Source organism: Vibrio penaeicida (assembly GCF_030689305.1).
Lineage (GTDB): Bacteria > Pseudomonadota > Gammaproteobacteria > Enterobacterales > Vibrionaceae > Vibrio > Vibrio penaeicida_B.
Genome location: NZ_JAUYVM010000003.1, coordinates 57,672 through 115,342 on the forward strand (window position 1 = coordinate 57,672; position 57,671 = coordinate 115,342).

General features: G+C 44.7%; 50 protein-coding genes (2 of these 50 cut by a window edge). 28 read left to right on the forward strand and 22 right to left on the reverse strand.

Annotated elements, in window-relative coordinates; translation table 11 throughout:
• Positions 1 to 113 carry the 5' portion of a sulfite exporter TauE/SafE family protein gene (locus Q8W40_RS06255; RefSeq protein ID WP_305396361.1) on the reverse strand. 643 nt of this gene lie to the left of the window's left edge, so 113 of the gene's 756 nt are visible here — the first part of the coding sequence; its start codon is at positions 111 to 113; its stop codon lies beyond the left edge, outside the window.
• Positions 114 to 132: 19 nt separating this feature from the next.
• Complete coding sequence (gene pta / locus Q8W40_RS06260; protein WP_305396362.1) at positions 133 to 1,131, reverse strand: phosphate acetyltransferase; 999 nt, start codon at positions 1,129 to 1,131, stop codon at positions 133 to 135.
• Positions 1,132 to 1,302: 171 nt separating this feature from the next.
• Between pta and Q8W40_RS06265 the strand changes: the two genes are divergently transcribed.
• The 3 genes from Q8W40_RS06265 to Q8W40_RS06275 are packed head-to-tail and all read left to right on the forward strand — an operon-like array spanning position 1,303 to position 3,728.
• Positions 1,303 to 2,112, forward strand: a complete 810-nt coding sequence (locus Q8W40_RS06265; RefSeq protein WP_101110356.1) for an IclR family transcriptional regulator — start codon at positions 1,303 to 1,305, stop codon at positions 2,110 to 2,112.
• An 8-nt stretch (positions 2,113 to 2,120) separates the two neighbouring features.
• Positions 2,121 to 2,825, forward strand: coding sequence for a UTRA domain-containing protein (locus Q8W40_RS06270; protein WP_305396363.1), 705 nt, complete (start codon positions 2,121 to 2,123; stop codon positions 2,823 to 2,825).
• Between the two features lie 3 nt (positions 2,826 to 2,828).
• Positions 2,829 to 3,728: an EamA family transporter gene (locus Q8W40_RS06275; protein ID WP_305396364.1), complete on the forward strand. Its 900-nt coding sequence runs from the start codon at positions 2,829 to 2,831 to the stop codon at positions 3,726 to 3,728.
• A 65-nt stretch (positions 3,729 to 3,793) separates the two neighbouring features.
• On the opposite strand, the gene lpdA is transcribed toward Q8W40_RS06275, so the two are convergent.
• Complete coding sequence (gene lpdA, locus Q8W40_RS06280) at positions 3,794 to 5,932, reverse strand: dihydrolipoyl dehydrogenase (protein WP_305396365.1); 2,139 nt, start codon at positions 5,930 to 5,932, stop codon at positions 3,794 to 3,796.
• A 450-nt stretch (positions 5,933 to 6,382) separates the two neighbouring features.
• A complete protein-coding gene (locus Q8W40_RS06285) occupies positions 6,383 to 6,799 on the reverse strand; it encodes a hypothetical protein (protein ID WP_101110349.1) in 417 nt (138 codons plus the stop codon).
• Between the two features lie 375 nt (positions 6,800 to 7,174).
• Between Q8W40_RS06285 and Q8W40_RS06290 the strand changes: the two genes are divergently transcribed.
• The 3 genes from Q8W40_RS06290 to Q8W40_RS06300 all read left to right on the forward strand — a co-directional run bounded on the left by Q8W40_RS06290 (position 7,175) and on the right by Q8W40_RS06300 (position 10,708).
• A complete protein-coding gene (locus tag Q8W40_RS06290; RefSeq protein WP_305396366.1) occupies positions 7,175 to 9,427 on the forward strand; it encodes a ribonucleoside-diphosphate reductase subunit alpha in 2,253 nt (750 codons plus the stop codon).
• Positions 9,428 to 9,520: 93 nt separating this feature from the next.
• On the forward strand, positions 9,521 to 10,453 hold the full coding sequence (locus Q8W40_RS06295) for a ribonucleotide-diphosphate reductase subunit beta (RefSeq protein ID WP_305396367.1): 933 nt from the start codon (positions 9,521 to 9,523) through the stop codon (positions 10,451 to 10,453).
• A gap of 12 nt (positions 10,454 to 10,465) precedes the next feature.
• Positions 10,466 to 10,708, forward strand: coding sequence for a glutaredoxin family protein (locus tag Q8W40_RS06300; protein WP_305396368.1), 243 nt, complete (start codon positions 10,466 to 10,468; stop codon positions 10,706 to 10,708).
• A gap of 136 nt (positions 10,709 to 10,844) precedes the next feature.
• Here the strand turns inward: Q8W40_RS06300 and Q8W40_RS06305 are convergent, their stop codons facing one another.
• The 4 genes from Q8W40_RS06305 to Q8W40_RS06320 form a co-directional block, all read right to left on the reverse strand.
• On the reverse strand, positions 10,845 to 12,236 hold the full coding sequence (locus Q8W40_RS06305) for an ATP-binding protein (RefSeq protein WP_305396369.1): 1,392 nt from the start codon (positions 12,234 to 12,236) through the stop codon (positions 10,845 to 10,847).
• Entirely contained in the window at positions 12,229 to 12,921 is a 693-nt protein-coding gene (locus tag Q8W40_RS06310) for a response regulator transcription factor (RefSeq protein ID WP_305396370.1), read from the reverse strand. The genes Q8W40_RS06305 and Q8W40_RS06310 overlap by 8 nt, the downstream gene beginning before the upstream one ends.
• Before the next feature lie 341 nt (positions 12,922 to 13,262).
• Positions 13,263 to 13,508 carry a PnuC protein gene (locus Q8W40_RS06315; RefSeq protein ID WP_305396371.1) on the reverse strand — a complete coding sequence of 82 codons (246 nt, stop codon included), beginning with the start codon at positions 13,506 to 13,508 and terminating at the stop codon, positions 13,263 to 13,265.
• Positions 13,509 to 13,657: 149 nt separating this feature from the next.
• On the reverse strand, positions 13,658 to 15,022 hold the full coding sequence (locus Q8W40_RS06320; protein ID WP_305396372.1) for an MATE family efflux transporter: 1,365 nt from the start codon (positions 15,020 to 15,022) through the stop codon (positions 13,658 to 13,660).
• A 129-nt stretch (positions 15,023 to 15,151) separates the two neighbouring features.
• On the opposite strand from Q8W40_RS06320, the gene Q8W40_RS06325 reads away from it, so the two are divergent.
• Positions 15,152 to 16,036, forward strand: coding sequence for a LysR family transcriptional regulator (locus Q8W40_RS06325; protein WP_305396373.1), 885 nt, complete (start codon positions 15,152 to 15,154; stop codon positions 16,034 to 16,036).
• Positions 16,037 to 16,109: 73 nt separating this feature from the next.
• Here the strand turns inward: Q8W40_RS06325 and Q8W40_RS06330 are convergent, their stop codons facing one another.
• Positions 16,110 to 17,537, reverse strand: a complete 1,428-nt coding sequence (locus Q8W40_RS06330; protein ID WP_305396374.1) for an OprD family outer membrane porin — start codon at positions 17,535 to 17,537, stop codon at positions 16,110 to 16,112.
• A gap of 481 nt (positions 17,538 to 18,018) precedes the next feature.
• Here Q8W40_RS06330 and Q8W40_RS06335 point away from each other — a divergent pair, with 481 nt between their 5' ends.
• Positions 18,019 to 18,927, forward strand: coding sequence for an EamA family transporter (locus Q8W40_RS06335; protein ID WP_370693366.1), 909 nt, complete (start codon positions 18,019 to 18,021; stop codon positions 18,925 to 18,927).
• Between the two features lie 25 nt (positions 18,928 to 18,952).
• Here the strand turns inward: Q8W40_RS06335 and Q8W40_RS06340 are convergent, their stop codons facing one another.
• From Q8W40_RS06340 to Q8W40_RS06365, 6 genes are all read right to left on the reverse strand, one after another.
• Positions 18,953 to 19,678, reverse strand: a complete 726-nt coding sequence (locus Q8W40_RS06340; protein WP_101110329.1) for a DUF3726 domain-containing protein — start codon at positions 19,676 to 19,678, stop codon at positions 18,953 to 18,955.
• On the reverse strand, positions 19,675 to 21,375 hold the full coding sequence (locus Q8W40_RS06345; protein ID WP_305396376.1) for a hypothetical protein: 1,701 nt from the start codon (positions 21,373 to 21,375) through the stop codon (positions 19,675 to 19,677). The genes Q8W40_RS06340 and Q8W40_RS06345 overlap by 4 nt, the downstream gene beginning before the upstream one ends.
• A 108-nt stretch (positions 21,376 to 21,483) precedes the next feature.
• A complete protein-coding gene (locus Q8W40_RS06350; protein ID WP_305396377.1) occupies positions 21,484 to 23,082 on the reverse strand; it encodes a BCCT family transporter in 1,599 nt (532 codons plus the stop codon).
• A 142-nt stretch (positions 23,083 to 23,224) separates the two neighbouring features.
• Entirely contained in the window at positions 23,225 to 24,214 is a 990-nt protein-coding gene (locus tag Q8W40_RS06355) for a membrane dipeptidase (RefSeq protein ID WP_305396378.1), read from the reverse strand.
• 34 nt (positions 24,215 to 24,248) lie between these two features.
• Complete coding sequence (locus tag Q8W40_RS06360) at positions 24,249 to 25,703, reverse strand: aldehyde dehydrogenase family protein (protein ID WP_305396379.1); 1,455 nt, start codon at positions 25,701 to 25,703, stop codon at positions 24,249 to 24,251.
• Between the two features lie 121 nt (positions 25,704 to 25,824).
• Positions 25,825 to 26,223 (reverse strand): RidA family protein, encoded by a 399-nt coding sequence (locus tag Q8W40_RS06365; protein WP_305396380.1) that lies wholly within the window; start codon positions 26,221 to 26,223, stop codon positions 25,825 to 25,827.
• Positions 26,224 to 26,375: 152 nt separating this feature from the next.
• Between Q8W40_RS06365 and Q8W40_RS06370 the strand changes: the two genes are divergently transcribed.
• Both Q8W40_RS06370 and Q8W40_RS06375 read left to right on the forward strand, forming a co-directional pair.
• Positions 26,376 to 27,275, forward strand: a complete 900-nt coding sequence (locus tag Q8W40_RS06370) for a LysR family transcriptional regulator (protein ID WP_305396381.1) — start codon at positions 26,376 to 26,378, stop codon at positions 27,273 to 27,275.
• A gap of 135 nt (positions 27,276 to 27,410) precedes the next feature.
• Positions 27,411 to 28,766, forward strand: a complete 1,356-nt coding sequence (locus Q8W40_RS06375; RefSeq protein ID WP_305396382.1) for an aerolysin family beta-barrel pore-forming toxin — start codon at positions 27,411 to 27,413, stop codon at positions 28,764 to 28,766.
• Between the two features lie 136 nt (positions 28,767 to 28,902).
• Here Q8W40_RS06375 and Q8W40_RS06380 read toward each other — a convergent pair whose 3' ends face one another.
• The 3 genes from Q8W40_RS06380 to Q8W40_RS06390 all read right to left on the reverse strand — a co-directional run bounded on the left by Q8W40_RS06380 (position 28,903) and on the right by Q8W40_RS06390 (position 33,618).
• A complete protein-coding gene (locus Q8W40_RS06380; RefSeq protein WP_305396383.1) occupies positions 28,903 to 29,835 on the reverse strand; it encodes a LysR family transcriptional regulator in 933 nt (310 codons plus the stop codon).
• 380 nt (positions 29,836 to 30,215) lie between these two features.
• The gene (locus tag Q8W40_RS06385; RefSeq protein WP_305396384.1) at positions 30,216 to 31,286 is read right to left on the reverse strand and encodes a hypothetical protein; all 1,071 of its coding nucleotides are present in this window, start codon (positions 31,284 to 31,286) and stop codon (positions 30,216 to 30,218) included.
• Positions 31,287 to 31,356: 70 nt separating this feature from the next.
• Positions 31,357 to 33,618 (reverse strand): hypothetical protein, encoded by a 2,262-nt coding sequence (locus tag Q8W40_RS06390; RefSeq protein ID WP_305396385.1) that lies wholly within the window; start codon positions 33,616 to 33,618, stop codon positions 31,357 to 31,359.
• Between the two features lie 332 nt (positions 33,619 to 33,950).
• On the opposite strand from Q8W40_RS06390, the gene Q8W40_RS06395 reads away from it, so the two are divergent.
• The 14 genes from Q8W40_RS06395 (at position 33,951) to Q8W40_RS06460 (ending at position 48,087) form a co-directional block, all read left to right on the forward strand.
• The gene (locus Q8W40_RS06395; RefSeq protein ID WP_305396386.1) at positions 33,951 to 34,772 is read left to right on the forward strand and encodes a phosphate ABC transporter substrate-binding protein; all 822 of its coding nucleotides are present in this window, start codon (positions 33,951 to 33,953) and stop codon (positions 34,770 to 34,772) included.
• Positions 34,773 to 34,850: 78 nt separating this feature from the next.
• The gene (gene pstC, locus Q8W40_RS06400; protein WP_101110312.1) at positions 34,851 to 35,780 is read left to right on the forward strand and encodes a phosphate ABC transporter permease subunit PstC; all 930 of its coding nucleotides are present in this window, start codon (positions 34,851 to 34,853) and stop codon (positions 35,778 to 35,780) included.
• Positions 35,781 to 35,782: 2 nt separating this feature from the next.
• Positions 35,783 to 36,658, forward strand: a complete 876-nt coding sequence (pstA, locus tag Q8W40_RS06405) for a phosphate ABC transporter permease PstA (RefSeq protein ID WP_101110310.1) — start codon at positions 35,783 to 35,785, stop codon at positions 36,656 to 36,658.
• Positions 36,659 to 36,748: 90 nt separating this feature from the next.
• Entirely contained in the window at positions 36,749 to 37,498 is a 750-nt protein-coding gene (pstB, locus tag Q8W40_RS06410; RefSeq protein WP_101110309.1) for a phosphate ABC transporter ATP-binding protein PstB, read from the forward strand.
• Positions 37,499 to 37,659: 161 nt separating this feature from the next.
• The gene (locus Q8W40_RS06415; protein WP_305396387.1) at positions 37,660 to 38,106 is read left to right on the forward strand and encodes a hypothetical protein; all 447 of its coding nucleotides are present in this window, start codon (positions 37,660 to 37,662) and stop codon (positions 38,104 to 38,106) included.
• Positions 38,107 to 38,260: 154 nt separating this feature from the next.
• Complete coding sequence (locus tag Q8W40_RS06420) at positions 38,261 to 39,574, forward strand: TolC family protein (RefSeq protein ID WP_370693369.1); 1,314 nt, start codon at positions 38,261 to 38,263, stop codon at positions 39,572 to 39,574.
• A 15-nt stretch (positions 39,575 to 39,589) separates the two neighbouring features.
• Positions 39,590 to 41,290, forward strand: coding sequence for an efflux RND transporter periplasmic adaptor subunit (locus tag Q8W40_RS06425; protein ID WP_305396389.1), 1,701 nt, complete (start codon positions 39,590 to 39,592; stop codon positions 41,288 to 41,290).
• A 2-nt stretch (positions 41,291 to 41,292) separates the two neighbouring features.
• A complete protein-coding gene (locus Q8W40_RS06430; RefSeq protein WP_305396390.1) occupies positions 41,293 to 44,415 on the forward strand; it encodes an efflux RND transporter permease subunit in 3,123 nt (1,040 codons plus the stop codon).
• Positions 44,416 to 44,488: 73 nt separating this feature from the next.
• Positions 44,489 to 45,004: a copper-resistant cuproprotein CopI gene (gene copI / locus Q8W40_RS06435; RefSeq protein ID WP_101110283.1), complete on the forward strand. Its 516-nt coding sequence runs from the start codon at positions 44,489 to 44,491 to the stop codon at positions 45,002 to 45,004.
• Positions 45,005 to 45,156: 152 nt separating this feature from the next.
• Entirely contained in the window at positions 45,157 to 45,534 is a 378-nt protein-coding gene (locus tag Q8W40_RS06440) for a MerR family transcriptional regulator (RefSeq protein ID WP_305396391.1), read from the forward strand.
• 246 nt (positions 45,535 to 45,780) lie between these two features.
• Positions 45,781 to 46,593 carry an SDR family NAD(P)-dependent oxidoreductase gene (locus Q8W40_RS06445; RefSeq protein WP_305396392.1) on the forward strand — a complete coding sequence of 271 codons (813 nt, stop codon included), beginning with the start codon at positions 45,781 to 45,783 and terminating at the stop codon, positions 46,591 to 46,593.
• A 104-nt stretch (positions 46,594 to 46,697) separates the two neighbouring features.
• Positions 46,698 to 47,189 (forward strand): GNAT family N-acetyltransferase, encoded by a 492-nt coding sequence (locus Q8W40_RS06450; protein WP_305396393.1) that lies wholly within the window; start codon positions 46,698 to 46,700, stop codon positions 47,187 to 47,189.
• 29 nt (positions 47,190 to 47,218) lie between these two features.
• Entirely contained in the window at positions 47,219 to 47,632 is a 414-nt protein-coding gene (locus tag Q8W40_RS06455; RefSeq protein WP_305396394.1) for a GNAT family N-acetyltransferase, read from the forward strand.
• A gap of 17 nt (positions 47,633 to 47,649) precedes the next feature.
• Positions 47,650 to 48,087 (forward strand): GNAT family N-acetyltransferase, encoded by a 438-nt coding sequence (locus tag Q8W40_RS06460; RefSeq protein ID WP_305396395.1) that lies wholly within the window; start codon positions 47,650 to 47,652, stop codon positions 48,085 to 48,087.
• Positions 48,088 to 48,160: 73 nt separating this feature from the next.
• Here Q8W40_RS06460 and Q8W40_RS06465 read toward each other — a convergent pair whose 3' ends face one another.
• Entirely contained in the window at positions 48,161 to 49,366 is a 1,206-nt protein-coding gene (locus Q8W40_RS06465; protein WP_305396396.1) for an MFS transporter, read from the reverse strand.
• Between the two features lie 94 nt (positions 49,367 to 49,460).
• Here Q8W40_RS06465 and Q8W40_RS06470 point away from each other — a divergent pair, with 94 nt between their 5' ends.
• Positions 49,461 to 50,366, forward strand: a complete 906-nt coding sequence (locus Q8W40_RS06470; RefSeq protein WP_305396397.1) for a LysR family transcriptional regulator — start codon at positions 49,461 to 49,463, stop codon at positions 50,364 to 50,366.
• 53 nt (positions 50,367 to 50,419) lie between these two features.
• On the opposite strand, the gene Q8W40_RS06475 is transcribed toward Q8W40_RS06470, so the two are convergent.
• Positions 50,420 to 51,616, reverse strand: coding sequence for a CobW family GTP-binding protein (locus tag Q8W40_RS06475; RefSeq protein WP_305396398.1), 1,197 nt, complete (start codon positions 51,614 to 51,616; stop codon positions 50,420 to 50,422).
• Positions 51,617 to 51,875: 259 nt separating this feature from the next.
• On the opposite strand from Q8W40_RS06475, the gene Q8W40_RS06480 reads away from it, so the two are divergent.
• Positions 51,876 to 52,739 (forward strand): glycine betaine ABC transporter substrate-binding protein, encoded by an 864-nt coding sequence (locus Q8W40_RS06480; protein WP_305396400.1) that lies wholly within the window; start codon positions 51,876 to 51,878, stop codon positions 52,737 to 52,739.
• A 68-nt stretch (positions 52,740 to 52,807) separates the two neighbouring features.
• Here the strand turns inward: Q8W40_RS06480 and Q8W40_RS06485 are convergent, their stop codons facing one another.
• Positions 52,808 to 53,908: an endonuclease/exonuclease/phosphatase family protein gene (locus Q8W40_RS06485; RefSeq protein ID WP_305396401.1), complete on the reverse strand. Its 1,101-nt coding sequence runs from the start codon at positions 53,906 to 53,908 to the stop codon at positions 52,808 to 52,810.
• Between the two features lie 309 nt (positions 53,909 to 54,217).
• On the opposite strand from Q8W40_RS06485, the gene Q8W40_RS06490 reads away from it, so the two are divergent.
• The gene (locus Q8W40_RS06490) at positions 54,218 to 55,138 is read left to right on the forward strand and encodes an IS5 family transposase (protein ID WP_305396402.1); all 921 of its coding nucleotides are present in this window, start codon (positions 54,218 to 54,220) and stop codon (positions 55,136 to 55,138) included.
• Between the two features lie 289 nt (positions 55,139 to 55,427).
• Here the strand turns inward: Q8W40_RS06490 and Q8W40_RS06495 are convergent, their stop codons facing one another.
• The gene (locus Q8W40_RS06495) at positions 55,428 to 56,048 is read right to left on the reverse strand and encodes a protocatechuate 3,4-dioxygenase (RefSeq protein ID WP_305396403.1); all 621 of its coding nucleotides are present in this window, start codon (positions 56,046 to 56,048) and stop codon (positions 55,428 to 55,430) included.
• 448 nt (positions 56,049 to 56,496) lie between these two features.
• On the opposite strand from Q8W40_RS06495, the gene Q8W40_RS06500 reads away from it, so the two are divergent.
• Positions 56,497 to 57,671: the 5' portion of a M23 family metallopeptidase gene (locus Q8W40_RS06500; protein WP_305396404.1), read on the forward strand. The gene runs 49 nt beyond the window's last position; only the first 1,175 of its 1,224 coding nucleotides appear in the window; the start codon lies at positions 56,497 to 56,499; the stop codon falls past the right edge of the window.

Below are 57,671 nucleotides of genomic sequence, written 5' to 3' on the forward strand. Positions count from 1 at the left end.
TAGAGTTGGAAAGCGCTGGTCAAACCGATAATGATTATGGCGATACCAAACCCTGCTACAGTTTGGAAATACGTGCCAATGGCGATAATAACGAGTAACAGGATTAATTCCATTCGAACGAGGTAACCTCAATTAGGTATGTTGAGCTTGAACAACCGTCGTGGCGATGACATGGAATATATCGTCTTCGCTGCACCCTCGGGACAAATCGTTGGCGGGTTTTGCGAGTCCCTGTAAAAGAGGCCCTATAGCTTTTGCGCCACTGAGTCTTTCTGCCAGTTTGTAGCCGATGTTTCCTGCTTCTAAATTAGGGAAAACGAGTACATTGGCGTTGCCTTTTACGGTTGAATTTGGTGCCTTCTTATTGGCAACTTCTGCGACGATGGCGGCATCGAATTGCACGTCTTCATCAATTGCCAGTTCAGGTCGTTGATATTTTACTCTTTTTGACGCATTTATCACTTTGTCTACCGAAGAATGTTGTGCACTTCCATTTGTTGAGAATGAAAGCATCGCGACTCTCGGCTCAACATTCAGAAGTTGCTGTGCGCTATTGGCTGCTGTGATCGCAATATTGGCAAGTTGTTCTTCGTTTGGATCCACCACCAAGCCGCAGTCTGTAAATATGAGTGGCCCTTTATGATGGTGGAAAGGCTCACATAACATCATGATGAAAAAGCTCGACACGAGCGGGAATGCTTTGTTGGTGCCAATTAACTGAATAGCATTACGAACGACATCCGCTGTTGTGTATACCGATCCTGCGACTAGCCCATCAGCGTAGCCCTCTCGTACAAGCATAGATGCAAAAACGAGCGGTTGACGAATCAATGCTTCGGCATCTATTTGGCTGATCCCCTTGTGTTTCCTTAACTCATACAATGCTTGGCTCAACGGCTTGGTAAGCGGGCTATCGTCGATACAAATCAAGGTCAACCCAGACAACGATAGCCCTTGTGCCAAAGCTTGCGCTTCAAGATCTTTGTTGCTGCCAACCAATATTATCTCAGCGACCCCGAGTTGATGAGCCTTTAAACTGGCGTTGAGGATGCGCTTATCTTGTGCTTCGCACAAAACGATCTTTTTTGGGTTGTTTCTTGCGGATTCGATGATCTTTTCAATTGCTTTCATAATAATAACATTCCATTTATCGATACAATTGGTTCCGTAAATTGCAATTATGTGTTAATGCTAACGACTGATGCCCCATAGATCAATCTAAATCCGCTATGTGGTATAAATCATATTGCTTTCTTGCTATAAGTGGTCTCGTGAGCAGTTGAAGAAGAAAATCGGAGAAATATGGACAGCCAGTCACCCACTCAGCCTCCTAAAGTGGAGGGTGATACGCCCACCTTGCGCCTTTTTGCTTTACTTGAAGTGATCGCAGAAAAGGACGAATTTTTCTCATTACAAAGCCTTGTCGAAGAAACGGGTTTGCCTAAGCCCACATTACACCGAATGCTTCAGCAGCTAGAGAGCGCTGGCATTGTGCAGCGTGACCATGATGACAGGCACTACAGCACCGGAATACGATTACGCCGTTTTGCGGAAAAGTTGCTACTGAACAGTACGATTCACAGTGCAAGGCACGCCGTGTTACTGCAATTGCAAAATGAAGTGGGAGAAAGCTGTAACCTTACGGCGCTTTCTGGGGGCGAGATTGTCTATGTTGATCGCGTAGAAACCCAAGCCCCACTTCGCTTTTATTTGCACCCGGGTTCACGTGTGCCTGTGCATTGCAGTGCAACGGGTAAGCTTTTCCTCGCGAATATGAATGCCAAGCAGCGCAGACGTGTGTTAACCACCACTGAATTAGAGCGTTACACCCAGCATACGAAAACCAACATTGAAGATTTGGAAGAAGAACTCGACCTAGTTAAGAACAATGGTTACGCCATCGATAACGAAGAATTTTTACCCGGTCTGTTCTGTGTTGCTGTGTTAGTGCCTTCAAAACGTGGACGTTCTAATCTTGGTATTGCCATACAAGCGCCGATTATTCGCCTAAAACCAGAACAAGCTCTACATTTTCTTCCTGCTTTGCAGCGCGCAGCCAATGCATTAGCCAAAATAGAAGAGGAAGAAGATGAACGGTTGTCTGACAAATAGGTGAATGGGTGCAATACGTAGAGATTAAAATCGCAGTAGAAGAGCAGATTGAATCTGGGTTATTACCTCCGGGGCAGAAACTGCCTCCGGAACGTAAATTAGCTGAGTCATTTAACACGACGCGAGTAACACTGCGAGAAGCGCTATCGCTGCTTGAGATTGAAGGGAAAATCTACCGAGAAGATAGGCGAGGGTGGTTTATCTCGCCTCCGCCACTAAGCTACGATCCAGGTAAAGACTTCAGTTTTACGGCATTAGCGACGGCGAATGAAAGAAAGCCTAGAACCGAAGTTCTCACATCGAAAACCATTTTGGCGACCAAATACGCTTCTCAGATTTTGGATCTTCAACCTTTCTCTGATGTGCATAAAATTGAGAGGCTTCGTTACCTCGATGAACGTCCCGTCATGCATGTGACTCATTATGTTCAGCCTGACTATGCGCCGAGTCTGCTCGATCACGACCTTACCCTTTCACTCAGTGGTATTTGCGCGAATGAATTTGGTATTCACCCGGCATCGACTCAAATTCGGCTACGAACCACTTCACTGCTTGGAGACATTGCGCAGTCTTTACGCGCAACACCGGGTGCTCCAGCAATGGTGATTGAGCGTTCGAGCCTAGACAGTTCCGGTGCGATCATTGATTGTCGCATCGAATATTGGCGACATGATGCGATCAGCATTGAATCGAGTGTGGAGCTGAAAAAATAGTTTATGTCATTGTTTGCTATTGCTTTAGTGGTTTTCTCGGCGTTGTTGCACGCGAGTTGGAATATCATTGGCAAATCTAAGCAAGGTGCTGGTGGTTCGTTTTTTCTTGCTTCGGCGTATGCGCCAACCCTTATCTTAGCCCCTTATACTTTTTGGTTTCTGTCTTCCCCCGACATTTCATTGCCTTTTGAGTTTTGGCTTTGGGTATGTGTGAGTGCGGTATTTCAAGCTGTTTACATGCTTGGGTTGGCGTACGCTTATCAGCGTGCCGATGTTGGCGTGATTTATCCTATCGCGAGAGCCACGCCAGTACTGATGGTCGGTATGGGGACGGTATTGTTAGGGCAGACATTGAGTGATGCTCAATGGATTGGCTTTACCTTAATTACCCTTGGTTGCCTGTTTGTTCCGCTCGTGACATTCAGCCAGTTTAGGCTATCCGATTACATGAATGGTGGTGTGGCTTGGGCGCTTGTCGCCGCAGTGGGGACAACGGGCTACTCCATTCTGGATAAAGTCGCGATAGACATTCTTACCAGTGAAGTGAAGGAAGTTTACAGCGCGCAACAGGTGGCTATTTTCTATTTGGGTGTTCAGTTTGCATTTATGGCCGCGACATTAACCCTGACCTTTGCTGTGACGAAACAATGGCATGTCTTTCGAAAAGGTTGGGAAATGAAAAAGTCTGCCACGGTTGCAGGCATCATGATGGGCGTAACGTACACCTTAGTTTTGTATGCCATGACGCTAACTGAAAACGTCAGCTTGGTGGTTGCTTTACGCCAGACCAGCATCATATTTGGGCTTTTATTGGGAATTATTTTCTTGAAAGAAAAGTGGCTGTATACAAGAGGAGTCGGGGTGGTGTGTATTGTCGTTGGACTTGTCTTGGCTCTTATTTGATGATCTGTGTAAAAACAAAAAAGTGCCCTGAAAAACAGGGCACTTTTGGTTAAAACCTTGTTGGCTTACTTACCACGTTGCCAACCGTGGAATTTTTGAACCCATTCCAACAGTTTTTCTGGTGCGTTGGCTTTTTTCCATACCCCAGCAGTGTATTTCGCCGCTTCACTCATCGTCGGGTAAGGGTGAATCGTACCTAGAATCTTGTTCAAACCTAAGTTGTACTTCATGGCTAAAGTAAATTCAGCCAGCAATTCACCTGCTCCGTGCCCCACAATCGTGACACCCAAAATAGTGTCTTTTCCTTTTGGTGTGATCACTTTAATGAAGCCGATGTCTGCTCCATCGGTAATGGCGCGGTCTAGATCATCAATGCCATAAGTCGACACTTCGTAGTTAATGCCTTTGGCTTTTGCTTCGCTTTCGTTAATACCAACACGAGCGACTTCTGGTGTGGTGTACGTTGCCGCTGGCATCACACGGTAGTCAGCTTTAAATTTCTTAAACTGCCCAAACAAGCCATTTACGGCTGCATACCAAGCTTGGTGCGCGGCAGCGTGAGTCAATTGGAATGGTCCACACACATCGCCAACAGCGAAGATATTTGGGTACTTAGTTTGTAGGTATTCATTGACGTCAACCGTGCCACGGTCCGTAACTTCAATACCGAGTTCTTCTAAGCCAAAGCCTTTCACATTGGCAACACGACCCAGTGCGAGTAACACTTTATCAAAGTAAACGCGTTTGGTTTCACCTTGGTGTTCAAGCTCGGCAAACTGACCCTGTTCATCACGACCAAATTGCGCGGCTTTGTGACCCGTTAATAGGTTTACACCGTCTTCGGTCAAGTGGCTTGCTACGAGATCAGACGCTTCTCTATCTTCACGAATTAGGATTTGTTCCGCCATCTCAACCAGAGTAACTTCAGATCCAAGTAAGCTAAAGCTTTGTGCGAGTTCGCAACCAATAGGACCGCCACCTAACACCAACAGTTTTTCAGGCTGCTCGCGCAGTTCCCATACGTTGTCGGAAGTGAGGTATTCAACATCGCTTAAACCTGGGATACCCGGAACCAGTGGGCGAGCACCAGTTGCGATAACGATGTTTTTCGTTCTGAGACGTTCACCATTTACTTCCACTTCCCAAGGAGATAGAACTTTCGCTTCGCCAGTCACACAATCGACACCCAGCGAAGAATAGCGCTCGATAGAGTCGTGAGGTTCAATGTCCGCAATGACGTGTTGAACACGGTCCATTACCGCGCCAAAATCAGCTTTCGCTTCTCCGGCATCAATTCCAAAACGCTTGGCTTGAGAGATTTCCTTCATTGTGTGCGCGGCACGAATCAGTGCTTTAGAAGGCACACAACCTGTGTTCAAACAGTCACCACCCATCTTATGGCGCTCAATCAAGGTGACTTTCGCTTTAACCGCGGCAGCAATGTAAGCTGAAACTAAACCACCAGAACCAGCACCGATAACCACCATGTTGGTATCGAATTTAGCGGGTTTCTTCCAGCCTTCATACACTTTACGAGCCGCAATAATATCGACCAGTTTCTTGGCAATTAATGGGAACAAACCAAGTAAAACAAATGAAAGCAAAATTGGTGGTGAAATAATGCCCGCTAACGAGTCGATTTCAGCTAGCTGAGTACCAGCGTTAACGTATACCGCTGTGCCCGCTAACATCCCCAATTGACTTACCCAATAAAAATCGCGTGCTTTGATTGGTGTTAAACCCATTAATAGGTTGACGACAAAGAAAGGGAATACAGGGATTAAGCGTAAAGTGAACAGGTAGAACTTACCTTGTTTTTCAACACCTTCGTTAATGGCTGATAAGCGCTCGCCGAATTTATTTTGAACCCAATCGCGCAGTAAAAATCGGCTGAATAAGAACGCAAGAGTTGCCCCAACAGAGCTGGCAAACGAAACCAATAGCAAGCCCCAGCCAAACCCAAACAATGCGCCGCCTAATAGTGTCATAATGGCTGCACCAGGCAATGATAGCGCGGTCACGATGACGTAAATAACAAAGTAGGTCACACTGGAAAGCAGAGGGTTTTCAGCAATCAGAGAAGACAATTGTTCCTGCTGCTGCTTTGCTGTTTCCAAGGTAAGGAAACGGCCTAAATCTAGGCTAAACCATAAAACTATGAACCCAACAATCGCGAGTGCGAGAAGTATCTTTTTTTTGCTCATCACATTTCCTTCATTAGGTTGTTGGCAAAATTATCAATCACTTATATCCACCATGTGGTCTGGCTTTAAGTGTAGTGAAACTGGTTAATAAAAACAGGGCAAATACGTTCTTTTCCTTGAACTGAAACAGAAGATAACGCTCTGAATCCAGTATCTTGAGGGAGTTTGAGTATTTATTTACAGCTCTGTTTTGAAGACTTGTTTTAAAAGACCCATCAAAGCACAGGTTCATTTCACGTTTTTATGCTTTTTTTAAAAAAAAGGGATTCGTCTTATTCCTCTAGATTCTGAATAAGTCGTAATAGAAGCAAAAATACATTTAGCGAAAAGAACTTAAAGAGCCCCTAGGCTCAGCGGCAAAAAAGTGTTTTTTCATTTTACGGTTGGGGGAAACAAATCTTAGGGTCATCAGACCCTAACATCAGTAGGATAATTTGGAGTGAGGAAAAATTAGTGTGATTTTGGGGGATGATTACAGGTAATGGAGCGTGAAAACTCTTCCTGACACATTTGAGCACGTGGTTCATTTTCATACAAACGGTAGAGGCGGCACATTTCCACCAATGTATCGCACGCCAAAAGATAACTTTTGTGACGAAATGCCTGACCGCGGTCGGGGTTGTTCATCTCATTAACCAGCGCATAGTGCAGCTTTTTCAATACTCGGATGGCGCAATAGTCGTCACCGACTTCCTGCGATCGTCTCACCAGTTTTTGGCAGGCATCGTTATAGGCATGAAGTGCTCGCTCACAGCCGTTGCTTTTAGTCAATACAGCTTCACACAGATACATTTCGGTTTTTAAATCTTGAGCCTTCAAGCGATAGTTGTCGATATTGCGGAAAATCTGATGATGAAGTGAATCCATTTCTTTAACATCCCAAATGAGTGAAGTATTTTTTAAATGATAATCATTATCAATTGATAAATCTACACCCTTTTTTTGTTTTAAAAATTACGCGGTCGATCACGAAACTTTATTTCTGCTTAAATTACATAAAAAAACCATATATATCATTGGTATACGTTACTCATTACTAGCATTTAATTTTGTGGGAAATTTCGTGCTTCAAACCGCTAAACTTTGCTCGCCTCTGCTCTGGCAAGGCATCTAGAAATTGCAAAATCTTTTTCGCTTGTTCAGCTCTAATATGTAAAACGTCTTGAATTGATAATCATTATCAACTAGATCTATATAGCAAGATGTAGTGGTTAATTTTTGAACTGGATACAAGATATAGTTATGGACGTAATAAAACGCGACGGGCGAAAAGAGAAAACTAGCCTGGATAAAGTTACCCGAAGAGCAGAGGCACTGTCAGACGGTTTAAAGGTAGAACCTATAGCAGTGGCTCAAAAAGTAGTAAGTGGCCTGTATGATGGCATTAAGGTGACAGAGATTGATGTTTTCCTAGCAGAAACATCAGCCAGCTTGGCAGCAGAGCACCCAGATTATGCGAAACTTGCAGCACGTGTGTTGGTGAGTTCACTCCAAAAAGAAACTCAAGGTTTCCAGCGGGCGACGAAGCAACTGGCCGAAATTGGTATTTTATCGGATGAATATGTCGCTCAAGTGCAGCGCCAAGGCCCTGAGCTTGCAGAGCTGATTGATTACAAACGTGATTATCAGTTTGACTACTTCGGGTACAAAACGTTAGAGCGTTCATACTTGCTAAAAGCGGATGGTGTGATTGTTGAGCGTCCGCAAGACATGTACATGCGTGTCGCGATAGCAGTGGCTGGTGACAATATTAAACAAATTAAAGAGCTCTACGACATGTTGAGCTTAGGCTATTACACACACGCAACGCCAACGCTGTTCAATGCCGGCTGCAAAATGCAGCAACTTTCATCTTGTTTCCTTTTGGCCATGCAAGATGATTCCATTTCAGGGATCTACGACACGTTAAAAGACTGCGCACTCATTTCAAAATCGGCGGGTGGAATTGGCTTACACATTCACAACATTCGTGCATCTGGCGCACCAATTATCGGTACGAACGGTATTTCGAATGGCATCATCCCGATGTTGAAAGTGTTCAATGAAACCGCTCGTTACGTAGACCAAGGCGGCGGTAAGCGAAAAGGTTCATTTGCGATTTACCTAGAACCTTGGCATGCCGATATTGAAGCCTTCTTAGACCTGCGTAAAAACCATGGTAAGGAAGAATTCCGTGCTCGTGACCTATTCTTGTCACTTTGGGTTCCAGATTTGTTTATGGAGCGTGTAGAGCAGGATGGTGATTGGACGTTGTTCAGTGAACACAGCGCGAAAGGGCTTTCTGACGTTTACGGTGATGAGTTTGTTGCCTTGTACGAGAAATATGAACGTGAAGGGCTAGGGCTCAAAACAGTAAAAGCGCGTCAAATTATGACTCAAATCATTGAGTCTCAAGCGGAAACTGGCACGCCTTACATGTTGTATAAAGACTCGTGTAACGTGAAATCGAACCAAAAAAATCTGGGTACGATCAAGTCGAGTAACCTGTGTGCTGAGATCATGGAAGTGTCGACGGCCAACGAAACAGCGGCATGTAATCTGGCTTCACTGGCATTGCCTAAATGCATTATTAACGGTGAGTTTGATTTCGAAAGGCTCCATGAAATCACTAAAATCGCGATTAAGAATTTAGATCGTGTAATTGATGTGAATTACCACCCAACAGACAAAATCGAAAAGTCGAACCACGCTCATCGACCAGTTGGCTTAGGCATTCAAGGCTTGGCAGACGTATTCTTCAAGTTGCACCTACCTTACGACAGCGATGAAGCGCGTGCTTTGAACCGCGATATTGCTGAAACCATGTATCACGCTTCTCTGGAAGCATCGTGTGAGTTAGCACAAGATCTGGGTACTTACAGCAGTTACGATGGCTCGCCAGTTAGCCAAGGTATCTTCCAGTTTGATTTATGGAATGAACAACCGAGCGAGCGCTGGGATTGGTCTTCACTGAGAAACAACATTTCTCAACATGGTCTTCGCAACTCACTGTTGATTGCTCAAATGCCAACCGCATCTACTGCTCAAATCTTGGGTAACAATGAAGCATTTGAAGCGCAGACCAGCAATATCTATAAGCGTCAGACACTGTCTGGTGAGTTCATTATTGTTAATCGTCACTTGGTTAAAACGCTAGAAGAACGCGGCTTATGGACGGCAGCTGTTCGTGATTCCATCATTTTGAACAACGGTTCCTTACAAAATATTGCGTCGATACCTGAAGACGTAAAATCGGTTTATCGCACGGTATGGGAACTTTCTCAAAAAGCGATCATCGACATGTCGGCAGATCGTGGCCCGTACGTATGTCAATCGCAAAGCCTTAACCTATGGCTAGCATCTCCAACATTTGCTCAGATTAACGCCATGCATTTTTACGCTTGGAAACGTGGACTGAAAACGGGCATGTACTACCTGAGATCCAAACCTTCTGCTAACGCGGTGAAGATGACCGTCGGTAACAACGATGAAGATTGCGTGGGCTGTGGCGCTTAGGTTAAACCGCCAGAACCAGAAAACGCTTTGTTTTAAATAGAACAATGATTTAAGGCGGGTACACCCTATCCGCCTGCTTAACAGGACAACACCATGATAGTAAAAAACAAGTTTAGCCTTTTTCCTATTCAGTACGAAGAAATTTGGCAAGCATACAAAACCCATGAAGCCGCTTTTTGGACCACCGAAGAATTGGATTTTGCTCAAGATCTGCCTGATCTACAAAAACTGACAGAAGGTGAGCAGCACTTTATCCGTCACGTTTTGGCGTTTTTCGCACAAAGTGAAGGCATGATCAATGAGAACTTGTTGACCCGTTTTTACGGCGAGATTGAAATTGCAGAAGCGCGCTGCTTCCTTGCTCTTCAAGCGTTCAATGAAGTGATTCACGCCGAAACATATGCGCTTCAATTGGAAACTTACATACCGGATGTCGAAGAGCGTGAGCGTTTGTTCAATGCCATTGACAACGTGCCAACAGTGAAGCGTAAAGCCCAATGGGTGATGAAATGGATCTCGTCCGACAAACCACTAGCGATGCGCCTTATTGCGTTTGGTTTAGTAGAAGGGTTGTTCTTTGCTGGCAGCTTCTGTGCGATTTACTACTTCCGCAAGCGCGGTTTATTGGCGGGTCTTGCAGCAAGTAATGACCTAATCGCACGTGATGAAGGCTTGCACTTTAGCTTCTCGGCATTGCTATTTAAAACATTGGGTCAAGGTAAAGTGACTCAAACGGAATTTGAAGAGATATGCCGTGAAGCGGTTTCTATCGAAAAGGAGTTTGTGACAGAAGCATTGCCTGTGGATCTGATTGGTATGAATGCGGATCTAATGTGCCAATACATTGAACACACGGCTGATGTTATTGCTGGGCTATTTGGATTTAACCCTGTTTTTGGCTCAGAGAACCCATTTGATTACATGCGCCTTCTTGATATGGAAGGGAAAACCAATTTCTTTGAAAAACGTGTGACCGAGTATAAGCGTCCACAAGATCGTCAACTGGCATTTGATGCCGATTTCTAACAGGAGTGGAAAATGCAAATAGAGATGTTTAGCAAGGACAACTGTCCACAATGTGTCACAGCGGCAAATTGGATTGCTCAGCAGGGTATGAAGCTACGTCAACTAAAGTTAGATAAAGACTTCGACCGTGAATCCTTATTTGAACTCTTCCCAACAGCGCGGAGCTATCCACAGTTTAGAGTGAATGGCGAAGCGGTAGGGGATTTTGAATCGCTGAAAAGACAGTTGGCATTTGCATCAGAAGCGGCATTTTAACTTATCCCGTGCAGAGGTTAAGTTAGATATAGATACTCTGAAAACAAAATGGCGGCACATGATGCCGCCATTTTTATGAGCGTTACACTAGTTTTTATAAACGTTACAATGGTTTTTATGAGCGTTACAATAGTGACTACAATGTCGTTGTATCAAATTGATAGGTTTGCAGAGTGACTTTTTTCTGTTGAGGTGGTGTCTCTACCGGAACCAAAACCGTGAAGCGTGCGCCACCTAATTCACTGTCATCGACTGAGATAGTCCAATTCAACGTCTTAGCGGCACTTGCTGCGATGGCTAGCCCTAGTCCAAACCCGCCACTGTCGGCATTTCGGCTTTTATCTAAGCGAGAAAATGCCATAAAGATTTCTTTGCGTTTATCAAGTGGGATTCCGGGTCCGTCGTCTTCAATGTCTATTGCCCAGTGGGTTTTAAAACAGGTAAGGCTTAGCCTAACTTGCTCTTTACCATAACGAGTGGCGTTGGTTATGAAGTTGTCTATTACCAGCTGGCAAAGTGTTTCGTCTGCATTAAGAACTGTGTTGCCCGTTTTACAGTTAACAACAAAATTTCCCTGAAATTCTGTAATTTTATTTAGCCGATCACTGCAAAAATCTGAAATATAAATATCGGAGTTTTTACTGTTCTTTTCGACGTTCCCTGCCAAATTCAACTTAGAGAGTTGCACAATTTTTGTCGACAGTTCCTTTATATCGTCGACATAACTGTCGATGTTGTCGAAGATAGCTCTTTCTTGGATTGGAGCCTTTATTCTTGCGAGATCGGAAGCCATCTGTATGCGGCTTAGTGGTGTACGAATTTCATGAGGGATGGCTTGAGTAAAGATTTGGCTTTGGCGAACTCGGCTTTCAATGTCTTCCGCCATGTTGTTAAATCCGTCGGCTAATTCCCGAATCGGATGCGAATACTGCTTTGTAGTACGAGTTGTTAAACACCCTTGACCGAATTTACGCTGAGCGTCGACCAATTGGTTAATTTGCTTTTGAATCCTACGAACCGGCATATAAATAAGTGCACCTAAGCTGACAACTAATGTCGCCAATAGCGCAAGTACGAAGTGAATTTCAGAGTTTTCGTACCACTCAATCTGGGGTTCAAAGAATTCGCCATGTTCGCTAAAAAATAAGCTAGACGAAGAGTTAGGAATGGGCATAACTACGGCAAAGTGGCAACCGTTGATGAGGTATACCGGTAACCCCTTCATGTAAAACATGAATTCACAGTTAGGGCAGGGCTTACTTTCATCCCAGTCTTTGAGCAGTGCCATATCAAAAATGTAAAAGCGCTGCTTACCCGTTCGTTCCAGTTCTTTGTATAAGGAGTTTGGTTGCCCTCGTTCCTCAATGTATTGATTGACGAAAAAACTCGCGTCATTGAGGAATATCTCGACATCAGTGCGATGCATGTAGTCTTCGCCGAGATGAAGGAAAACCATAATGGTTAACCCCAGCCCGGCTACAATACCTAGATAAAGCCGGGTGAACATGGAATTGAAAAATTTAAACATGAGTCAGCATGTAACCCTGATTTCTAACCGTCTTAATGAATGCTGTTGAAACATTCGCCATTGAGAACTTTTTGCGTAAACCGGAAACGCGCATGTCTATAGAGCGATCATTAAAATTGTATTCAATGCCGCGAGCAGATTGGCAGAAAATTTCACGTGAAACGGGTTTATTTGAGTTTTCTAACAGCAAGTGCAAAATATCAAATTCTGACTCAGTAAGATTGAGCTTAGTTTCGTGATAGCACGCGATTTTTCGAGTTAGACAAAGTGAAATGCCGTAGTTAGAAAGAGATTGAGGATCTGGAGCTGATTGGGACTTTTGATAGCGCCTTAAAAGGGCTTCAATTCGAGCAACAAGAATATGACCGCGAACGGGTTTAGTGAGGTAGTCGTCTGCCCCAAATTTAAATAGGCTCACTTCAGTAAGTTCATCTTCTGAAGCGGTTAGAACGACGATCATACCATCGTAAAACTCCCGAATTTCTTGGCATATGGTTGCGCCGTCTTTTCCGGGTAACATGAGATCTAATATCACAAGATCTGGGGAAGTATTTTTAACCGCGTCGACAGCATCCAAACCGTCGCAGATAGCGTCTACCTTATAGCCTTCAGCTTCAAGGTACATCTTAGTCAGGCGAGATATTTCCTTATCATCTTCAACCAATAAAATTCTACAATTTGGCATCTTGATATGGTCTTTATATACATTGCAAGGTGAGTATATAGAATGTGAATTGTATCGCAAGAGTGAGAAAGGAAAAAAAATTCTTATTGTAAATAGTCACACCCTTACGCGTTCTTACATATGAGATGTATAAAATACATTCACATGCATTTCATCCTGTAAATAAATTGTTAACCTCTTAATTACAGTGTTTTGTGCCAAACCATCTTGAATTTTTTTCATGTATACAATTGATAGAAACGTAATACAAATTTTTACAAAAGTATCAGTATCGAGAGGGAATCATAGACCAAATGGGTAGCGGCGACTTTAATGTAAGAAGTATTTGATTGCGCCAGTCTTTATTCCACGGAAGCTTTGGACGATCGAGACCATTTGATGATGGCTCGTAAATTCATTGAAAAGAAAATGATGTTGGCAATGATCATGGCTAGGCTGTCAGTGAGGTAACCAACCACTACCCAGCTACTGTTACCGCACATCATTAGCATGAAGCCTATTCTGTTTTTATTGCCAATCTGCCAAATGGCCAAAAAAGTTAGCACCATCGCGAGCCAGTCTATTCCATAGCATTGCGAGTAATCCATCAATGTTCTTTTCCAACGCATTAAGCAGGTAAGTTCATAGTGAACAGATTACAGAAAGATTGGTTAGGCACAATAGAAATCAAAGTAAGATATTGGGTAATAGAGGAAAAGCCGCATGGCGCAGCGACGGATTTTCCTTCTAGTTACTATTATGTTGCTGGCAAAGGCTCAGGATGTTGGGCCTCTTCTTTCAGGTTTTTAAGGCTCTTAATTAACATAGGCAACACGATAACCGTAAGAGCAATGTTCGAAGCAGGCACTGAAAGCCAAATGCCATCTACACCAAGATATTTAGGTAAAATCCATAAAAAGGGCAGTTGGATAAACATATTCCCAGCTGAGACAAACAGGGCTTTGCCCCCAAGACCTATTGCCATAAAGTAAACAGAAGCAGCAAATAAGAAACCATCTAAGTAAATGCCTAGCAAGTGAAGTTTAACGCCTTGCGCTGTTACATCAGTTAATGCCACATCACCCGTGGTAAATAAAGAAATAGCCGCTAATGGGTATACATTCACCAGCAGCACCACAACAATACCTAACCCTACGGATACTGCCAAAGCCAGCTTGACTGTCTTAATGATATTGTCGTACTGCTTAGCACCAAAATAGTAACTCACAGGTGGCTGCATTCCATTGGCTATCCCTTCCGTGAAGTAGTAATACAAACTGGCTATGTAACCAACGATGGCAAAGGCCGCGACGTGAGTTGCATCGCCATACATCATAAATAGCTTATTGTGCAGTGCTAATACAAAGCCGAAGTATATGAACATAACTAAGCTAGATGAGCCCAATTCAAAGATTCGCTTAGCAATTTTGAATGAGAATTTTCCTTGGTTCAAAGAAGCTTCGGAATGCTTGCTGATAAAATACCAAAGGGCTAAAAGGCACGTTGCTAGTTGTGCTATTAACGTAGCGATGGCTGCCCCTTTTAATCCCATATTGAGGTGCGCCAAAAACACATAGTCCAGTAAAATATTGGCTAACGCTCCAACGACAATAAAGGCTGTCGCTAGATTAGGGCTATTATCGTTTCTAACTAACATCGGAAGTGCGGCAGCGCCAATAGTCAACACCGTTCCCATGGTTAATATGTCAATGTAATCTTCTGCGAATGCTCTTGGTGTATTTGAAGCACCTTGTATGGACAATATTGAGTCGCTCGAAATCACCAGGAATATTGCCCCTACAATCCCTGTAATGAGAACAAGAAAGATGGATGTGAATAATGAATGGTTAACTGACAGAGTGTTTCCCTCTCCACGCTTGATGGATATAACACTGCCGCCACCCATGCCAATTAATAACCCAATCCCAATAACAACGGCTAGAACAGGGAATGCCATATTGATCCCCGCAAGCCCTTCTCCTCCAACGTAATGACCGACAAAAATCCCGTCAATGACTTGATAAAGACCACTCACTACCATAGCAACGATAGACGGAATGGCGTAACGCCAAAACGTACTCATTACCGAGTCATTTTTTTGAGTGTAGAGGTTATTGGACATAAAACTATTACCTGAATACCTTGAGGAAATTTGACACGATTATATTTCTAATGTGGATAGATAAAAGTTACTATCTATCCGAATTTCGGATGGATTGAGTGATCTCAAAATGAATGGTGTAGTAGCAAAATGAACTGGACTCTTGATCAAATAGAAGCGTTTGTTATGGCGGCTCGCAGTGGTTCTTTTTCAGCGGCGGCTCGAAAGATGGGAAAGGCACAGTCTCGGGTGAGCAGTGCCGTCTCAAATCTAGAGGCGGATCTGGGTTTTGAGCTGTTTGATCGTTCCGCTCGCTTTCCTGTTTTAACCGATTTGGGTAAGCAAATGTTGATCGACGCTGAAGCGCTTTTACAGCAAAGCCAAAAGCTGAATAGCCGAGCGATGACGGCTTCCTCTGGCGAGCCTATCACGATAAAGATCACTGTGGATGAAGCGATTCCTCTTGATACCGCTCATTCTATATTCACTAACTTAGGGGATCGATTTCCGAACCTTCGTCTAACGATAACCCACGGTTCGCGCGACGACATCTCTGCTGTGATTGCAGAAAAGAAAGCCGATATCGGGCTTATGTTTCGCCAAAGTGATTTACCAGCAGAGGTGGACTTTCAATCCATTGGGTATTTTGAAAAGGTGCTGATTATTGGCGAAGATCATCCGTTAGCGGGTGAAAAAGAAGTCTCGTTATCGGATTTGTATGCAGACAGGCAATTCGTTATTTGCGACCGCTCCGGAGAGGGAGGCGATAAGGCACTAACACCGAACCATTGGCACATTGATAGTTACTATTTAATTTGCGATTTGGTGGCGCGTAACCAAGGTTGGGCTATTGTTCCTCAGCACATTGCTGACTCAGATTGGTTTTTAGGACAGGTCAAAACCATGGCATGTAAAGATTCTTTTGCAGACATGATGGTAGAAGTTGGGCTAGTAAAGCGCATTGATAGCCAAACGAGCGAAGTAAAAAGCTGGTTGATTAAAGAACTGAAAGAGATGATGGCGAATCGCGCTTAACCAGTGCTGTCTTTTTCATAAAAAATGCCCTACAAGCGGGAAACTATGCAGGGCACAAAGGCAGCTATAGAAATTATTTCAGGTTCACACTGTACGAGATAAGCAGCTTCACGTCTGTGCGGTCATTGTTTTTCGGACCACGAGAAATGGAATCACCATGATCGTAGTAACCGTGGAACATACGAACGTTCAAGCCTTTAAGCCCACCTTCCAAGAATTTGTAGCCAACATTCCAGTCCAGTGATTTCATTGTCGCGTCGTATTCTTTCTTAGCGAAATCAGACATGACATTCGTCCCGTAGTTAGCGCCTACACCAGCGGTTAAGCCTGCAACACCAAAATCGGCAAAGTTGTAGTTCACAGCAAGCTTCGCGGCTTTCGTACCATCAACGTTATAGTCCTCTAGCTGAGAGGTGGTTTGTTGGAAATTGCGGTTGTCGGAGTTTGCCCAAGGCGTAAGGCGGAAGTTATAACCAACTTCTTGACCTTTAGTATCCGTTGCACTCAAGCCTGCGATCCAGGTGAAGTTACCGCTTTTGATGTTAGCGCCAACACCGACATAGCTTTGTGCTTCCTGATCTTTAAGACCTGTCAGCTCGGATTCTGCGCGGATACTGCCGTGGTAAAAACCCGTCAGGTTGACTTTTGCATCGCCCATGTCGAAGCCGTATTTACCCAAAACTTGCCAGTTAGTACGGTAGTCTTTACCTTCACCGTAGCCTAAATCAATCTGACCATCATCAAACTTATAGATACCACCGACGGTGTGAATGTAGTCGATGATCTTGCCTTGTTTGCCACCAGGGTGTTGGTTTTGGTGCCAAGTTGTCGTCATATCGTGGAAGTTTTTACGCCAGTCATTTTTGAACTTGTCCGCGATGGCGTAACCGACAACGAAATCACCAAAGTGCGCTTTGGCTTCTAGACCGCGGTAAGAATGTGGGTTTAATCCCCAGCTCGAACGGATCGTACCGATATTGATTCGGGTATAACCACCGCGAAGCGCAAGACCTGTATCGTCGTCGCCAAATTTGGCTTTAAGCGACGCTACTGGAACTGCCACATAAGATTTTTCGCACGCTTTGCCATCGTAAGATGGGTTGTTTTCACAGGTGTGATCGTAGTAAAGAATTTCGGATTGACCCGTAGTGTCGCCTAACTGCAAGTTGGTGTTCGCCCAAATATCGATGCCAACCGTATCTTTGAAATACCCAGAACGGTAATCCCAAGCCAGTTGCAGGGTTTGATTTTCAATATTCGGTACGTACTCACCGTTGTCGTCTTTTTGCTGACGATCTCGGATGTATAAGAAAGAGTGCAGCTTGGATGAAGAGTCTTCATAAAAGGCTTGTTTTGCTTCATCGGCAAGGTTCAGTGCCGCAGCGCTTTGGTTGAGTACATCATTTGGATCATTGTCATTTGCGTGTACAGGAAGTGCCGCCATTGCAACCAAAATGGAGGTACTGAGTAGGGAAAGTGGAGCTTTATTTATCGTGTTCATAACCATATCCATCAGTTATTGATTAGTCTGTGAATAATCACATAAATAATGTTATAAAAACGATGGTTTTTTAAAATAGAAACGATGTTTTAATTATATAAAGTAAGGCTTGGATCATAGTTAAGTACTGAGATTAGAAGCCGATCACAATCTGAATGTGGCGAGGGCAAAGGAAAGATATAAACACTTAAGCATTTGATTGGTAAGTCGAATATGGGGTTTTCATACGAAGTGCAATGTGGCTTTGCTTGCGTGACATCACTTTTTTCTCAAAGTGGCATTGAACGTTTTTCTGTGACATCTATCAATAAAGGTCGCCAATTTACTCGAAAATCTCCAGTTAAGCAGTAGCAATGTAGAGAAAGTAATTTCGTGCTTAGGCTTATTTTTAATCAATTCCCTCTTCTAAGAATTGAGTGTAAGTTACTAGGTCAACAGACCCTATTATATTAATAAAAACTGACTGACTAGAATGAACCAAGTGAAAAATACTTCGACCGATGAATCCCGTGGAATAATGGCATCTATTATGGCTTCCATTGGGTTTGCCATGATGCCCGCCTATGTGACTTTTCAGCCAGAGATTACTGGCATTCCGACCGATTTTGGTATGGGGAATTGGTTGGCTGGTCAGCGAATATTATGGGGTTCGATACTCTTATTATTTGGTCTTGCCCTATTTGGACGATTACCCACGTTTTGGTCTTTCTTTTTCCAGTGGCGACTGTGGCCGAGATACATGTTATCCGCGATTCTTATTGCCCCTCAGCTTTGGGTATTTGTTTGGGCACCTCTTCAAGGAGAAACACTTTCTGTTGCGCTTGGCTATTTTTGCTTGCCCCTAACGTTAGCCGCAGTTGCACATTTTGTTTATAAGGAAAGCATTACTCGGAAACAGTTGATCGCATGCGCTTTCGCCGCCTGTGGAGTAGCTTACGCTTACGCGATGGCCGACGGAGTTTCTTGGATAGTATTTTTGATTTGCTTTGGTTATCCCATGTATTTTATATTTCGCCGTAAATATAAAATCAGCAGCGACATGTCTTTCAGTTTAGAGAATGTTTTTCTATTGCCGTTTGCCATTATTGGTATGGCTCTGACTTACCGAATTGAGTCTTGGGGATCCATTGCACCAAGCGCATGGCTGTATTATCTCGGTTTGGCCTTTACGGGGATTATCCCAATTATTCTCTTTTTCTATGCGTCGCAGTTATTGCCAATGACACTATTTGGACTACTGGGTTATTTGGAGCCTGTGCTGGTTTTTTGTGTTGCGTTGGTACTAGGGGAGCGTATTGCGTTGATCCAGTGGCCAACCTATCTTGCGATTATGGTAGCGTTGGCCATTGTTGCGTTAGAACAGTTGAAATTACGACGATCGTTAGGCTAGGTCAACAGACCCTAATACGCCTATATTATTCGCCTGCTCCAAGCCTTGATTGTTCACTATTTTCAACCAGAATTTCTGTCGCCGTTTCTTTTAGCGTTTGCCATTCTTGTTCATCCACTTCAATACCTTTTTCCCACGATGCTTTCTGGGTGCGAGAAAGTTGCTTTGCCGAAATGTGGATATTGTAACCGTCGGCAACTTCCGAAAAATCAAAGTCATCAATCGAAAGAACAATAGTCATATCGTGAATGATCAACGATTCTGGCGATGCCTGCTCTGAAAAGAAGAGCTCGGGTGATATGCGCCCTTTGTTTAGCACCAGCAGTACTTTCTTAGGATCAGACCCGTTTTCCCAATAGGCTTTACAGGCAATGCCTTTAGACGACAGTTTGGCTAATTCACTGTAGGCGAGCCAGCGGTTATGGCACCGTGTTAACTTCAGTGTAATTTGACGGTGATTGACCATTTTCTCTAGTGCGAAATCCAATACAACGGGTAAATGACACGCAAGGCTTGAGCCGTGAAGATCGATTTCAAGGCTACTATTACCAAGTTCGTAAACATCCACGGGGCAATCTTCTTCCTTGCTCATGAATCGGCTGCCATTGTTGAAATGTTTGACACCATTAAGCCCAACCATTTGCAAATCTGCGACCATATTCGCAATGATATCGGCTTCACCACAATTTCTACGCATTCCCAAAAATGCTTTGGTGACGGTCGCCACCAATTCGTTATGAGAGACTATCATGGCGCTTTGCCTCCGGTGTATTCGGTTGATGACGGTAACGTAGGAAAGATCCATTCGTCTTCATTGATCTCATCAAGAAGCGGCGCGCCTTGAAAGAACGTCACTCTTACCCAGCGATCTGATCTGGGGTCAAACTTAGTCGCACCGAACATCGCCAATTTGCATCTTAACAAGTGCATAGGCAAAGCATCTTTGTGCAACACATTCATTTGGATGTCGCCCATCACTTTGTTCCCTAATGTCCATGCTCTACGAGCAATGGCACGGTGTTTTGGGTGCTTCAGTGAAAATTCCGCCATAGATATACTTGGATTTTCGGCGATGAGGGAATGATAAAGTTTGTTCACCTGACGCCCGATATCCAGTGGCAGTTCCTTCTCTTCACCGGGTTCTTGATCTCGCACACCGAGTCTTGGTTCTTCTTTGTCTTGTGAGCGATACCAAAACCAATAGCGGTTGTCGTGCTGAGAGTAATCGGTGTCAATTGCCCAGCGATAGCGTGTTTCGAGCAAATCAATAAACTGCTGAACGGTTCTATGACCTTCTAGGTGCAATGATTCATCGCAATTCATTCTGTCTTGGTATTTGTCTACTTTTTCAGGGTACAGCTCCATTAAGCAGCTTGTTATTGATTCCTGCGTTTCTAAACTGAAATGAGTACACTGTTCTAGCCATTCTCCCCAGCTTTGATGAGCGTCCGAAATGGTATCCATCTCTCTTACAACGCGTTGAAGCTCTTGAACGGCTGCGGCGTTAAGCTGCTTTTGTGGCTGGTCTATGGTGACCACTTGATCTAAGTGGCGAATGGCTTTATTTAACAAAGTTACGAGCCTTGAGCGACTTTGATCATCAGGCGACTGACACAAAACTTCTGCCAATGCCGACTCGCGCGCGGTTAACCATTGGTCGACAATACAAGGGTGATTGATGAGGTACGGAGCCATGCCGAGCCCCGTCGCATTGCCTACACCAAGGTAGCGTTGAAGTGAGCGATCAAGTTCGACAAAACGATCCCCACCTTGCAGTTTAGCGAGGTAATGAACCCAGTCTAGGCTGAATTCACGCAGCAGGTAAACCGCACACATTTGAGCACTGAAAGACTGTTTAAAGTCTGGGTTATTTTCCAGCAGCTTAAAATCGGCAATACCAAATTTGCCATTGCCATACACTGCAGTGGTTCGCAATATGTAGCCGACCTTGGCTAACTCATTCGCTTTAGGTTGGATGCCATTAGCTAAACTTGACACAATGTGCTCGAATACTCGCACGCTTTTGTTCGCACGAGCCAACACCAACACATTGTTGGGGTTGCGACCAGCTTCTTGCAATGGCACGTTTTCACGAAGCCTGTTTAAGAGCACTTGAGATACTTCGCCTTTAACCAGTGCAAATGTGACGTCCCACTTCTCTGCGATCACTCTGTCGTTACGTTCATCGTCTTCAATTTCAGTGCAGAACACCACCAGATGGTAGATGTTTTCCGGTGTTTTTAATTGATAAACGACATGACCAAAGCCCTGTGGACACAGCTCCCACTGGTGGTTTGTTACGCTCCATCTCTGATTGGCCATTTTTCGGATCAAGGTTCTAACAAAACTGATCCGGGTTTGGTGCATAGCGCCTAAGCGTTCAGGTGCCATTACGACATCGGCATTGCGATACTGGGCGTTAAAATGAGTTGAACGATGTGCATCCATTTTTGCTCACCACTATGTTGTTATAAGTCAAAATTTTTATAAGACAAATGGTTATAGGAAATAGGGAGGGCAAACACCCACCCGATTATTGGACTAGGTCAACAGACCCTAATTTAAGCCTTGTTCTTTAGCTAATTTCATCGCTATTTGCGGCGCATTCCATAGAGAAGGCAGCAAGATAAGCGAAACAGGCACCGCAGTAATCACGATGAACGATTGCAATGCGGATATCCCACCCGAGCCAAGAGAGATAAGAATCAGCGCTGTAACCCCCATCATTACGCCCCAGAAAGTACGAATAATGGCATTGGGTTCGGTTTCTCCGCTGATCACCACACTGATGGTGTAGGTCATGGAGTCACCTGTTGTTACTATGAAAATAGTCGTAAGAATCAAAAACAGGATCGAGACAAGCATTGGCAACGGCAATTGTTGGGTTACGGCCAGTAGTGCTCCGGGAAGGTTAAATCCTTCAAATGCTTTACTGACGGTGCCAGGTTCCGCAATTTCAAATGCCAGACCAGAGCCGCCGACAATCGTGAACCAAAAGAACGTCACCAATGGGGCAATGATGCTGATAGTCGAAATGATTTGACGAATGCTTCGACCACGAGAAATACGCGCGATAAAGATGGCCATCATTGGTCCATAGCCTAAGAACCAGCCCCAGAAGAACACAGTCCACCAGCTTAACCAGCCTTCGTCACCGCGGTATGTTGCCATTGGAATGAAGTTATCCAGCATGGTGCCAACGCCTTGAATGTAGCCATTGAAGATGAAGTTAGTTGGACCAAATAGCAGAATGTAGACCATCAATACACAGGCTAGGATAACGTTGAACCGGCTTAGCATCTGCATACCTCTGTTCAAACCACTGATGGCAGAAAGGGTATAAAGAGCGATGGCGAACATCACAATGATCAGCTGAGTGGTAAAGCCATCTGGGATATCAAACAGAGCATTAAGGGCATAGCTGACTTGTAGGCCTAAGAAACCGATAGGGCCAATGGTTCCAGCAGCAACGGCCACAATACAGCAAGCATCAATGAGCGCCCCGGTTTGACCTTTTAGTGCGCGTTCACCTAAAACAGGGTAAAGCAAAATACGAGGTTTTAACGGCAGCCCTTTGTCGTAATGTAAGTGCATGACAACGATAGAAGTCAAACTGCCCACTATCGCCCAAGCAAGAAAGCCCCAGTGCATAAATGATTGAGAAAGCGCGTTGATCGCCATTTGTTGGGTATTTTCTTGCGCGCCATACAGAGGAGGTGGGCTAACAAAATGTGCTATTGGTTCTGCCGCGGCCCAGAAGACACCGCCACCTGCGAGCAAGGTACAGAAGATGATCGCCATCCAGCGAAAGCCGTTCATTTCTGGTGCAGAGATATTGCCCAAGATGACTTTCCCTGTTCTGCCTGCGGCAAGACCAAGGCCAATCACAAAGGTTAACAGAAGCAGTAATTGCCAATACGGTCCAAATACTTTAACAGACCACGCAAACCCCGTGTTCACGAGTGTAGAGAGCAGTTCTCCATTGAACAAAGCAAGTAGAACGAACAGGGCAATAAAGCCGCCGCTGTACCATAATGCAGGGTTGGTCAGCCCTAACGCATCCGTTGCGCTTTGTGCTGATTTGGTGTTGTCCGATACTGAAGATGTAGGATTAGTAGCTTCAGTATTTTTCATGCTATTGGTTAGATCAGACATGTGCTGACTCCAGAAGTTTTCTTTGCCGTTGCAAAGGTGTATTTAACACCTGCCCTTATTATTGGTTTTGTTAGGCAGGCTGTTCCTTGTTAGGTGATCTTCAGGTTCTATGTGTGGCAAGGCTCTACATATCACAAAGGCTTTATGCGATAGGCTCTAGCCCGCTTTTCAAAAAGTTGAACCAGTTATCACCGATAATTTGTCCTGCCTCGGATTCGTTGAACCCATGACGTAGTAATCCGTTGTAAATGTTTTCCATTCCTTCGCTGCCAGCGAACCACGGCAGTGAGTCTGGCCAGCCCGAATTGCTTGCCGAGCCTTCGCCATAGTCCATGGCTTTTGACCAACGACCGTTACGCATCCACTCCAGCACAGACTGAGGTTGGTTCAGGCATAAGTCTGAACCGATGGCGAGATGTTCAACACCCACCATGTCTGCGGTTTTAGCGATCATTTGGCAGAAGTCCTCTAAGGTGCAATCGCTGCCTTTTGGAAGGTGGAAAGGGTAAAGGCTAAATCCGAGTAGCCCGCCACGTTCAGTGAGCGACTTAATGACATGATCCGATTTATTGCGAAGGGCTTTGTGTGCAAAACTTGGGTTAGCGTGGCTAATGCAAATTGGACGAGAAGACATGTCGATGGCTTCCAGCGTTGAGCGTTCTGCGCTGTGAGACATATCGATGATCATGCCTACTCGGTTCATTTCCTGAATGGCTTGTTTACCAAATCGAGTAATGCCCATGTCGTGTTGCTCGTAGCAGCCTGTCGCCAGCAAACTTTGGTTGTTGTAGGTAAGCTGCATGATCAGCAAACCTTGCCGTTTCATTACTTCGATTAACCCTATCTCATCTTCTATTGGGGAGCAGTTTTGTGCCCCAAAGAAAATACCGACTCTACCCGTGGCTTTTGCTTCTTCCACATCTGCCATGGTGTGAATAGGCATAATGAGATCGGCATTTTGTTCGAATCTCAGGTTCCACTCTGCAAAACGCGTAAGCGTCTCGCGGGTGTTTTCGTGATACACCACAGTGGCGTGCACAGCGGTAATTCCGCTGGCTTTTAGAGTTTGAAAATACTCGCGATTCCAGTTGCAGTACTGCAAGCCATCAATCACTATCCTTTGCTGATACATGCCTATTCCTTCCTAGTTGGTGTTCACGATATGATCAGTAAGGACGCTGGTAAGTTGTCTTCACTACGGTGTAAAACTCTTTGGCGTACTGACCCTGTTCACGTGGACCAAAGCTGGATTCTTTGCGCCCACCAAACGGCACGTGATAATCGGTACCAGCTGTTGGCAGGTTAACCATGACGCATCCCGTTTGTGCTTGCTGCTTGAAAATGGCACTGGTGCGCAGGCTTTGGGTGATGATGCCGCCAGTCAGACCAAAGCGAGTGTCGTTGGTGACGGCAATGGCTTCTTCGAGGTTAGCAACACGAATGACGCTTGCCATTGGCGCAAACACTTCTTCTTGGTTCACTTCCCACTGATTCTGAGTATCCAAGAACAGAGTCGGTGACATGTAGTAACCTTCGTGAGCGAGGTTTAAACGTTCCCCACCAAACGCCAATTCCGCACCACTTTCTCGGGCTTTATCGAGCCATGCGAAGTTGGCGTCCAGCTGATTACCATCGACAACCGGCCCCATAAATACGCCGTCTTCGAGTGCGTGGCCGACTTTCAGCTCGCTCATGCGTTTGATCAGTGCTTCCACGTATTGATCGTGAATACCATCCATAACGACAAGGCGAGAAGATGCGGTACATTTTTGACCAGCACCAGAGAAAGAACCGGCAATAGTGGCATCAACCGCTGTTTGAATATCGGCATCGTCGGCAACCACCAAGGCATTCTTACTGCCCATTTCCAATTGGCTGCGCACAAAGTTGGGTGCGGTTGCAGCAGCAACTTTACGACCGGTTTCAACAGAACCCGTAAAGCTGACCGCGTTAATCTCTTTAGAATTAATCAGAGTGTTACCAACCTTAGAACCACTACCTAGAACCAGGTTGAATGTGCCGACTGGCAATCCTTGGCGGTGAATAATTTCAGTCAGTGCAACGGCACTGGCAGGAGTGAGGTTCGCGGGTTTCCAAATGACGCTGTTGCCAAACGCCAGCGCCGGAGCAATTTTCCAAGCGGCGGTGGCGGTAGGGAAGTTCCATGGAGAAATGATGGCAACCACACCAACCGCTTCACGCGTAACTTCAACAGAGACACCAGGTCGAACAGAATCGGCTGTGTCGCCCATTTGACGAAGAACTTCCGCCGCAAAGTACTGGAAGAACTGCCCAGCGCGGTAGATTTCTCCACGCCCTTCAGCAAAAGGTTTTCCTTCTTCACGAGAAAGCAGCGTACCCAATTCGTCACATCGCGCTATCAACTCATCACCAATCGCTTGCAAGACAGCTTGCTTGCGCTCCATCGGGGCTTTTTCCCACTCTGGCTGCGCGTGTCTTGCTGCGCTGATAGCCTGTTGAGTTTGTTGCTCGCTTGCTTGTGCGAAGGAACCAATGGTATCGGAAATGTCCGATGGGTTGATGTTAGCAACAGTGCTTTCACCTGTATGCCATTCACCACCAATGTAGAGTGCGTTTTCGTAGGGCAATTGAGTCGTCATTGTTGTGTCCTTATCTGTTCTTTGGCTGCTCATCTCTTATTGTTATAGACGTTTTGCAGCGTGTTCGAATATATGTCGTGTTAATTGAGGCTTACGTTATTGGTTGCTGCCTAAAAATAAGCTACTGAGCCTGCGTCGCAGAAGCGTACACAACGAACTCCACCAACATTTCCTCTCTAGCTAAACCTGCTACAACCATGGCTGCGCGGTTAGGGAAGGGAGCGTTAAAGTACTCGGCATAAACACGGTTAACTGTTTGAAGATATTCGCGGTCGGTCACGTAAATCAAAACTTGAAAGACTGAATCCATGGATTCACCAGCGCACTCAAGGGTATGGCTTAAGTTTGCAAAAGTTTGTCGGGTTTGAGCCTCGATACCGCCTTCAACAACCGCACCCGTTTCATCAATGGGAATTTGAGCAGTGTAAAGCGTGCCGTTGCCAACGACTGCCCATTCAAGTGGCGCTTTGGAAGCAAAAAGTTCAGTTTTAATTGGTTGTTTTTTAGGTTGTGTATTCACGTCTCGGTTCCAATATGTAACGAAATTGTTTCTTGATGGTTAAATATTGCCCGTTGACAGGTGATAAATCTAACGGTAAATTTTTTACATTTGATAAATAAAATTTATCACCGTGTTTGGCATCAATCCCAAAAAGGGCTGAGAGAAAAATTATGAATATAAAGCTGCAACAACTGATGCATTTTTCTTTCGTCGTAGAAGAAGGGGGGTTTAGAGCGGCGTCGCATCGAGCGAATCGATCTCAGGCGGCTCTTTCCACTTCTATTAAAGAGTTAGAGCGCACATTAGGGCAACCACTGTTTGAAAGTGGCAATAAGTCTGCGTTGACGCCATTTGGTGAAATTTGTGTCCCTAAAATTTCCCAGTTTCTAAATGTGTACCATGCGCTGGATAACGATTTGCGAGCGGCTGCGGCTGGTCAGCAAGGTCGGGTACGCATTGCCAGTGTACCTTCCGTCGCCGCCAAGCTGATTCCAAGTGTGCTGGCTGCATTTTGTGAACAGTTCCCTAGTGTGGAAGTGAGCTTAGTCGACGATAATGCAGCCGGTGTAGAGTCTCGGTTGATGTCTGGAGAAGTCGATCTCGCTTTGGGTAACTGCTCGCACTTGGAAGAAGAATCCATTGATTTTGTTTCGCTGATTTCAGACCCGATTGGAGTGGTGTGTTTGAAAGACAACCCAATCGCGAGCAAACAAGAAGGCATTGAATGGGAAACTCTCATACAGCAACCATTTATTCGAAACGGCACCTGTACCCTGTTGGAGTCTACGCCGGCTAGAGTGCTAAGTGAACGAGCGCTCTACTCTGTAGAAAACATTACTTCTTTGTTCTCTGTCCTTGAGTTAGGAATAGGTGTGACAACACTTCCAAAATTAGCGTTTCCTACCAATGAAACACGCCTGACTTGGATACCCCTAATCGATCCACCATTACAACGTGAGATAGGGATTTTTAGGTTGTCCGATCGCACTATATCCCCGCAAGCGCAAGCCTTTCACGACCTATGTATCGAGTATCTAAATTACGGTCAGGAAGGTAGGAATGATCTTTAGGTCATAATTTGCACTGATACTGATCAAACTATCAAAAAGCAATTTCTATTTAGGAAAACTCGGTTTTATTCCATTGATATTCACTCTCCAACCTCAATGCATAAGAATGATTTTGCAAACACAAAGGAGATAATAATGGAAAGAAAACCTTTTGCTTTATGTACCTTAGCAGCAAGTATTGCACTTGTTATGGCACCTTCTGTCGCTTTGGCGAGCTCGTCTTCAGACGGTGCGTCAGGCAGTGCAACCCCTACAGTAAATAACAGCCCGCTGCCAGCATTACCTAGCTACCCAAACAAAGCGTATGCCGATGGTGGAAATGTTGAAGCCCTACAATACAACGTCTTTAACGACCCCGATTTCTATAAACCTCTGTCGTACCTTGGACATTATTTAGGCTTTGGTTGGGCTGGTGGTACGAAATCACGCTATATCGGTGAAGATATGGAAGTGAGGCGTATTGATGAAAAGACATACAGCATCAATGCGCGATACAACAGTAATGATCCGCATGCCGATGGCTATTGGGCACACAAGCGCTTAAAAATGAAAGTGAAAGACGTCAAATTGGTGACAAACCCAGCGACATTGGTGTTAGGTGAACCTGAAGTGTACGACCGTGAAGCTTTAGCAACTGTTGATGCAATGGTGTACAACTGCGGAACAACGGAAGACACAGCACCTGTCGATATTGGGTACAACGAAACGACAAGTTGGACAAAAACCGATAACTTCTCGTTTGGTCAATCGCTCAGTGTGACAAACAAATACGAAGTCGGTGTACCACTTATTGGGGGCGCTTCGTCGGAAATCAAAGCCGAATTCAATGCGAGCCAAGGTTGGAGTGAAACGGATGGTAAATCCACCTCAGTTGACCGAAAAGCACAGTACCGAGCGCAAATTCCGGCTATGAACAAGCGCTATATTACGCTCACTTTGTTTAAGCAAAAGGCTGACATTCCCTACAATTCATTTGCTTATCTAAGCTACAACTTAGATTTCGAAGGGTTCCTGCGTTGGGGTGGGAATGCGCGATCTGATCATCCAACCAATCGACCAACCATGACGCAAACCTTTGGAAGCACCATTGGTCTTAATGGTCCTCAAAAAATTGCCGACGAATATAAATATTCCTATATTTCTGGGCGTAGCAACTGGGATTGGCACTGGATGAAGGATGAATTTGGTCAGTCTAACCTTAGCTGGGTGCTAGGTAATGTGGCCAAGCGTAAATATGGTGCGGCGATGTCTGGTAAGTTCACGACTGTCGATGGCAGTCAGTACAACATTACAGCAGGAGCAGCGATTCCATTAACGCAACAAGAGATTTCTACGCTAGCAAATTGTAGCCAACCATCTAATGGTCGTACAGCAAGATTGCGCTCAGCCGGTTCCAATATGGGCTTAGTTGTGGAATCCGTTGAAAGGCTATCTGATGACTATGCGGATGCTAACATCTCTGTTTCTCTAGCGAGTCCATTAACGCAATAGAGAATAAGCCCTTATTCACTGATAGTACTGGCACTATTATTGAGGTTATTTAATGATAGAAGAGTGGTGTTAGACAAAATTATCAATATAAAGTAGAGGGGAATTCCCCTCTATTTTTATATTATAAAAATCTAAATTAAAGTCCATTGATTAATGCTGGTTTGATTATAGGGTTTTCAATAATACAAGATTGACTTGGTATTATTTCTGCCAAATTTTGTTTGAGGAAATCAATTAAAGTTCGGGTAGGTGTCGTTAATAGTTGCCTGTTGGGAAATATTAAGCTGATATCTTGTGGTGGTAATGGTTTGTCTTTTAACAATATAACCATATCACCATTTATAACGTTATCCTTAATATTAAAATAAGGAAGTATAGAGATAGCATTTATCGACTTTATGGCATTAATTGCACATCTGTCTGAATTTACTTTCATAACTACGTTATCTGTTGAAACGTAGTTAGATAAAAAATTCTTATATAATGAAAAGGTTGTCGCTACATTTAAAACGATAGGTAACTGGCTAATATAATGAATGTTATCCCTTTCTTGTTTAGGGACTAAGTTAGAAGGGGCAACAAGTACTCGAGGTATTTGCCCAAGCTTTACAGAGACGACATCTTGTTCGGTCACTTTCCCAATTCGTAAAACCAAGTCATACCCCATACGTGAAATAGACTCTCTTGTATCATTCATACAGATATCCAGATGGATGTCGGGGTACTGATTGATGAACTTTAATAAGATAGGAAAAACAACGTCTTCACCAAAACGTCGCGGCAGCCCAAGCCTAACGGTACCTTTCATCGTGCTTTCTATATTGGGCATCATTAGCTCATTATAGCCATGCAGCAAGTCTCGGGCTTTTTGATAGAAGTCGATTCCTTTATTGGTTAACGATATTTTATTTCCCTTTCTATTTAATAATTGATATCCCACTTCTTTCTCAAGATATTGTACACGTTTACTGACGGTTGATATGGAAACAGAAAGCTGCTCTGCGGCAAGAGAGAAGCTATTGGCATTTACTACGGTAACAAAAGCTTTTATTTTTAGAAATTTATCCATTTTACCAACTTAACGAATAACATGGTTATTTATTGATGAGATGCTGTAAAACTAAATATAGGATTGGTTTTTGTAAGGTTATTAATAATGTTAAATTTTTCGATAAGATTTTATTATAACTTTATTATTTCTATGGAAATGTGATTTTAATTCTAAAATTGTTGTTAATCAGCTCAATTTTATCAATTAACCCATACTTATTTAGATATGACTAAATAAGTATGGGTTAAATCATAGGCCTGTTTTTGATAAAAATACGTAATTATGCTCCGTGCGTGGGGTCATGATCTTATATTATGCTCTGTAGTAATGAACTGAGAAAAGACGATTTGGCATATTGGTCGGTATAACCTTCAAATCATTATGATTTTTATGAGGTATTAAAATGGGACAATAAATCCAATGTTAACCCCATATAGCTCACTTTTTTTTAAATCAAACGGATTAGCAGTGACGGAGAAATTAATGTATCTGTTTTTGTAATTTACACCAATCGCCTCTTCTAATGGAGAGAGGGTCAAGCCATAAACGGCATTTGTATTATGATATTGGTAGCCCAAATTGAATAATGATGCCCCATAGGCATAGAACGCCGTCGCAGATAGCGAATGGCTGGGGTTGTAGGTGTATTTTGCTCGAAAGGTAGTTTTAGATGGTAAGTGTTGTGTGTAGGTTCTGTTTTTTTCAATGCCGGAAATGGTTGGGTCTAACTTAACATGACCGTCCACTACTGTACTGGTGGCAGTTTTTGCAGTGGCAATAGTATACGGAGCACTTTCCCACACAATTTCGCTGTATACATCACGAATCAGTAGTGAGAGTAGCCAATTATCATTAATAGACCAATCTCCACCTATATCTAAGCCAAAACCGTATAAACTGATTGGCTTTGGTGTCGTTCGCCCAAGCAACACATCTTCGGTATAAAAATAAGAAAGATCGAGCTGCCCGCTGTAGCAGTTAGTTTCGCTTTTACAATCTTCCTTTCTTGAAACGTATCCTGATATATTGCCATCCAGAAAAGAATTGGGTTGATAGTAAGAAGCTGCAGCATAAAGGCGGAATTTCTGGGCGGAATATAGGTATGAAAAGCGAATGCCTTCAGAATCAAAATGTGAGGCGTTTAAATCAAGATCATACGTTTTATTAGGCGCTATGTGCGTACCATTTACCGTTGAGCCATAGAAAGGCATCGTGTCTTGGCTAAAGTCTAAAAACCATTCGTATCGTTTGAACAGAGATACAGAGAACTCTTTGTACTGCGCGGACAATGCCACTTCATTAAAGGTGAAAGCATTTTCACTTTCGGAATACTCCGACATGCTTCCTTTCATTAAATCGTACACAGAATTGTTTTCTGCATAAGAAAGAGAACTCAATTGAGTACTCAATTGCCAATTTTCTACAGGCAATTGATACGGGAGAAGTGACAAGAAAACGGTTGTTAGCATGGTAATTTGAACTGTATTGAGAGGTTTAAAAAAGGGGCACGAATGCCCCTGTAGGATTGACTCGGTTACACTAAAAGAGGGATTCAAACGATCCGTCTGTGTAGCGAATGAGCACTAAACCATGTCTGGATTCATCAATAGTACCGACCGTTACATCATTCACTTTAACAATACCCGATTTGTTCTCAATATCGAGTACTGCTTCGACGCTGTTTTCGTTACGAATAACAAGGTTTGGTACTTCCTCGCTATTAACATCGATGCTGCTTTCTAGAATAGTGTCCACACCGTTATAATCGACAGTGAGCGCAATTTCGCCACTTTCATAAGACTCTCTGTGTGCTTCAAGCTTAACCGAAGCCGGCATGGCTTCATTTTGAGCGTCATTCAGTTCTGTTTCGACCTCTATGACGGCGTAAACACGTGTGAAGTTGCTGCTACTCTCATTTTGCGGAGGGCGTGATTGGTTTTGTTCCGTTGAAGTTGTAGAACAATGCCAGTATCCGCAATAACCTCGAGTTATATTAATGTCCGAGATTATGGTTCCTCTGTCGTTAGTGAAACGCAAGTCGAGCAATGCCGATACGCTTTCCTGCTCAATAGATAACTCACCTTCGAGTAAAATACCTATCGCACTAGCATGCTGTAGTACAGTTTCTGTACGAGAATAATTGAAGTCGTAAGAGGTAGGCACCACTTGAGAGCTTTCATACTCTGAGATATTTTGGTCGAGTATATCCTCTAATGACAGCTTGATTTCACCTTTGAAGTCAGAATCAATGTCATTATTGACCAGAGATGATCTGAGAATAAGGTTAAGGTTCTCGATTTGCAGTTGCTCAAGATGCTTTATACTTACGTTTGATGCTCCGTTTGCAAAATCATAAGAATATAATGAGCTAGTATTCGTTAGCCCGTTTAACTCAATTTCCCCTTCTCCGGTCAATGTCGTGCCGTTTGAAGTAGCAGTGATATTGACCTCTAGTTCTACTGCGACACTAGTCGTTTCTGAATGCTCACACTGGTTGGTTTCTGCGTCATACACCGTACAACCAGCAGTCTCAATGATATCGTTATCAACTGAAATTTTGTCTATAGTCGCTGAAATTTCAATACCATCGTAGTCTACATTGAATGTGTTTTCCTGAATTTCGACAACAATCCCATGACTAGAATAATAAGGAGAGCTCACCTCTGAATCTTCAGGTAAATTGGAAATAGCTTGAACAGCTTCCGTTATGGCACTTATCGATTTTCCTACCTCTTTAAGAACGATCTCACTGTCTTCAGTATTCAGAGAGCCAAGTACTTCTAACCGTTCACCGAAGTTTTCTAACCCATTTCTTAGGTTTCCTTCATCTTGCACTGACTCATAGGCAGAGCGAACATCTTGCATAAAGGATTTGGCAGCTAAGATTTCGTTTGCGTGTTCAGAACCGCCGGATTGCACCTCTTCTGGTGGCTCTGTGACATCAATTTTTTGTTTTGCTTGGGTTAGATCCACTCGTTCGTCAGAGCTGGCGTGCTTGTTTGCGTTTGCTTCAATCACGTCAATAAGGTCAGATGATTTGGTTAAAATCTCTTGAACCTTTGAAACATTCACCTTGTTAGCATTTAAATCAATTAGAGATTTTTTCTCTTCATCCGTAACGGTAAGGAGTGCAGCTGAGTATGTGGCGGCAGCTAAGTCTTCTGCATTTGCATTTTTAAGTGCTGATGCGTCAGTTAGGTCTATGCCACCCATACCTAGAATGGATCGTGTTAAACCAAAAGATTGCTGGACAGCCGAATTGGCTCGCAAGCCGATGGTAGTTGTGATAGCACTGGAGCCTGCGATTGAGAACGCCTCTTCAGCGGCAATATCAGTTAGTGATGTAACGTGAACTTTCGCATTGTTGCCTGAAGCCATTGGGATAATGGTTTTTAGGTTCCAGTCATTCGCCACTTCAAATGTATCACCAAACACAATATTCGGAGTAGTTGTATCGTCACAAACTGCAATATCACATTTCATCAATGTTGATGCGTCTTTCTTTGAGACGAAGACCAGTAAAGGTATGCCCGTTGGAGCCCCTGTAAGCAGGTAGGCCCCTTTATCATTTGTTACGGTCTCTTGATAAAAAGCACTTTGCTCTTTGTTACAGCCAGTGCTATCAAAGACATCACAGATTTCAACGGAACCATTCAGGACGATGCCTTTATTTATGACACCTGATAACGCTGTTGTTGATATAGGCAGAACTGGTTTCCCTGTATCTGAAGACGATCCACCACCACATGCCGTTAATATTAAGCCCGATGCAATGGCAACTGCCAATGTGTTTTTTCTCACTTTTCCATTCCTTAGCCAACTTCGATTTTTTAAACCCGCGAACTATGCACGAAATGTTATAGAACTGCGTTGAACTATCTCGCGTTTTTATAAATCAGAGTGAACTATATACTCAACCTACCTCTAGGTGCGGAATTCAGAGCTCTTTCTTCTGTTTCAATTCAAGCCTCTCTATTTATGAAAAACTAACAAAATGGAATGACGAGTCCTTTCCATTGGTAACCTGTCATATAGGGTTCAAACTAGTGAAACATGACTGTCATAAATCCATCCTAAAGTGAGCAGCGTCAAGTGAAACACAACGGCGATGAATGCCACTAAAGGAAATTGTGATGAAAAAAACAGTAATCGGTGCATTAGCTCTACTAGGCACACTAACAGTAAACCCAGTTCTAGCTAAAGAAACTATCTCTGCTGTCGGTTCTAGCAGTGTTACTCCACTGATGGAAGTGTTCTCTGAAACTTACATGAAAGCGAACGGAAACGTCTTCATTGAAGTTCAAGGTCCTGGTTCTTCTGCTGGTGTGAAAGCCGCGAAAAATGGAAGTGCGGATCTAGGTATGTCATCTCGCAACCTAAAAAGTTCTGAAAAAGAGCCAACTCTAAAAGAACTGGTTGTTGCTCGTGATGGTATCGCGGTTGTGGTTAACCCTAAGAATGGTCTAAAGGGGCTAACGGCTGAACAAGTAACAGCTATCTATAAAGGCGAAGTGACTAACTGGAAACAAGTTGGCGGTGCTGACAAGCCTATCGTTGCAATCACTCGTGATACTGCGTCAGGTACGCGTGGTGCATTCGAAGACATCATGAAGCTGAAAAAGAAAATCTCTGGCAAAAAGGTTTCAGCGATTTCTCAACGTGCACAAGTTGCTAACGGCAATGGTGCGCTAAAAACAATGGTAGCAAGTAACCCGTTTGCAATTGGCTACATTTCTTTAGGTACCGTTGATTCTTCGGTTCAAGCTCTTGAAATCGACGGCACACCAGCCACTGTAGATAACGTGAAAAACGGTTCATACAAAGTTGCTCGCCCATTCCTTGTATTGTTTAAACAAGGCAAACCATCAGCAGAAACTCAGAAGTTCCTAGACTGGATGGTGGCTGCTGAAGCGCAATCTCTTGTAGCGAAAAAAGGCTACATCACAGTTAACTAAGCTCCTTTTTAAAATATTTGCTCAGCCCGCGAGGGCTGAGCGTTTTCCATTTCGAACCTTTCGATATGAGTATTTTTTATGACCATCGCGATCAATAGTGAAAAGTCTATGAGTGGCGAAAACGCAGAAAAAAACCGTCCACTGCGTGAGAAAAAGCGCGTAGATTGGAAAGAGCGTATTTTCCATTCTTTATTCCTGAGCAGTGCCGTTATCGGTATCGTCTCTTTAGCAACCATTGCTTACTTCATCGTTGCAGAAAGTATTCCAGCCTTCCAAGAAGCGGGTGTAACCGGCATCGTTTTTGGGCAAGACTGGTTGCCACCGGCACTTTACGGTGTTGCGACCATGATTGTGGCGTCGGTAGTGTCTACCTTCGGCGCGGTTATTGTGGGGGTGCCAATTGGTGTGTTAACCGCCATCTTCATTGCTGAAATTGCACCAAAACGCTTAGCCGATATCATCCGCCCTGCGGTTGAACTGTTAGCGGGTATTCCTTCCGTGGTATACGGATTCTTCGGGTTGGTTATCATTGTTCCACTGATTCAGCAGATCTTTAATGTTCCGGCAGGTAACACGATTTTAGCTGGGATCATCGTATTGGGTGTGATGATTTTACCCACTGTGATCACCGTATCCGAAACCTCTATCCGCGCGGTTCCGAGAACCTACAAAGAAGGCTCTTTGGCTCTGGGTGCATCAAAAATCTATACCATTTTTAAGTTGCTTGTTCCTGCTGCGCGCTCGGGAATTATGACTGGCGTAATTCTAGGTATTGCCCGTGCATTGGGTGAAACTATGGCCATTATTATGGTGATGGGGAATGCCCCTGCGATGCCTGAAGGCATTTTGGATTCCGCACGTACATTAACCGCGAACATCGCTATCGAAATGTCGTACGCAAGTGGTGTTCACGCTAGCGCACTCTACGCGACAGGCGTGGTATTGCTGGTATTCATCATGAGTTTGAATGCCGTTCTTCTGTACCTAAACCGTGAGAAGGCGAAGTAATCATGAGCAATAACACTCAAGTAAGTAAGTTGAAAAAAGCACGTAACTTTAAAGACGGCATGCTAAACGCCTTTGTTTGGATTTCCGCAGCGTTAACAGTTGGCTTTCTGTTTTGGATTATCTGGTACATCTTGTCCAACGGGTTGAAACACGTTGATTGGGCATTCGTCACCGATAACTATACACGCACTGGGGATGAACAAGGTATCTTCCCCATGATTGTCTCGACAATCTACATGGTTATCGCGTCCATCGCGGTGGCTGCGCCGCTCGGTATTATGACGGCCATCTACCTGACGGAATACGCCAAAGTAGGCAGCAAGCTCGTAAAGATCATCCGTTTCTGTACTGAATCACTGGCGGGAATACCTTCCATCATATTTGGCCTGTTCGGTATGACATTCTTTGTTGCCATATTAGGGCTCGGGTTCTCGATTCTATCGGGTGCGTTAACACTGAGTATCCTTATACTTCCTGTCATCATCCGTACGACAGAAGAAGCCCTAATGGCGGTTCCACAAACGTTCCGCGAAGGCTCTTACGGTCTTGGCGCTTCTAAAATCTACACTATCTGGCGCTTAATATTGCCAAGCGCAATGCCAGGTATTTTAACCTCGGTCATTCTTAGTATTGGTCGTGTCATTGGTGAATCCGCTCCTGTTTTCCTAACAGCGGGCATGGTTGCGCGTATTCCAGATTCTTTGTTGGATTCTGGTCGAACGCTAACCGTTCACCTTTATAAGCTGACAACCGAGCTGTTCACTGTTGAAGAGTGGAACCAAGCCTACGGTACAGCCACCGTTCTTATCGTCGTTGTCTTGTTGATCAATATGATCACCAAATTTATCGCAAGACGCTTTAATACCGCGACGTACTGATATTTCAACGTATTAGCACCGCGACGTACAAATACAGAACCTTTTGCTTAAGCGAAATGACACAGATTTAAAGAATTAAGAGAGTAAGTAATGAATAAGTTTGATATTGAGAATCTAGACCTATTTTACGGCAGTAACCAAGCCCTTAAGAGCATCAATCTGCCTATCCCTTCTCGTCAGGTGACCGCATTGATTGGTCCGTCGGGTTGTGGAAAGTCCACGCTTCTACGCTGTTTAAACCGCATGAACGATCTGATCGAAGGGGTGAAGATTACGGGTAAGCTCGATATGGACGGCGAGAACATCTACGGCAATATCGATGTGTCTGACTTGCGTATCAAAGTTGGTATGGTGTTCCAAAAACCGAACCCATTCCCAATGAGCATTTACGAAAATGTGGCATACGGATTACGCGCTCAAGGCGTGAAAGACAAAAAACACATCGATTCTGTTGTCGAGAAATCACTTCGCGGTGCGGCATTGTGGGACGAAGTAAAAGATCGTTTGAAATCTCATGCATTTGGGTTGTCAGGTGGTCAGCAGCAACGTCTATGTATTGCTCGAACCATTGCCATGGAACCAGATGTGATCTTGATGGACGAACCGACTTCTGCACTGGACCCGATTGCTACACACAAAATCGAAGAGCTGATGGAATCGCTAAAGAAAGATTACACCATCGTTATCGTCACGCACTCAATGCAGCAAGCTCGCCGTATTTCAGATCGAACCGCTTTCTTCTTGATGGGCGAATTGGTTGAACACGATGATACGCCAGTCATCTTCAGCCAGCCAAAAGACGACCGCACACAAGGCTACGTTAACGGCGACTTTGGTTAACAAACTGGCTGATAAAAAACGCTTTTACTGGCATAGACTTATAACTATAAGCGATGGTACTTCTTGCCCCTCTACTGGAGGGGCTTTTTTTGTTACGAGCCCTTGACCTTCCCCCTAGGGTAAGGTTTAGAGTCGGGGTGCGATTGACTTAAAGGTGCGCTATGAACAGACGAATAAAAACAACCTGGATTACAATGCTCAGCATTGTTGCCTTGTTGTTTTCAGGGTTTGTTACCAGTGCCCCCATTATGATGATGACAATGGCAGAACATCAGATTGAAAGCAACGTTTCTCCCTGTCATACCAGCTCCTCTCCTACCGCAGACAATCAATCTGCTCACAAATCGCATTCCCCAGATAGACCCATCCATTCATTGATGGTGGATAGTGGCAAAAACAACGCGTCAGACGCTTGTTCTTCCGCGTCCCATGAAGGACATACCTGTTGTGCTGCTGTGTGTGGTGTCACTTTTGTGCCTTTGCTTACTCGTAGCTCGATGAATGTGGCAGACTTTGCCCTTGCCCCAATCGCTTCCATCACTATCGGTGATGTACTTTCTCGTACTCAATCCCTTTTCCGACCCCCAATCACTGAATCCATTTTCTGATTTCACCGCTTCTGAATGAAGCCCGATTTATTGGCGTATTGCGCCCAGATTTTGGATATACACAGTGACAATACAATTTAGAAAGCTCGCACTGGTTGTTGGTGTTAGCTTGGCTGCAACGCCTTTGTGGGTGGGTGCTTCCGAGTCTTCATCGATAACGCCCAAGCAAGCTGGATCGACTCAAGTGGAACGTTATGAACCCTTGATGCAATTGATTCATGCCGCCATAGAACAAGACGCTGCCAGAAAGCAGTTCTACGCTCAGTCCGTTGCCATGCGCGAGATGGGCGAGGCCAGCGCCACCTTGATGGACCCAAAAGTCAAAGTCGGATTTGGCGGTTTGCCCATCGACAGTTTTCAGTTTGATCAAGACCCGATGACCAACATGTCGGTTGGGGTCATGCAGCAATTTGAGCGTGGTTCAACCCTAGAGCTCAACCAGAAAAAAGCCAATCAGCAGGCACAGGGTGTGAACCTTAAGGTCAAAGCCAGAGAGCTGAACATTGCCAACAGCATGACCACTCTTTGGCTAGAGCTTGGGTATCAGCAGGTATCGAAGCAAATCCTGCGAGAGAAAAAACGCCTAATGACGGAGCTGGAAAGCTTTGTCAAAACCAACTATTCCAACGGTAAAAGCGAAGCTCAGGACTGGTTAGACGCCCAGCTTCAAGTCGCTAAGCTGGATGAAAAGCTTGAAGCTAATCAGCAAATGCAGCGTCGCCTGATAGCTCAGATGTCCGAGTGGCTGGGTGCAGACTGGCTGGACAGTTTCGCTTCTTCGCAGCGTAAACTGGAGGCGTCTAATCAGCGTAACTGGTTAAAACTGGAGCGCGTACTTGCTTCAACGCCTGACGCCACCAGGCATTACACTTCGCTGCGATTGCACCCAATGGTAAAAATGGCAGACAGCCAGATTCAGGTCAGCAAAACGCAGGTGGACATTGCCGAACAGGCGTATACGCCGCAGTTTGGTATCGAGGTGATGTACGCTAACAGACAAGCCAACAATATGCGCGGCGAGCCAGCGTCCGATCTGGTCAGCGCGTACCTCACTTTAGACATTCCGCTGTTTACTGAAAACCGACAAGACAAAAACAAGTCTGCCGCTCAATATCAGGTTGGAGCGGCGCAGCTTCAAAGAGACACCTTACTTCAGCAAATGAACGCCAAGGTGAACACCCTTCTGAGTGACCGAATCAATCTGCAACAGCGATTGGCGCGTTACCAATCTTCCCTTATGCCTCAAATCAACGCGCGGATCCGTGCGGTAGAGCGGGGCTATCAGAACAACACCGCGCAGTTCAGCGATGTGATAGCGGCATCCAACGATGAGTTGGCATTGCAACTGGAACAACAACGTCTTGTCACCGACCTGAATGTGGTGAACAGCAATCTCGCGGCTCTGCTCAGCGCTTTTGAGTTTCAGGTCGACTCGCCTGATCTCACGCACACCTATCGCTCAAATTAATAAGGGAAACAACAAATGAAAACACTGCAAGTTGCCGTCGTTGCACTTTTAGTTGGCGGAGCCCTAGGGTATGGGGTGAATCATTACGTCGCAGATGAAAACCACAGCATGGGTGCTGTCGCCAGCCCAGCCGCCAGCTCTGATGAGCCATTGTATTGGGTCGCGCCGATGGACCCGAATTACCAACGAGATAAACCGGGCAAATCGCCAATGGGGATGGACCTTGTTCCCGTTTATGCAGAAGACTTGAATGGTGATAACGATCAGCCAGGCACGGTCAAGATTGATCCATCGGTCGAAAACAATCTCGGGGTGAAAACCGCCTCGGTCAGTCGCGAGCCGTTGTCACCATCAATCGAAACCGTAGGTTATATCGCCTTTGATGAGAGCAAGCTCTGGCAAACCAATGTGCGTGTCGCTGGTTGGGTAGAAAAGCTGTTCATTAACGCCGTGGGGGAGAGAGTTAACGAGGGAGACGTACTGTTCACCCTGTATTCACCTGAACTGGTTAAAGCGCAGGAAGAACTGATCAGTGCTTACCAGACGGGGCGAAAGGGCTTAGTGAAAGGGGCGACCGAACGCCTGCTGACGCTGGGTGTCGATCGCAGCCAGATCCGCACCCTTACCCGCCGCGGTCGAGCGTCGCAAACCATCGAAATCAAAGCACCAGCGGATGGTGTGATTGCCAGCCTGAACATTCGTGAGGGTGGGTATTTATCGCCTTCTCAGGCGGTGATCAGTGCCGGACCGCTCGACAACGTGTGGGTTGATGCTGAAGTGTTTGAGCGTCAGGCACACTGGGTGAATACAGGCAGCAACGCGAAGATGACCCTGGATTCTGTTCCGGGTAATGAGTGGCAGGGCGAAGTGGACTACATCTACCCGATTCTTGACCCTAAAACCCGCACGCTTCGTGTCCGACTGAAATTTCCCAATCCTCAGGGGGATTTGAAGCCCAACATGTTCGCCAATATCACCTTGCAACCTATCAGCGAAGAATCGGTGCTGACAATTCCTAAATCGTCGGTGATTCGATCTGGTGGCATGACACGAGTGGTACTTGCGGTAGGAAACGGGAAGTATCGCTCTGCTCGCATTGAGGTAGGGCGTGAAGCGGGAGAAAAAGTGGAAGTGCTGCAAGGGCTGAAGCCGGAAGACAGAATCGTTACGTCTGCTCATTTCATGCTGGATTCTGAATCGAGCCAAACTGCCGATCTGGCGCGCATAAACGGAGTGGAGGCAGATACCGAGACCGTTTGGGCGAAAGGGGAAATCACCGATGTCATGGAAGGACACCGGATGCTGACCATCAATCATCAGCCTGTACCGGAGTGGAACTGGCCAGGCATGGTAATGAATTTCACCTTTGCTGAAAACGTGGAAATGAAGGAGCTTGGCAAAGGGCAAGCCATCGATTTTGAAATGCAGAAAACCGAGTCCGGTCAATACGAAATTGTGGACTACAAAGTGGGTGAAAGCGTGCTTGCGGCAGAAGTGTGGATAACCGGAGAAGTAAACACACTTATGGCAGAATTCGGCATGATCACCCTAAGTCACTCACCTGTTTTAGAGTGGGGCTGGGAAGAAGGAGAGATGAACTTCACGGTCGAGGAGGACCTTGACCTTTCGCCCTTTCAGGAAACTCAAAAAGTTCGATTTCTAGTTGAAAAGCAAGGCAGCGAATATCGACTTAAGCAAATAGAAGCTGAGGGCTGAGTATGATAAATGCAATCATTCGTTGGTCCATCAGTAACCGTTTTTTGGTGCTAATTTCTACTTTAGCTTTGGTGCTTGGTGGACTTTACAGCGTTAAAAATACGCCTGTGGATGCGATTCCCGATTTGTCGGATGTTCAGGTGATCATCAAAACCAGCTATCCCGGACAAGCGCCACAAGTGGTGGAAGATCAAGTGACCTATCCGCTGACAACCGCCATGTTAGCGGTACCGGGCGCGGAAACCGTGCGTGGTTATTCCTTCTTTGGGGATTCGTACGTTTACATCATCTTCAATGACAATACCGACATGTACTGGGCACGTTCGCGAGTGCTGGAATACCTTAGCCAAGTGGCGCCTAACTTACCGTCCAATGCAAAACCAACATTAGGACCAGACGCAACGGGAGTCGGTTGGGTTTACAGTTATGTACTGCAAGACAAAACTGGGCAGCACGATCTGGCGCAATTACGCAGCCTGCAAGATTGGTTTTTGAAATACGAATTGCAAACTGTAGAGGGAGTATCAGAAGTCGCCACGGTAGGCGGTATGGTTAAGCAATACCAAGTCCAGATCGATCCCGCCAAGCTACGTGCCTACAACCTGACTTTACAGCAGGTGAATATGGCGATTCAAAATGGCAATCAGGAGTCGGGCGCATCGGTGATTGAGGTAGCCGAAGCCGAGCATATGGTGCGTACAACGGGCTATCTAAGCGGCATTGACGATATCAAATCGCTGCCATTAAAGGTGACTGAAAAAGGGACACCACTGCTATTAGGAGACATTGCAGACATTAATCTAGGACCCCAAATGCGACGGGGTATTTCAGAACTCAATGGTGAGGGTGAAGCGGCTGGTGGCGTCATTGTGATGCGTTTTGGTGAAAATGCCAGTGAAGTGATTGCCAATGTGAAAACCAAGCTCGCAGAACTGCAACGCAGCCTGCCTGATGGTGTCGAGATAGTCGCAACATACGATCGTTCCACCCTAATCAATGCTGCCGTTGAAAACCTTTGGAAGAAGCTGGCGGAAGAGTTCATCGTTGTGGCGATTGTGTGTGCCTTGTTCCTGTTCCACATCCGTTCTTCTTTGGTTATCGCGTTGAGTTTGCCCGTTGGGATACTGGCTGCGTTTATGGTCATGCATTGGCAGGGTATCAACGCCAACATCATGTCGCTTGGGGGAATCGCGATTGCTATTGGTGCCATGGTGGATGGGGCCATCGTCATGATCGAGAACGTGCACAAGCACATTGAGCGCACGCCCCTGACCGACAAGAACCGATGGCAGGTAATTGGTAAAGCGGCGGAAGAGGTGGGCGCGCCACTGTTCTTCTCGCTACTCATCATCACATTGAGCTTCGTTCCTGTGTTCGCTTTAGAAGGTCAAGAAGGGAAAATGTTCTCGCCCCTCGCGTTCACCAAAACTTACGCCATGGCTGCATCAGCAGGGTTGGCGATTACACTTGTGCCTGTTTTGATGGGGTATTTCGTTCGAGGAAAGATCCTGTCTGAACACAAGAACCCTATCAACAAGGGGTTGGTGGCGTTGTATAAACCGCTGTTGAGTGTCAGCCTGCGTTTTCCCAAAACCATGATCGTCTTAGCGCTTGGTTTAATGGCTTCTGCCTATTACCCAACCAGTAAATTGGGCAGCGAGTTTATTCCCCCATTGGATGAAGGCGATTTGATGTACATGCCGACGACCTATCCCGGCATTTCAATTGGTAAAGCGCGAGAGATATTGCAGCAAACCAACAAGCTGATCAAAACCGTGCCTGAAGTGCACACTGTATGGGGCAAGATTGGGCGAGCTGAAACCGCCACCGATCCTGCACCGCTTACCATGATCGAAACCGTGATTCAGTTTAAACCCAAGTCTGAATGGCGTGCTGGGGTGACAAGCGAATCACTGCGGAAAGAGCTGGATAATCTGGTTCAATTCCCCGGCTTAACCAACGCGTGGGTTATGCCAATCAAAACCCGTATCGACATGCTGGCGACGGGCATTAAAACCCCGATCGGCATCAAGATAGCGGGCCCTGATCTTAAGGTGATCGAAACCATTGGTGCACAGCTTGAACCGATTCTGAATGGAATTAACGGTACGGCTTCCGTCTACGCTGAACGCGTAGCAGGCGGTCGGTATGTCACCATCGACATCAAGCGCCGCTCGGCTGCCCGATATGGCTTGAGCATTAAAGACGTTCAGCAAGTGATCTCGACGGCGGTCGGGGGCATGAACGTGGGTGAAACCATCGAAGGGTTGGAGCGCTATCCGATCAATGTTCGATACCCACAGGAGTATCGTGATTCTGTAGTGATGTTGGAAAACCTGCCTTTGGTAACACCAAGCGGTGCGCGTATTGCCCTCGCCGATGTTGCCGACATTCGTTATGAAGACGGCCCCCCGATGATCAAAACAGAAAACGCTCGTCCGAACGGCTGGGTGTTTGTCGACATCGAAGGTCGCGATCTGGGCTCTTATGTAGCTGAAGCGCAGCAAGTTGTGGCTAGCGAGTTGTCGCTTCCTGCCGGGTATTCGCTGGCTTGGTCGGGGCAATACGAGTACATGGAGCGAGCGAAAGAACGCTTGAGTGTCGTCGTACCTATCACCATTGCCATCATTATGCTGCTGCTCTATTTCAGCTTCCGACGTGTCGGAGAGGTGCTGATCATCATGCTGACGTTGCCGCTCGCCATGGTCGGCGGTTTATGGCTGATGCATTACCTTGGCTACAACTTCTCCATTGCGGTTGGGGTTGGGTTTATCGCTCTGGCAGGTGTGGCGGTTGAGATTGGGGTCATCATGCTGGTTTACCTCAATCAAGCGTGGCATTACAAAAAGCTCGATGCAGCAGAAACCGGAACACCATTAAGCAAAGATGACCTGACCAACGCCATTCGTGAAGGGGCAGGGCTGCGTGTTCGCCCAGTCATGATGACGGTTCTGACGGTGATTATTGGTTTGATACCGATCATGTATGGGGATGGCACCGGCTCGGAAGTGATGCAGCGCATTGCCGCCCCAATGATTGGCGGAATGGCATCGGCATTATTGCTCACGTTATTGGTTTTGCCCGCTATCTTTAAGTTATGGAAGCAAAACGAACTTCGCAAGTAATCCAAATTCAGGGTTACTTGTGGGTAATCCTGAATTCAAATTCAAATTCAATTCGAAATAGAAGGAAATTCAGATGAAAAAATCAATCATTGCATTGGCTCTAAGTATGGTTGCGTCGGGCGCTATCGCCGCAGGTATGGACCATTCGAAAATGGATCACAGCAAGATGGACCATTCAAAAATGGATCATTCCAATATGATGAACATGGAAGGCATGTCCGATGTGGGGATGCCCGCCAAAGGCGCGAAGCCAGACAAGGTGGTACACGTTATTTTAAGCGACGACATGACCATCAAGTTTAAAAAAGAGGTGAATATTGAACCTAATGATGTGGTTCAGTTTGTGGTGATCAACACTGGAAAAATCGATCATGAATTTGCGATTGGTTCAGTAGCCGAGCAGAAATCGCACCGTGAAATGATGAAAAAGAAGGGGCATCATAATCATGATTCTGGGAGCGTTGTTACCGTTAAGCCCGGCAAAGCGAAACAATTGACGTGGCACTTTCATGGCGATTCCAACATTGAATTTGCCTGCAATATTGCAGGGCACTACGAAGCAGGCATGGTGAAGTCGATTCAAATCTAAGCAGACTTCAGTAACCAATAGATGATGAAACTCGGGCGGTATTCGTATCGCCCGAGTTTTTCTAATTTACATTGTAAATCCCTCCAATATTTAGAGACTGTTTAGTCTGGTTTCCTTACACTCTAACAACACATCAGGGAGGAGAAAGCACCATGTATATTGGAGAGTTATCGAAAAAAACTGGAGTCAGCGTTAAAGCGATTCGACATTATGAAGACATTGCGTTAATCAAATCGCCCCAACGCGATGGCAAATACCGAGTTTACGACGACAGTTATGTTCAAGTGCTAGGCATGATAAAAGCTGCAAAGGGGCTAGGGTTTACTTTGGAGGAGCTTCGAACCATAGCGAAAGCCAAATCACAGGAAGGCTTGGTGCCGATGGACTTACTGAAAGCCGAACTGCAAAAAAAGCGCACCAACATTCTCATCAAGAAAGCGGAATTGGAAAAAAGACTTAAGGAAATGGATGAGCTGGAAATCAGCGTTCAACATTACAATCAGTGCCTATTGGAAAATATTAATCAATAATTTCTTAGTAAATAACCTGAACTCGGGATAAGAGGTTAGCTAGCCCATTAAAATAATAAAACATTTTTATTGAGGCATTCTAATGAGAAATTTTCACTTAAGACAAGGCGAAGCCACGAACCAATAACAGGTTATTGGGAGAGGATTCAACGCAGTAATAAGTGAAAAGAGCCATTAGAAAGCAAGTTGTTATCCCGAGTTCAGGTTAAATAGGTGTTGACTCTCCCCTATACGGGAGACTTTAGGATGAAGACCTCAACAGACAAAACAGAGGTCAACATTATGAAAACGGCATTTATCACAGGCGCAACATCTGGCATTGGTTTCGAATTTGCAAAGTCTCTTTCTGAGCAAGGCTACAGACTGATCGTTCACGGACGCAACCCTAAGAAATTGGCAGAACTCGAACGCCAAATTGAAGGCGTCAGCCAAACCATTTGCGCTGACCTGTCCGATCCGGCTACGCATGCTCAGGTGATTCAGCAGCTCGAAGCCTATTCCAGCCCCATCGACGTTGCCATTAATAATGCAGGTTACGGATTGTATGGTGCGCATATCGAGCACACGTCGGCACAAATACAGCAAATGGTGTCGGTCAACGTGTTAGCACTGACTTCCTTGAGTGAATACTTTGCCAGACGAATGGAAAAACAAGGCAAAGGATACCTAATGAATGTGGCGTCCACCGCTGCTTACCAACCACAGCCTTATATGGCAGCGTATGCAGCCAGCAAAGCGTATGTCGCCAGCTTTACTGAAGCCTTAGCCGTAGAAATGAAAGGCAAAGGTGTGAACATCACTTGTTTGTCACCGGGGCGAACAGATACAGGCTTCTTTACTTTCGATGGCAAAGACGAGTCGAGCTCAGGTACGGGGACATTTGCGGCAAAATACCGAGTCAGCCCAGCGAAAGTTGCACAGAAAGGGTTGGATGCTTTGTTCAAGGGGCGTTTTAGAGAGATTCCGTTTCTTGACAATAAGTTCTACGTTTTCCTGAATCGAATTCTGTCTAAAGATGGGATGCTGAAAATGTACAGCAGCGCGATGAAGAATGTATAAAATCAAAGCTATTTGATGCCACTGTTTATGAGTATATTGGAGAGGATGGAAACGGTTTTATTCAAGTTTCCCTTCCTTCCTCTAATTCAGGAGTTTGAAGCAGTATGGAAAAATTAAGTTGTGCACTTGTCCCTTTTACGGAAGGTGACTTTGAGCATCTGATTGATTGGATAGTGTCAGAAGAGCTGACTTACCTTTGGGCTGGTCCCACTTTTCAATATCCACTTACCCGTGATCAACTGGACAAGCACTGCCAGCAACCGGAAGTTATCCCTTTCTTGATCAAATATGATGATCAGGCAGCCGGTTTTGTTGAACTCAACCGACAATCAGAAACGCACTGCCGCATATGTTTGGTGTTTGTTTCAGATTCGTTCCGCGGCAAAGGCATTTCAAAAACTATCCTGACAACGCTTGCCGATGTGGCTAAACATGATTACGGCTGTAACAAACTCAGCCTTGCAGTATTCAGCCACAACCAAAGGGCAAAAAAGGTGTATCAGTCGCTTGGGTTTAAAACCGTTTCGATTGAAAAAGAAGCCATGCACTTCAAAGAAAATGTCTGGGATCTAGAACGAATGGAAAAGCTATTATAGTATTGTTTTTTTTAATTATTGGCGAGTTTATGAGTATTAAATCCTTTGAAAAAGCGCCGACTCCCGAAGAGTTTGTTGCCATGAGAATCACCGCAGGTTTATCGGCAAAGTCACTGGAAGCAGCGAAAATTGGTTTACCCAATTCACTCTATGCGTTCTCGATTAGAGACGAAGGCAAACTTATTGGAATGGGGCGAGTCGTCGGTGATGGAGCATGCAACTTTGAAGTGGTGGATGTCGCGGTCGACCCAAGCTATCAAGGGAAAGGGTTGGGCAGAACCATCATGGAACATATCGATGCTTATATCGCTTCTGTGGCGCTTGAAGGTTCGTATGTTTCGATGATTGCTGACGAGCCGGAGTTCTACCAAAAATTAGGTTACAGGTTGGTGTCGCCAAATAGCCATGGAATGACCAAGAAGTTCCACCCCAAAACATCATAAATGTACAAAGGAATCTTATGTCTGTTGAATTTTCACCGACGGAAGACGCAAGCTTTGCCGAGAAGCTGACGAAAACAAACATGGCTCGTTATTACGAGAAACGTGGTATCGAATGGAATCACGAGATGTTTACTCAAAGTTGGGATACCTTTGAAAACTTTGATATTTACCAGTCAGGCAAACGTGTTGGCGTAATTCGATTTACATACGAAACCGATACAACCTACCTACGAGACTTCCAGATAGAGGCTGAATACCAAGGTAAAGGCATCGGTGCTCAAAGTTTAACCTTAGCCATTGAGCATGCAAAGCATCGTGGGTCGTCTTATCTGCGCCTACGTGTATTCAGTGAAAATCCGGCTATTAGTTTGTACCAAAAGCTGGGCTTTGTTGCTATTTCAGAAGAAAGTGAATTAATGACAATGGAGCTTGCACCTTCTGAATGGACGCTTTGAGACGAATCACCACAGCAAATGATATTCCAGTATTAGCCGATATGACTTTCTGAACCGAGCAAGAGGGTCTCATTCATTTGGTTTTAACCCTTATTAATAGGGCGACAAAAATGAGCCCACTTACCCCTGAAATAACCCACACAGCACGTACACCGGCACTGTCTGCTATGGTGCCTAGGGCTAACCCGACTAAGACACCACCTAGGTTCAGTGCGAGCGATAAAATGGATAACGCAGTCGCACGCTGATGATCTTCTATGTATTGATGCATCAGAATGGCGAGCAAAGGCTTGATGGCAAAAATAGCGAACCCAAAGCACAAATAGATCACAATGAATAACAGAGCAGAGTTTGTGGTTGCTAATAGCAAAACCAACACAGAAGAAGCGCCAAAAATCCCAAGTAACTGACGTCCATTATTGTTCAATAAACCTTTATGTGAACGCTTTATCCATGCCGCAGACAAAGCGGCAGAAAAGAAAAAGAGCGCAGATACCCAGCCAAATACAAATACATCCGTTTTTTCATTCAACATAGTAAGCAATTGTGGTTGCCAGTAAGTTTGAATGCTTGAGAGTAAAAAGCCGTGAATGATCTGTAAGCCCAGAACGCGTTTGAGTATTGGATGCTGAATACAAGCCATCAATACTTTTTTTATGACGTTTACATCAGATCTTTCTTTCCGAATCGTCTGCTTTATCTCACCTTCATGGAAACAATAGGGGACAGAAATACCCAGAATTAAGTGCATTGTGAACGCAACGATCAGTACCCAGTGATAAGGGGAGTCATTGTTTGGTAATTGAAGATTACAAGCGACCAGAGCCGCTCCGCTAACGGCACCAAAAGCCATTGCTACTAACGCCCAACCATGTGCGTTACTGAGCAAACTGGGCATCAGGTGATAGCGATGCACTTTCTTTAACTGATCAACATACCATGCTTCCATTGCGCCAGAACCCATGGCGCGAGCGATACCACCTACAAATGATGCAGCATACAAGGCGGGGATGTAATCAAAATAAAACAGCAAAGCAAAGTTCAAGCAATCCAACACTTTGCTTAGCATAAATACGTTCAATCGACCGAAGCGATCTGCCCACGCGCCGGAAGGTAATTCAAATAAAATTATTGCTAAAAAGTAGACCCCAAAGAAAAGACCAATTTGACTAAGATCCATACCTTTGTGCTGGCAAAATAATGCAATCACTGGAGCGAATATACAGATTGTGCCGATGTTAATGGCGTGATGAAGTGCGTAGCGAATGTCGAGCGTCATTCGGTTTTCCTGAAAGTTGAATACGCAGAAATTGTATCGGAGGTATTGAAGTGATAAAAATAGATAAAGAATATGTTAATTATCTATAAATTGAATGATTATTGAAAAAACACTGCCGCTTCTTAAATATTTTCATGCACTGGCTCAAACAGGCAGCTTCACCAAAGCCGCCGAACAGCTCTGTATTTCTCAGTCCACAGTGAGTACTCAAGTACGAAAATTGGAGCAGGTTCTGAGCGTTAAGCTTATCAACCGAAAAAACAAACATCAGTTTGCCCTAACTGCGGAAGGGGAGTCGCTAGCACAGGAGGTGGCTTGCAGTTTTGGGCGTTTGTCTTCTCAGCTAGATGGATTGCAACAAGTGTCGCCGAGCAGCGCTGAACTCACGGTATCTGCTTCAACTTCACTGGGAATTAAATTTGTTTTGCCTGTTATTGCTAAATTGCGACAGCAATACCCCGACCTCACGCTTCATCTCCAAGAGAATGCAGGCAGCAAACATTTCTTTGAAGACAAAATTGATATCGCGACCAATTATGGGGTTCCGGACAATACCTTTCACAGCGTATACATAGGCGAAGTTGAAAAGTGTGTAGTAGCGAGCGATGCGTATATTAAACGCTGTGGGATGCCTAAGGGTTTATCGGAATTGGCGCAGCACTCTCTGATTGCACAATCACATGGTAAGCAAGAATGGCAAACGCTGTTTGCTAAATCCGACGTTGATATTGATTCGTTAGATGTACTCAGCGTATCGAGCAACATAGCAAAACTGGAAGCGGTTCAGTTAGGGATGGGGATTGGGTTGCTACCTCATTATTTACTCAAAAGTAGTGAGGCATCACTTATCATTTTACCGGAATTTGATCTCCAATCGTTGAGGGAGTCACTGTATCTTATGTGTGAAAAACGCAGAAAGGATGAACATAAAATTCAGTGGGTGATGGATAAGTTGGCGAGTGAATGTCAGAGCTTATTAACGTTTGATCATAAGGGGTAATGTTTGTGCATTACCCCCATATGTTTGACCTTCTTTAATTGAATCTAGGCGGCTTAAACCTTAGCCACTTTCTTTGGCCATGGATCGTCAAATTCTCCGCCGTCTTTCCAGTGATCGAGTTCTTCATCGGTCAAGAAACAGCGATTTAACGCCTCAATAAAAGCATCGGCTTCGTCGCTTTGTCCAATCACCGTTAGGCGGCAACGTCGGTCGCCGAAACGGCTGTCTACGCTATCGATTTTGGCTTGCAGAATGTCAAGTTGCTCAGGGGTAAAGTTTTGAGTGTCATCATGCTTTACCGACTCACGCCAAAACCCAACCACCTCAAGACCAACACTGCCGTTGGTTTGGCTCCAAAGCAGTGAAACGTCATCTCGTGTTGGCATCCAAAAGAAACCTTTACTGCGGAATACGCCTTGTGTCAGGTAGCTATGGCACGTTTGCCATAAACGCTGAGGGTGGAAAGGGCGGTCGTCTTTCATCACTTTTGCTACGATCTTCTGGTTATGTTTCCCAGACAGTGTGAGTGGCGCATTAACACCGTCTCTCAGCTCATCAGCCAGTTGTTGCACCATGAAAAAATTGTAGTCTTCAATGGATTTAAATTGCTCAATCCCAACATTACCCCAAGATGTGCTCACAATAGAGGCGTATGGGTTAAGCGGATGCAAAGCTTCGGCAATGCTCTTGATTGATTGCTCATCCAATCGATCGGCTTTAGTGAGAAAAACACGGTTTGAAAACAGAATTTGTTCTACAAGCAGATTTTCTATGCCTCGATCTCCTTTTTGCAAGTTCTCTTGCCACTTCGGGATGAGCGTTTTTGCGTGTGAATAGTCGTCGCGCAACCATGTCGCATCGACTAACGTGACTACGCCTTTTAACGAAAACAGAGCGTGATCTTTAAAATACTCGACCAAAGGTAAAGGGTGGCTGCTACCCGATGTTTCAATCAGGATCCACGGTGGCTGTGCTTGTTGAACCAATTGGTTAAGTGCCTTGTCTAGCTTTTTTATACCTTCTGGGCTGCTTACACTGTCGCCACTGATGGTGACGAAATTGCCATGGCTCTCATTCACCACATCAGTATTCATGACCAACACGCCATCTACGTCTAGCTCGCTCATATCATTAACGATCACTGAAGGCACATATTCAGCCATTTGAGATTGCGCCAAAATACTACGCAAAACGGTCGTTTTACCCGACCCAAGAAAGCCGTGCAGAATAGTGATGGGGGTGGAAGCCATGGATAAACCTTTAGAATTAGATAAGTGAAAGATACCAGTTGTATATGCCCAGTATCTTGAGGTTACTCAGTTGTAAGACGTTATAACATATCAATTATTGGTTTGTTTATCCAATTAAAGCGAACCCAAAATAAGGTAATTTGGACTATCTTTAGCTCATGGAGTCTATCTACGAGAAAACACCGTGAGAGCCAGTTTGAAGCGCCTGATTTGTATTTTTGTTTTGAGTTTTTTGCCTAATTCAGTTTTAGCAACACCTGTGACTTTAATAGAGCTCGATTGGGCCAGCCAGCGTGTGCTTACCCATGCCTTAGCGAATATTTTGGAAGATCAAGGCATTGATACAGACATTGTCGTTCATTCCTCTCCCGAGCAATGGTTACAGTTGAGTACTGGGCGAGCCGATATCCAAATTGAAGTGTGGGAAGGCACAATGGGTAACAAGTTTATGAGTCATGTAAAGCGTGGGCGCATGCAAGTAGGCGGCACGCACCGTGCCACGACTCGGGAAGATTGGTGGTATCCCCAATACAGTGAAGCGCTTTGCCCAGGGTTGCCAGATTGGAAAGCGCTGCAGAAATGCGCCTCCGTATTTAGCCCCGACGGGAAAGGAAAGGGTATTTACTATTCAGGGCCTTGGGAAAAGCCAGATCAGGCTCGCATACGAGCGCTTGAATTGGATTTTGAAGTGGTCACATTAGAAACCAGTGATGAGCTGAATGGTCTGATCCATCGTTATACTGAAAGCCGAGTACCGTTTTTAGTTTTCAACTGGACACCAAATTGGGTAGAGGCAATCTATGAAGGCAGTTTTGTCGAATTTCCCGACTTCACTGAGGAATGCCAATCCGATGCTGAATGGGGTTACAACAAAAAGCATATATGGGATTGCGGCAACCCAAAAGGTGGATGGCTTAAAAGCGTAGTTTCGAATGACTTGGCAATCAAATCACCCTGCGCATTAAACATTGTTCGTCATTTCAAGTTATCTAATTCCGACTTGGCACTTGCAGCGTCATTACTGGATGCGCATACCCTCACTATTGAAGAAGCAGCGCAAGTTTGGCAAATCGGAAACAAAGAACGTATCGATGCCATTATAAAAGAAGCAAATTGCCAATAAGAGCGAAAATGGTGGCGAAGTTGTCTTCGCCACTCATCTTTTCACTCTGTCACTCTGTCACTCTGTCACTAATTTATGTATTCAATGATCCAAGCACCTTGGTTCACTGGTGTACCGGGACGCCACGTGAACACCCTGCGTCGGTCTCTATCGAAAGGTTGGAAATCAGCAGCGTACAAGTATTCATTTTGATGGGTGTTTAAAATACGTACCTCACCATTGGCTATGTTTTCAATTTTCCATTGACCTTGAACGGGTGCATGACCTGGTCGCCATGTGAATACACGTCTTCTGTCTTGATCATAAGGTGCGAAGTCAGCGGCGTAGAGGTATTCCTGTTGATGAATGTTAAATAGGCGGACCGTTCCATCCCCGATATCTTCTAACCGCCATTCTCCACTTGTGACAGGTGTGCCCGGAATCCATGTGAATACTCGACGACGATCGGCATCAAATGGTGAAAAATCGGCTGCGTATAGATATTCCCCTTGCTGCTTATTGAAAATACGAACTTTAGGTCCGACTGCATTGGGAATATTTAGGGTTGTATCTAATGTTGCCCATACTGCTTTGTGATCAGAAATCGGCTCTCCTGAATCATAGTGACCTTGAGCTAAAACCTGAATCGAAGAACAGACGTAATCAACCCATTCATTCGAACACTCTAAAGATGGAAGATCCTGTGCGGCATGATGGCGATACACATTAAAATCACCTGTAAGAATCACGTTTCTTTCACTCGAAAAGTCCGAAATATTGAGCCTGTTTTTCACCCAAGTAGCAAACTTACGCATTCCGGTTCGCTCCCATTGGCTGCCATTCTCATGAAAATTAAACGTATTGTGATAGTGGAACAAATTTAAAGTGTTGCCGTCCCCGATATTAAGGACGACATGCTGAGCATTGCGCTCCCATTTATCCACTGCTGGATCCGTTTGGATCAGTTCACTGTAGGTCGACTTAAAAGGGACTTTAGACAAAACCATGATGCTGGTCGTTTTAACATTAAAGGACGATGCCGTTGTTGAATTGGTTGTTGTATATACATAAGGGTAATCAGAGTATTGGTCACGAGTCTTCTGAATGTCATTGACCTCTTGTAGAACAACTACCTCCTCGCCACTTAGGAATTTTTTGAAGTCTGGAATTTTCTCTGTTCTTCCGTTCATATTGAATGACGCCACACGTAAATCAGCGTATGTTGAAGCGCTAAAAAAGAACAGTAATGTAAATAATAAATACCAACAATGATTTGTATTTTTCATAGGAAAGCTAAGCTCCACAATTAAAATGAAATTGAATAGGCTTTCCAAGATGGATATATCTGCTTTATTCTATTTACATCAACGAGAACTGGGAAAGCTAATATAACTTGGATTGCCCAATTCGATACTAGAGGGGCTTTGTTGCGTAATTCATTGGAACTAAATCAAGAACCTACGATCTGATCAGCTACATTCACTTCACCTCGTAGCCCAATGCCTAAACCTTGTTACAAAACCACCAACTGGAAGCAATACAATCAAGCACTCATTAACCGTGGCTCTCTCACCTTTTGGATTGATGAAGAGGCGATAAGTGAGTGGACGCAAAGCAAGCAGAATACTCACGGAAGACCACGTCGGTTCAGTGATTTAGCCATAACCACGGCGCTCATGGTGAAACGGGTATTTTCTATGCCATTACGAGCGCTACAAGGGTTTATTGACTCAGTATTTAAGCTTGCTCAGCTCCCACTTTGCTGCCCTCATTACACCTGTATCAGTCGAAGAGCCAAGCAAGTTGAGGTGTCATTTAAGACTAAAACGAGAGGAGTGATACAGCACTTAGCCATTGATGCGACGGGTCTTAAGGTTTACGGCGAAGGTGAGTGGAAAGTAAAAAAACATGGGGCGGACGGCAAACGTCGAGTCTGGCGAAAGCTGCATCTTGCCGTTGATACAAGTACTCATGAGATTGTCGCAGCCGAACTCAGTTTATCGACGGTGACAGATGGAGAAGTCCTCCCGAACTTACTGAAGCAAACACGACGAAAAATCATAGAGGTGTCTGGTGACGGTGCTTATGATACAAGAGCTTGTCACGATGCTATTCAGATAAAAAGGGCTGTTGCGCTTGTTCCTCCAAGAGAAGGTGCAGCCTTCTGGGAGCGGGGTCACCCTAGAAACCTAGCAGTGGGTTGCCAGAAGTTATACGGCTCAAATCAGCACTGGAAAGAGCGGTATGGATACCACAAACGATCTTTGTCAGAAACAGCGATGTATAGAGTTAAGCAGCTGCTAGGGGGAAGGCTGAGCTTAAGGAATTACAATGCACAAGTGGGCGAGACTTACGCGATGATTAAGGCGCTGAATAAGCTTACTGGGTTAGGTATGCCTAAAACTTGTCGTATTGACTAATAAATATACGACATGGGACGATTCTGTCTCTGAACTGAATTACGCAACAAAGCCTACTAGAGGTTAGAAGCAACTGAAAGAATAGACTTTTCCTTAAAACAGATCCTTGTAAATATAATTATCAATAGTCGATCTTGGTTCAGGTGATTTCTGAGGAAATGAATTTAAATGGATAGTTTGTTATTTTTATTTCTATGAGTTACGTGCCGGATAGGGTTAATTGTAATAAGGCGTACCGTTATAAATTAATATACCCAAGCATCTTGAGAACACTTGGGTATAGCACCTATCACACTACGACATCAACGCGAGTTTCAACTCTATCGTTGTTTTGGCTAAATACCATAGAAACGCTATCGGCTTCTTGTTTCGACATACGGCGATAAATGCTATCGGCCTTATTGCGATCATCACCAGAAATATAAAATTGTGTTGTCAGTAACTCGCGTTTCTGATCGAATACTTTTACATGAATATGGGGTGTTCTTCCCGGGTATACCGTGGGCTTTATGGTTCGGAAATGGTAATTCCCGTCGGCATCGGTAATGTCGTGTCCAAATCCTTGAAATCCTGTGTCGTACTTTAATTCTCTATCATCACCGGTATGTAAGTACTTGCCATTCACATCACATTGCCATATTTCGATTCTGTGCCCCGCCAGTGGCTGCCCATCTTTCGACAGTATTCTTCCACTCAGATGAATGATCTCACCGCCAGCTTCTTTTACTGCGTTCGACACTTTGACCAAGTCGTTATCGATGTCTGGGAATCGCATGGATGATCGAGGGTAAAACGGTCCCTCAGTGGCACTGGGGGTAAACATTGCAGATACAGCACTTCGTGAATACATAGGCAGCGCAGCTAATGCTACGAGCCCTTTAACTATGCCTCTTCGGCTTACAGATTTCATAATAGGGCATTTTCCTTACTTCAATACCAAAACTTATATGGGTTACAACAAGAAGTGTAGTTGAGATCAAACACAAGACATCACGTGTACCATTACAGAAATCTGACATTGAAGATGAGAAAATAGTTCAGTAAAAAAGATTGAAGAAACAAATATTATGTAATGCTGCTATTCTAAATAACGAATATCCATTTGAATTATTGAGATTTTTCTAAATAAACATAAACGAGTCGATAACTTAAAAATTTTGACAAAATGATATGTTTCGCAAGGAGCTTTATTAAAAAATAGAGATTTAAGAGATTGCTTCCTGTTGTTGAGTTGCATATGTAGGATTTGTCGCATTATTTGTCTTGTTGCACTGAAACACTATTTCAAAGTTGAACCATGAATAAGCACTCACTAGCTTATGTCTTTTTTAACAACCAATGAAAATAGCAGGGAACAAATGAAAATAAACCTTAAGAAAACTAGCCAAGCTGCAACATTGTTCGCGGCGATTGTATTTGGAGCACAAGCGCAAGTTCACCCAGAGGAAGCCTTTGCGGTAACGCCGTTCCAAATACAAAAACTGGACGTTTCAAGCCTACAGCTTATTGATGATCAGGCTTTTGTATTTAGTCCAGAATTGAATGAAATCGATTGGGATGATTTCTTTGCCCAAAATGCACCGCTACTAGCAGAGAAAAAAGAAGTCATTATGCATTGGGCAGGCTACGCCAGTATCAGCCCTAAATTAATTCTTAGTTTAATCGAAATGCAGTCTGGGCTTTTGAGCCAACCAGATGAAGAAAAGCTGGAAAATCCATTACCGGGTTTAACCAATAAAGTGGGTTTCGATGCTCAAGTAAAAGCCGTCACTTTGCGTTTGAGCCAGCGTTTTTATGCTTTTGAAGAAGCATTAAACCGAAAAAGAACGGCGTTGCCTCAATACAGCACACCCGCCACCTTGGCTCTTCAAAGTACATTAGGCGAAATACGCCTTTCCAAGCAGGAGCGATCTCGTCAAGGCGTACAAGCACTGCGCTCTAAAGATCATATGAATCGTTTATTAGATGCGTACTCGCAGGTCTTTTATGGCGAGTCTTTAATTCGTTCTCAGCAACAAAAGAGTGACGAGCCCGAGTTTTCTGCTCGACGCAATACCTACAATACCTTCACTCTGAGATTCCCTTGGCCAAGTGGTTCAGTTTGGCGAAGTGGTGGTGCGCATTCCAACACAGGATCGGGTTATCCTTATTCTTCATTAGATTTCAATAATGGCAGCGGTGGATGGGGCAGCAACACACCTTGGGTTCAAGCGTCTCATGGGGGAACGGTAACGCGCTATTCTCGCTGTAATATTAGGGTAACGCATTCTAGCGGTTACGCTACTAGCTATTACCATATGGATAACTTGCAATACAACACTGGCGATCGGATTTCCGCGGGCGATTGGTTAGGGCGTTACGCGAACAATAAATCCACGGCACTTTGTGATGGAGGGCAATCAACAGGGCCGCACTTGCATTGGTCCTTGTTGCGAAATGGCCGGTTTATTTCACTACAAGACGTTTATATCAGTGGATACCGCGTCGATGTAGGAAACAGCAATTACGATTCGAATTGCTGGAATTTCTATTT

Coding starts and splice junctions, on each gene's coding strand:
- pta (WP_305396362.1), bottom strand. CDS start 1,131: ATGAAAGCAATTGAAAAGATCATCGAATCCGCAAGAAACAACCCAAAA.
- Q8W40_RS06265 (WP_101110356.1), top strand. CDS start 1,303: ATGGACAGCCAGTCACCCACTCAGCCTCCTAAAGTGGAGGGTGATACG.
- Q8W40_RS06275 (WP_305396364.1), top strand. CDS start 2,829: ATGTCATTGTTTGCTATTGCTTTAGTGGTTTTCTCGGCGTTGTTGCAC.
- lpdA (WP_305396365.1), bottom strand. CDS start 5,932: ATGAGCAAAAAAAAGATACTTCTCGCACTCGCGATTGTTGGGTTCATA.
- Q8W40_RS06285 (WP_101110349.1), bottom strand. CDS start 6,799: ATGGATTCACTTCATCATCAGATTTTCCGCAATATCGACAACTATCGC.
- Q8W40_RS06290 (WP_305396366.1), top strand. CDS start 7,175: ATGGACGTAATAAAACGCGACGGGCGAAAAGAGAAAACTAGCCTGGAT.
- Q8W40_RS06295 (WP_305396367.1), top strand. CDS start 9,521: ATGATAGTAAAAAACAAGTTTAGCCTTTTTCCTATTCAGTACGAAGAA.
- Q8W40_RS06300 (WP_305396368.1), top strand. CDS start 10,466: ATGCAAATAGAGATGTTTAGCAAGGACAACTGTCCACAATGTGTCACA.
- Q8W40_RS06305 (WP_305396369.1), bottom strand. CDS start 12,236: ATGTTTAAATTTTTCAATTCCATGTTCACCCGGCTTTATCTAGGTATT.
- Q8W40_RS06310 (WP_305396370.1), bottom strand. CDS start 12,921: ATGCCAAATTGTAGAATTTTATTGGTTGAAGATGATAAGGAAATATCT.
- Q8W40_RS06315 (WP_305396371.1), bottom strand. CDS start 13,508: ATGGATTACTCGCAATGCTATGGAATAGACTGGCTCGCGATGGTGCTA.
- Q8W40_RS06320 (WP_305396372.1), bottom strand. CDS start 15,022: ATGTCCAATAACCTCTACACTCAAAAAAATGACTCGGTAATGAGTACG.
- Q8W40_RS06325 (WP_305396373.1), top strand. CDS start 15,152: ATGAACTGGACTCTTGATCAAATAGAAGCGTTTGTTATGGCGGCTCGC.
- Q8W40_RS06330 (WP_305396374.1), bottom strand. CDS start 17,537: ATGAACACGATAAATAAAGCTCCACTTTCCCTACTCAGTACCTCCATT.
- Q8W40_RS06340 (WP_101110329.1), bottom strand. CDS start 19,678: ATGATAGTCTCTCATAACGAATTGGTGGCGACCGTCACCAAAGCATTT.
- Q8W40_RS06345 (WP_305396376.1), bottom strand. CDS start 21,375: ATGGATGCACATCGTTCAACTCATTTTAACGCCCAGTATCGCAATGCC.
- Q8W40_RS06350 (WP_305396377.1), bottom strand. CDS start 23,082: ATGTCTGATCTAACCAATAGCATGAAAAATACTGAAGCTACTAATCCT.
- Q8W40_RS06355 (WP_305396378.1), bottom strand. CDS start 24,214: ATGTATCAGCAAAGGATAGTGATTGATGGCTTGCAGTACTGCAACTGG.
- Q8W40_RS06360 (WP_305396379.1), bottom strand. CDS start 25,703: ATGACGACTCAATTGCCCTACGAAAACGCACTCTACATTGGTGGTGAA.
- Q8W40_RS06370 (WP_305396381.1), top strand. CDS start 26,376: ATGAATATAAAGCTGCAACAACTGATGCATTTTTCTTTCGTCGTAGAA.
- Q8W40_RS06375 (WP_305396382.1), top strand. CDS start 27,411: ATGGAAAGAAAACCTTTTGCTTTATGTACCTTAGCAGCAAGTATTGCA.
- Q8W40_RS06380 (WP_305396383.1), bottom strand. CDS start 29,835: ATGGATAAATTTCTAAAAATAAAAGCTTTTGTTACCGTAGTAAATGCC.
- Q8W40_RS06385 (WP_305396384.1), bottom strand. CDS start 31,286: ATGCTAACAACCGTTTTCTTGTCACTTCTCCCGTATCAATTGCCTGTA.
- Q8W40_RS06395 (WP_305396386.1), top strand. CDS start 33,951: ATGAAAAAAACAGTAATCGGTGCATTAGCTCTACTAGGCACACTAACA.
- pstC (WP_101110312.1), top strand. CDS start 34,851: ATGACCATCGCGATCAATAGTGAAAAGTCTATGAGTGGCGAAAACGCA.
- pstA (WP_101110310.1), top strand. CDS start 35,783: ATGAGCAATAACACTCAAGTAAGTAAGTTGAAAAAAGCACGTAACTTT.
- pstB (WP_101110309.1), top strand. CDS start 36,749: ATGAATAAGTTTGATATTGAGAATCTAGACCTATTTTACGGCAGTAAC.
- Q8W40_RS06415 (WP_305396387.1), top strand. CDS start 37,660: ATGAACAGACGAATAAAAACAACCTGGATTACAATGCTCAGCATTGTT.
- Q8W40_RS06425 (WP_305396389.1), top strand. CDS start 39,590: ATGAAAACACTGCAAGTTGCCGTCGTTGCACTTTTAGTTGGCGGAGCC.
- Q8W40_RS06430 (WP_305396390.1), top strand. CDS start 41,293: ATGATAAATGCAATCATTCGTTGGTCCATCAGTAACCGTTTTTTGGTG.
- copI (WP_101110283.1), top strand. CDS start 44,489: ATGAAAAAATCAATCATTGCATTGGCTCTAAGTATGGTTGCGTCGGGC.
- Q8W40_RS06440 (WP_305396391.1), top strand. CDS start 45,157: ATGTATATTGGAGAGTTATCGAAAAAAACTGGAGTCAGCGTTAAAGCG.
- Q8W40_RS06445 (WP_305396392.1), top strand. CDS start 45,781: ATGAAGACCTCAACAGACAAAACAGAGGTCAACATTATGAAAACGGCA.
- Q8W40_RS06450 (WP_305396393.1), top strand. CDS start 46,698: ATGGAAAAATTAAGTTGTGCACTTGTCCCTTTTACGGAAGGTGACTTT.
- Q8W40_RS06455 (WP_305396394.1), top strand. CDS start 47,219: ATGAGTATTAAATCCTTTGAAAAAGCGCCGACTCCCGAAGAGTTTGTT.
- Q8W40_RS06460 (WP_305396395.1), top strand. CDS start 47,650: ATGTCTGTTGAATTTTCACCGACGGAAGACGCAAGCTTTGCCGAGAAG.
- Q8W40_RS06465 (WP_305396396.1), bottom strand. CDS start 49,366: ATGACGCTCGACATTCGCTACGCACTTCATCACGCCATTAACATCGGC.
- Q8W40_RS06470 (WP_305396397.1), top strand. CDS start 49,461: ATGATTATTGAAAAAACACTGCCGCTTCTTAAATATTTTCATGCACTG.
- Q8W40_RS06475 (WP_305396398.1), bottom strand. CDS start 51,616: ATGGCTTCCACCCCCATCACTATTCTGCACGGCTTTCTTGGGTCGGGT.
- Q8W40_RS06485 (WP_305396401.1), bottom strand. CDS start 53,908: ATGAACGGAAGAACAGAGAAAATTCCAGACTTCAAAAAATTCCTAAGT.
- Q8W40_RS06490 (WP_305396402.1), top strand. CDS start 54,218: ATGCCTAAACCTTGTTACAAAACCACCAACTGGAAGCAATACAATCAA.
- Q8W40_RS06495 (WP_305396403.1), bottom strand. CDS start 56,048: ATGAAATCTGTAAGCCGAAGAGGCATAGTTAAAGGGCTCGTAGCATTA.